56 protein-coding genes and 5 tRNA genes (2 of these 61 only partly in view) are annotated in these 55,201 nt (G+C 61.5%); 27 read left to right on the forward strand and 34 right to left on the reverse strand.

Features of this window, described 5'->3' with window-relative positions; translation table 11 throughout:
• From GJR98_RS08720 to GJR98_RS08740, 5 genes are all read right to left on the reverse strand, one after another.
• Positions 1-586: the 5' portion of a DNA-directed RNA polymerase subunit D gene (locus GJR98_RS08720; RefSeq protein ID WP_151137396.1), read on the reverse strand. Its footprint begins 197 nt before the window's first position; the window shows 586 of its 783 coding nt (coding positions 1-586); it begins with the start codon at positions 584-586; its stop codon lies off the left edge, out of view.
• 6 nt (positions 587-592) lie between these two features.
• The gene (locus tag GJR98_RS08725) at positions 593-985 is read right to left on the reverse strand and encodes a 30S ribosomal protein S11 (RefSeq protein WP_008320582.1); all 393 of its coding nucleotides are present in this window, start codon (positions 983-985) and stop codon (positions 593-595) included.
• Positions 982-1,509: a 30S ribosomal protein S4 gene (locus GJR98_RS08730; protein WP_151137398.1), complete on the reverse strand. Its 528-nt coding sequence runs from the start codon at positions 1,507-1,509 to the stop codon at positions 982-984. The genes GJR98_RS08725 and GJR98_RS08730 overlap by 4 nt, the downstream gene beginning before the upstream one ends.
• Positions 1,506-2,009, reverse strand: coding sequence for a 30S ribosomal protein S13 (locus GJR98_RS08735; RefSeq protein ID WP_151137400.1), 504 nt, complete (start codon positions 2,007-2,009; stop codon positions 1,506-1,508). The genes GJR98_RS08730 and GJR98_RS08735 overlap by 4 nt, the downstream gene beginning before the upstream one ends.
• 23 nt (positions 2,010-2,032) lie before the next feature.
• A tRNA-Ser gene (locus GJR98_RS08740) sits at positions 2,033-2,117 on the reverse strand.
• Positions 2,118-2,319: 202 nt separating this feature from the next.
• Between GJR98_RS08740 and GJR98_RS08745 the strand changes: the two genes are divergently transcribed.
• Positions 2,320-2,670, forward strand: coding sequence for a thioredoxin family protein (locus tag GJR98_RS08745; RefSeq protein ID WP_151137402.1), 351 nt, complete (start codon positions 2,320-2,322; stop codon positions 2,668-2,670).
• A gap of 14 nt (positions 2,671-2,684) precedes the next feature.
• Here GJR98_RS08745 and GJR98_RS08750 read toward each other — a convergent pair whose 3' ends face one another.
• From GJR98_RS08750 to moaA, 6 genes are all read right to left on the reverse strand, one after another.
• Positions 2,685-3,377 (reverse strand): TetR/AcrR family transcriptional regulator, encoded by a 693-nt coding sequence (locus GJR98_RS08750; protein WP_151137404.1) that lies wholly within the window; start codon positions 3,375-3,377, stop codon positions 2,685-2,687.
• A 21-nt stretch (positions 3,378-3,398) separates the two neighbouring features.
• A complete protein-coding gene (locus tag GJR98_RS08755) occupies positions 3,399-3,803 on the reverse strand; it encodes a DUF7575 domain-containing protein (protein WP_151137406.1) in 405 nt (134 codons plus the stop codon).
• A gap of 153 nt (positions 3,804-3,956) precedes the next feature.
• Positions 3,957-6,431 (reverse strand): efflux RND transporter permease subunit, encoded by a 2,475-nt coding sequence (locus GJR98_RS08760; RefSeq protein WP_151137408.1) that lies wholly within the window; start codon positions 6,429-6,431, stop codon positions 3,957-3,959.
• Between the two features lie 21 nt (positions 6,432-6,452).
• Positions 6,453-8,078 carry a COG1361 S-layer family protein gene (locus GJR98_RS08765; protein WP_151137410.1) on the reverse strand — a complete coding sequence of 542 codons (1,626 nt, stop codon included), beginning with the start codon at positions 8,076-8,078 and terminating at the stop codon, positions 6,453-6,455.
• A gap of 270 nt (positions 8,079-8,348) precedes the next feature.
• Complete coding sequence (locus tag GJR98_RS08770) at positions 8,349-9,209, reverse strand: universal stress protein (RefSeq protein ID WP_191965440.1); 861 nt, start codon at positions 9,207-9,209, stop codon at positions 8,349-8,351.
• A 42-nt stretch (positions 9,210-9,251) separates the two neighbouring features.
• Positions 9,252-10,214: a GTP 3',8-cyclase MoaA gene (gene moaA, locus GJR98_RS08775; protein ID WP_151137412.1), complete on the reverse strand. Its 963-nt coding sequence runs from the start codon at positions 10,212-10,214 to the stop codon at positions 9,252-9,254.
• 202 nt (positions 10,215-10,416) lie between these two features.
• On the opposite strand from moaA, the gene GJR98_RS08780 reads away from it, so the two are divergent.
• The 10 genes from GJR98_RS08780 (at position 10,417) to GJR98_RS08825 (ending at position 17,849) form a co-directional block, all read left to right on the forward strand.
• Positions 10,417-11,460 carry an Mrp/NBP35 family ATP-binding protein gene (locus GJR98_RS08780; protein WP_151137414.1) on the forward strand — a complete coding sequence of 348 codons (1,044 nt, stop codon included), beginning with the start codon at positions 10,417-10,419 and terminating at the stop codon, positions 11,458-11,460.
• Entirely contained in the window at positions 11,457-11,786 is a 330-nt protein-coding gene (locus tag GJR98_RS08785) for a hypothetical protein (protein WP_191965441.1), read from the forward strand. Before GJR98_RS08780 ends, GJR98_RS08785 begins: the two co-directional genes overlap by 4 nt.
• Before the next feature lie 187 nt (positions 11,787-11,973).
• The gene (locus GJR98_RS08790; protein WP_151137416.1) at positions 11,974-12,666 is read left to right on the forward strand and encodes a hypothetical protein; all 693 of its coding nucleotides are present in this window, start codon (positions 11,974-11,976) and stop codon (positions 12,664-12,666) included.
• Positions 12,666-12,929, forward strand: coding sequence for a hypothetical protein (locus GJR98_RS08795; protein ID WP_151137418.1), 264 nt, complete (start codon positions 12,666-12,668; stop codon positions 12,927-12,929). The genes GJR98_RS08790 and GJR98_RS08795 overlap by 1 nt, the downstream gene beginning before the upstream one ends.
• Positions 12,930-12,931: 2 nt before the next feature.
• On the forward strand, positions 12,932-15,058 hold the full coding sequence (locus GJR98_RS08800; protein WP_151137420.1) for a type B DNA-directed DNA polymerase: 2,127 nt from the start codon (positions 12,932-12,934) through the stop codon (positions 15,056-15,058).
• A 42-nt stretch (positions 15,059-15,100) separates the two neighbouring features.
• Complete coding sequence (locus GJR98_RS08805; RefSeq protein ID WP_151137422.1) at positions 15,101-15,736, forward strand: uracil-DNA glycosylase; 636 nt, start codon at positions 15,101-15,103, stop codon at positions 15,734-15,736.
• 52 nt (positions 15,737-15,788) lie between these two features.
• Complete coding sequence (locus tag GJR98_RS08810; protein WP_151137424.1) at positions 15,789-16,544, forward strand: DUF2064 domain-containing protein; 756 nt, start codon at positions 15,789-15,791, stop codon at positions 16,542-16,544.
• A 47-nt stretch (positions 16,545-16,591) separates the two neighbouring features.
• A tRNA-Ser gene (locus GJR98_RS08815) sits at positions 16,592-16,675 on the forward strand.
• A gap of 218 nt (positions 16,676-16,893) precedes the next feature.
• Positions 16,894-17,334 carry an arsenic resistance N-acetyltransferase ArsN2 gene (arsN2, locus tag GJR98_RS08820; RefSeq protein WP_151137426.1) on the forward strand — a complete coding sequence of 147 codons (441 nt, stop codon included), beginning with the start codon at positions 16,894-16,896 and terminating at the stop codon, positions 17,332-17,334.
• A gap of 194 nt (positions 17,335-17,528) precedes the next feature.
• Positions 17,529-17,849: a DUF5785 family protein gene (locus tag GJR98_RS08825; RefSeq protein WP_151137428.1), complete on the forward strand. Its 321-nt coding sequence runs from the start codon at positions 17,529-17,531 to the stop codon at positions 17,847-17,849.
• Between the two features lie 37 nt (positions 17,850-17,886).
• On the opposite strand, the gene udk is transcribed toward GJR98_RS08825, so the two are convergent.
• Complete coding sequence (gene udk / locus GJR98_RS08830; protein ID WP_151137430.1) at positions 17,887-18,582, reverse strand: uridine kinase; 696 nt, start codon at positions 18,580-18,582, stop codon at positions 17,887-17,889.
• A 186-nt stretch (positions 18,583-18,768) separates the two neighbouring features.
• Between udk and GJR98_RS08835 the strand changes: the two genes are divergently transcribed.
• Positions 18,769-20,079, forward strand: coding sequence for an ABC transporter substrate-binding protein (locus tag GJR98_RS08835; protein ID WP_151137432.1), 1,311 nt, complete (start codon positions 18,769-18,771; stop codon positions 20,077-20,079).
• Between the two features lie 331 nt (positions 20,080-20,410).
• Here GJR98_RS08835 and GJR98_RS08840 read toward each other — a convergent pair whose 3' ends face one another.
• The 4 genes from GJR98_RS08840 to GJR98_RS08855 are packed head-to-tail and all read right to left on the reverse strand — an operon-like array spanning position 20,411 to position 24,318.
• The gene (locus tag GJR98_RS08840; protein WP_151137434.1) at positions 20,411-21,172 is read right to left on the reverse strand and encodes an ABC transporter ATP-binding protein; all 762 of its coding nucleotides are present in this window, start codon (positions 21,170-21,172) and stop codon (positions 20,411-20,413) included.
• Positions 21,169-22,032 carry an ABC transporter ATP-binding protein gene (locus tag GJR98_RS08845; RefSeq protein WP_151137436.1) on the reverse strand — a complete coding sequence of 288 codons (864 nt, stop codon included), beginning with the start codon at positions 22,030-22,032 and terminating at the stop codon, positions 21,169-21,171. Before GJR98_RS08845 ends, GJR98_RS08840 begins: the two co-directional genes overlap by 4 nt.
• Entirely contained in the window at positions 22,025-23,383 is a 1,359-nt protein-coding gene (locus GJR98_RS08850; RefSeq protein WP_151137438.1) for a branched-chain amino acid ABC transporter permease, read from the reverse strand. Before GJR98_RS08850 ends, GJR98_RS08845 begins: the two co-directional genes overlap by 8 nt.
• Positions 23,380-24,318, reverse strand: a complete 939-nt coding sequence (locus tag GJR98_RS08855; RefSeq protein WP_191965484.1) for a branched-chain amino acid ABC transporter permease — start codon at positions 24,316-24,318, stop codon at positions 23,380-23,382. The genes GJR98_RS08850 and GJR98_RS08855 overlap by 4 nt, the downstream gene beginning before the upstream one ends.
• Positions 24,319-24,647: 329 nt before the next feature.
• On the opposite strand from GJR98_RS08855, the gene GJR98_RS08860 reads away from it, so the two are divergent.
• A complete protein-coding gene (locus GJR98_RS08860) occupies positions 24,648-25,151 on the forward strand; it encodes a GNAT family N-acetyltransferase (protein WP_151137442.1) in 504 nt (167 codons plus the stop codon).
• Positions 25,152-25,162: 11 nt separating this feature from the next.
• Positions 25,163-25,236, forward strand: a tRNA-Thr gene (locus tag GJR98_RS08865).
• A 175-nt stretch (positions 25,237-25,411) separates the two neighbouring features.
• Here GJR98_RS08865 and GJR98_RS08870 read toward each other — a convergent pair.
• The 3 genes from GJR98_RS08870 to GJR98_RS08880 form a co-directional block, all read right to left on the reverse strand.
• On the reverse strand, positions 25,412-25,681 hold the full coding sequence (locus GJR98_RS08870; RefSeq protein ID WP_225316387.1) for a hypothetical protein: 270 nt from the start codon (positions 25,679-25,681) through the stop codon (positions 25,412-25,414).
• A 1-nt stretch (position 25,682) separates the two neighbouring features.
• A complete protein-coding gene (locus GJR98_RS08875; protein WP_151137444.1) occupies positions 25,683-26,426 on the reverse strand; it encodes a beta-ketoacyl-ACP reductase in 744 nt (247 codons plus the stop codon).
• Between the two features lie 258 nt (positions 26,427-26,684).
• The gene (locus tag GJR98_RS08880) at positions 26,685-27,332 is read right to left on the reverse strand and encodes a MaoC family dehydratase (protein WP_225316388.1); all 648 of its coding nucleotides are present in this window, start codon (positions 27,330-27,332) and stop codon (positions 26,685-26,687) included.
• A gap of 149 nt (positions 27,333-27,481) precedes the next feature.
• On the opposite strand from GJR98_RS08880, the gene GJR98_RS08885 reads away from it, so the two are divergent.
• From GJR98_RS08885 to phaC, 4 genes are read left to right on the forward strand one after another with little or no spacing between them, the layout of a single operon-like run.
• Positions 27,482-27,796 carry an AbrB/MazE/SpoVT family DNA-binding domain-containing protein gene (locus GJR98_RS08885; protein WP_151137446.1) on the forward strand — a complete coding sequence of 105 codons (315 nt, stop codon included), beginning with the start codon at positions 27,482-27,484 and terminating at the stop codon, positions 27,794-27,796.
• A gap of 34 nt (positions 27,797-27,830) precedes the next feature.
• Positions 27,831-28,283: a hypothetical protein gene (locus tag GJR98_RS08890; protein ID WP_151137448.1), complete on the forward strand. Its 453-nt coding sequence runs from the start codon at positions 27,831-27,833 to the stop codon at positions 28,281-28,283.
• 39 nt (positions 28,284-28,322) lie between these two features.
• Complete coding sequence (locus GJR98_RS08895; protein ID WP_151137450.1) at positions 28,323-28,877, forward strand: poly(R)-hydroxyalkanoic acid synthase subunit PhaE; 555 nt, start codon at positions 28,323-28,325, stop codon at positions 28,875-28,877.
• 56 nt (positions 28,878-28,933) lie between these two features.
• On the forward strand, positions 28,934-30,235 hold the full coding sequence (gene phaC, locus GJR98_RS08900) for a class III poly(R)-hydroxyalkanoic acid synthase subunit PhaC (RefSeq protein WP_228717180.1): 1,302 nt from the start codon (positions 28,934-28,936) through the stop codon (positions 30,233-30,235).
• A 396-nt stretch (positions 30,236-30,631) separates the two neighbouring features.
• On the opposite strand, the gene GJR98_RS08905 is transcribed toward phaC, so the two are convergent.
• Together GJR98_RS08905 and GJR98_RS08910 are read right to left on the reverse strand one after the other, a co-directional pair.
• Positions 30,632-31,099, reverse strand: coding sequence for a hypothetical protein (locus tag GJR98_RS08905; RefSeq protein ID WP_151137454.1), 468 nt, complete (start codon positions 31,097-31,099; stop codon positions 30,632-30,634).
• Between the two features lie 200 nt (positions 31,100-31,299).
• Positions 31,300-31,719, reverse strand: coding sequence for a hypothetical protein (locus GJR98_RS08910; RefSeq protein WP_151139414.1), 420 nt, complete (start codon positions 31,717-31,719; stop codon positions 31,300-31,302).
• A 261-nt stretch (positions 31,720-31,980) separates the two neighbouring features.
• Between GJR98_RS08910 and GJR98_RS18135 the strand changes: the two genes are divergently transcribed.
• Positions 31,981-32,136, forward strand: a complete 156-nt coding sequence (locus tag GJR98_RS18135; protein ID WP_449271767.1) for a DUF7563 family protein — start codon at positions 31,981-31,983, stop codon at positions 32,134-32,136.
• On the opposite strand, the gene GJR98_RS08915 is transcribed toward GJR98_RS18135, so the two are convergent.
• From GJR98_RS08915 to GJR98_RS08945, 7 genes are all read right to left on the reverse strand, one after another.
• On the reverse strand, positions 32,133-32,351 hold the full coding sequence (locus GJR98_RS08915; RefSeq protein ID WP_151137456.1) for a TrmB family transcriptional regulator: 219 nt from the start codon (positions 32,349-32,351) through the stop codon (positions 32,133-32,135). The two genes, GJR98_RS18135 and GJR98_RS08915, sit on opposite strands and share 4 nt — an antisense overlap.
• Positions 32,352-32,579: 228 nt before the next feature.
• Positions 32,580-32,678 (reverse strand) — tRNA-OTHER (locus GJR98_RS08920).
• Between the two features lie 173 nt (positions 32,679-32,851).
• Complete coding sequence (locus GJR98_RS08925; RefSeq protein ID WP_151137458.1) at positions 32,852-34,687, reverse strand: FAD-binding protein; 1,836 nt, start codon at positions 34,685-34,687, stop codon at positions 32,852-32,854.
• Positions 34,688-34,742: 55 nt separating this feature from the next.
• Complete coding sequence (locus GJR98_RS08930) at positions 34,743-35,624, reverse strand: succinate dehydrogenase/fumarate reductase iron-sulfur subunit (RefSeq protein WP_151137460.1); 882 nt, start codon at positions 35,622-35,624, stop codon at positions 34,743-34,745.
• A gap of 2 nt (positions 35,625-35,626) precedes the next feature.
• Positions 35,627-35,998, reverse strand: a complete 372-nt coding sequence (locus GJR98_RS08935) for a succinate dehydrogenase hydrophobic membrane anchor subunit (RefSeq protein WP_151137462.1) — start codon at positions 35,996-35,998, stop codon at positions 35,627-35,629.
• Positions 35,998-36,393 (reverse strand): succinate dehydrogenase, cytochrome b556 subunit, encoded by a 396-nt coding sequence (sdhC, locus tag GJR98_RS08940; protein WP_058572170.1) that lies wholly within the window; start codon positions 36,391-36,393, stop codon positions 35,998-36,000. Before sdhC ends, GJR98_RS08935 begins: the two co-directional genes overlap by 1 nt.
• Before the next feature lie 111 nt (positions 36,394-36,504).
• A complete protein-coding gene (locus GJR98_RS08945; RefSeq protein WP_151137464.1) occupies positions 36,505-37,530 on the reverse strand; it encodes a succinylglutamate desuccinylase/aspartoacylase family protein in 1,026 nt (341 codons plus the stop codon).
• Between the two features lie 130 nt (positions 37,531-37,660).
• Here GJR98_RS08945 and GJR98_RS08950 point away from each other — a divergent pair, with 130 nt between their 5' ends.
• The 6 genes from GJR98_RS08950 to GJR98_RS08975 all read left to right on the forward strand — a co-directional run bounded on the left by GJR98_RS08950 (position 37,661) and on the right by GJR98_RS08975 (position 44,400).
• The gene (locus GJR98_RS08950; RefSeq protein WP_151137466.1) at positions 37,661-39,025 is read left to right on the forward strand and encodes a putative ATP-dependent zinc protease; all 1,365 of its coding nucleotides are present in this window, start codon (positions 37,661-37,663) and stop codon (positions 39,023-39,025) included.
• Positions 39,026-39,134: 109 nt separating this feature from the next.
• A complete protein-coding gene (locus GJR98_RS08955; protein WP_151137468.1) occupies positions 39,135-39,716 on the forward strand; it encodes a DNA-3-methyladenine glycosylase family protein in 582 nt (193 codons plus the stop codon).
• Positions 39,717-39,827: 111 nt separating this feature from the next.
• A complete protein-coding gene (locus GJR98_RS08960; RefSeq protein WP_151137470.1) occupies positions 39,828-41,804 on the forward strand; it encodes a 3-hydroxyacyl-CoA dehydrogenase/enoyl-CoA hydratase family protein in 1,977 nt (658 codons plus the stop codon).
• Between the two features lie 87 nt (positions 41,805-41,891).
• Positions 41,892-41,966: transfer RNA gene (locus GJR98_RS08965), tRNA-Glu, on the forward strand.
• 362 nt (positions 41,967-42,328) lie between these two features.
• Positions 42,329-43,657, forward strand: coding sequence for an MgtC/SapB family protein (locus GJR98_RS08970; RefSeq protein ID WP_151139415.1), 1,329 nt, complete (start codon positions 42,329-42,331; stop codon positions 43,655-43,657).
• Positions 43,658-43,968: 311 nt separating this feature from the next.
• The gene (locus GJR98_RS08975; protein ID WP_151137472.1) at positions 43,969-44,400 is read left to right on the forward strand and encodes a disulfide bond formation protein B; all 432 of its coding nucleotides are present in this window, start codon (positions 43,969-43,971) and stop codon (positions 44,398-44,400) included.
• A gap of 24 nt (positions 44,401-44,424) precedes the next feature.
• Here the strand turns inward: GJR98_RS08975 and GJR98_RS08980 are convergent, their stop codons facing one another.
• From GJR98_RS08980 to GJR98_RS09005, 6 genes are read right to left on the reverse strand one after another with little or no spacing between them, the layout of a single operon-like run.
• Complete coding sequence (locus GJR98_RS08980) at positions 44,425-45,882, reverse strand: DASH family cryptochrome (protein WP_151137474.1); 1,458 nt, start codon at positions 45,880-45,882, stop codon at positions 44,425-44,427.
• Positions 45,883-45,934: 52 nt separating this feature from the next.
• A complete protein-coding gene (locus tag GJR98_RS08985) occupies positions 45,935-46,456 on the reverse strand; it encodes a DUF7344 domain-containing protein (protein ID WP_151137476.1) in 522 nt (173 codons plus the stop codon).
• Between the two features lie 8 nt (positions 46,457-46,464).
• Positions 46,465-48,474, reverse strand: a complete 2,010-nt coding sequence (locus tag GJR98_RS08990; protein ID WP_151137478.1) for a SpoVR family protein — start codon at positions 48,472-48,474, stop codon at positions 46,465-46,467.
• A complete protein-coding gene (locus tag GJR98_RS08995; RefSeq protein ID WP_151137480.1) occupies positions 48,471-49,790 on the reverse strand; it encodes a YeaH/YhbH family protein in 1,320 nt (439 codons plus the stop codon). The genes GJR98_RS08990 and GJR98_RS08995 overlap by 4 nt, the downstream gene beginning before the upstream one ends.
• A complete protein-coding gene (locus GJR98_RS09000) occupies positions 49,781-52,054 on the reverse strand; it encodes a PrkA family serine protein kinase (protein ID WP_151137482.1) in 2,274 nt (757 codons plus the stop codon). Before GJR98_RS09000 ends, GJR98_RS08995 begins: the two co-directional genes overlap by 10 nt.
• 2 nt (positions 52,055-52,056) lie before the next feature.
• Positions 52,057-54,129, reverse strand: a complete 2,073-nt coding sequence (locus GJR98_RS09005) for a PrkA family serine protein kinase (protein WP_151137484.1) — start codon at positions 54,127-54,129, stop codon at positions 52,057-52,059.
• A 509-nt stretch (positions 54,130-54,638) separates the two neighbouring features.
• Between GJR98_RS09005 and GJR98_RS09010 the strand changes: the two genes are divergently transcribed.
• A complete protein-coding gene (locus GJR98_RS09010) occupies positions 54,639-55,019 on the forward strand; it encodes a DUF5820 family protein (protein ID WP_151137486.1) in 381 nt (126 codons plus the stop codon).
• Positions 55,020-55,044: 25 nt separating this feature from the next.
• On the forward strand, positions 55,045-55,201 hold the 5' portion of the coding sequence (locus GJR98_RS09015; protein ID WP_151137488.1) for a UPF0179 family protein. The gene runs 293 nt beyond the window's last position; the window shows 157 of its 450 coding nt (coding positions 1-157); its start codon is at positions 55,045-55,047; its stop codon lies beyond the right edge, outside the window.

Genomic DNA, 55,201 nt, shown 5'->3' on the forward strand with positions numbered 1-55,201 from the left:
GGTCGCCGTCTTCGGCGTCCTCGTCGTCTGCGTGTTCGGCAGCGGCCTCTTCGATGACGCCGCGGAGAATGTTCGGTTCTTGTTCGTCGAACTCGCCGGCGTCGCCGACGACCTCCACGCGTTGGAGGTGTCGGTAGCCGACAGCGACCCCACCTTGGTTTTTGGCGTGGTCTTTCCCGTAGCCGAGGACGGCGTCTGCCTCGAATTCGAGGCGCTGACCTTCCTTCAGCTCGATAATTGGGACGTTCTCGTCCGCGGGGACGACCATGTCGTCCGCGGACTCGATGTCCCCGGAGTACGCAGTCGCCGGCCCGTCGACTTCGAGCGCGACGGTGACGGTGTCACCAGGCTCGAACTCGTCGAGGGGCGTGGTCAGCGGAACCAGACCGAGCCGAAGCCCGATCATCTCGTCGAACATGACCGACGTGTTCTCTACGAACCGAACGGTATCGATGGAGAACGTCGGCACGTCGGCGACCATCGCTCGACGAATGCCGTTGGCTAACGCCGGGGTCAGACCGCGCGCAACGAAACGGGCGCGTCGGTCTTCGCGTTCGATGAACTCGACCTCGAAGTCGTTTGCCATGGTATGTTAGAGTCGGCTGTTTTTGGGCGCGCGAGTTCCGTCGTGCGGAATCGGCGTCACGTCCTCGATGCGACCGATCTCGAGACCGGCGCGAGCGAGGGCGCGAATCGTTGCCTGTGCACCGGGTCCGGGGCTCTTGTTACGGTTGCCACCGGGGCCACGGACACGGACGTGCAGGCCCGAGATGCCGGCCGCCTTGATCTGGTCGGCGACGCTCTCAGCCATCTGCATGGCCGCGTACGGGGATGCCTCGTCACGGTTCTGCTTGACGACGGAACCACCGGACGACTTGACAATCGTCTCGGCGCCCGTGATGTCAGTGACCGTGATGAGCGTGTTGTTGAACGATGCGTGTACGTGGGCGATTCCCCACTTGTCACCAGTTTCGGATTCGCTCATTCTTGGGCCTCCGCGCGCTCAGGGTGCAGTTCATCCGAGAGCGGCGACGTCTCGTCGAAGCTCACGGTGTCCTCTTCGTCGACTTCCACCTTGCGGGATGGGACGGTGATTCGAGCGCCGTCGATCGTCACGTGTCCGTGGACGATGAACTGACGTGCCTGCTGCGGCGTCTGTCCGATGCCGTTGCGGTAGGCGATCGTCTGGTAACGTCGCTCGAGAATGTCCGTCACGTCGAGACGCAGGGTCTGGGAGATGTCGTCTTCTGCAGACAGGATCCCGTAGCGGCGCAGGCGTGCCATGAACTCGGCACCGAGCGCCTCTGCTTCTTCTGCGTCACCCTGGGCCTCACCGAGGAGGCGACGTGCCTCACGGCGGATGTTGCGCAGTTCAGACTGCGCGCGCCAGAGTTCCTCTTTGTTCTTGAGACCGTAGCGAGAGAGGAGGTCCGCTTCCTGGGCGATACGCTCGCCCTGGAACGGGTGATTCGGAGTCTCGTAGAACTTGGTGTTTTTACCAGTCGTCATTCTTCTGCTTGCGCCTCCTTGATCTCCTCGACGTTGACACCGATGGTGCCTTCAGTACGTCCAGTGGACTTCGTCCGCTGGCCGCGAACCTTCTGGCCGCGCTGGTGTCGAACGCCTTTGTAGGAGCTGATCATCTTCATGCGGTTGATGTCATGACGACGCTTTTCCTCGAGGTCCGAACCCGTGATGTGGGCGGTCTCACCGGAGAAGAAGTCCTTCTGTCGGTTGACCATCCACTCGGGAGAGTGGTCCTCGAAGTTCTCGACGACATCGACGACCGCGTCGATCTCGTCTTCGGGAAGTTTACCGAACAGCGCCGTTCGGTCAACTTCCGCGGCGTCGGCGATGATGCGCGCTGTGCGCTTGCCGATACCCTTCATGTCCGTCAGACTGCGCTCTACCGTCTTCGTACCGTCAAGGTCGGTCTGACCAATTCGGATGAAGTAACGGAGGTCCTCTCCCTCCTCCGGTGAGCCGTCCTGTGGTTCTTCTGCACTCATGACTTGGAAAGTCGTATTGTGAGCGTTGCGGCGGGGATTCGAACCCCGGGGGCTTGACGCCACTGAGTTAGCAACCCAGCGCCTTGGGCCAGGCTTGGCTACCGCAACACTGCGTTCGTGTTAGTTTCGCCCTATCGGACTCGGGGTCTACACCCCTACAGCGATTGCATGCGATACGAGACGGGGCCGTTACTTAAACGTCACGAAAGGCCTCCCCCATGGTACAGCGGGACAGTGCTCCTACTGCCGGTTGTGGTGTGTTACGCTCTCTCACCGAAATCATAACTACACGAGTTACGTATTCCGTGCAATGAGTTCGACAGACTCGGCTTCCACGCCGAAGAAACCCGTCCGAATCGAGACGAAAGACGAGTTAGACGCGCTCGTCTCGGAACACGACCGTGTCCTCCTCGACATCTACACGAGCGGGTGTACGCTCTGTCAGAGCATCGAACCGGTCCTCGGGACCGTCGCCAAAGTGACCGACGTGGTCGTCGCCATGGTGAATCCGAAGACGGACATGTCCATCGCCGACGAGTACGTCATCCGAAGCGTTCCGACGTTGCTCCTGTTCGACGACGGCGAGGTCGTCGGACGCCTCGACGACGGGTTCCAGGGCGCACAGGCTATCATCGACTTCATCGAGAATCCAGAACAGTAACCGAAACCGCCGCGTCAGAGGTTGCAGTCGTCGGCGGCGGTGGCGACGTCTCCCGGATGGTCGGGGCCGCTCGGCATCACGTTGTCGAGCAGGAAGTAGACAGACTCGCGCATCGCGTGGGCGGACTCGGGTCGCGTTCCAGTGACGCGAACATCGAGGCTCCGAAACAGAAACGCCATCAAGTTCTCGGCCATCACGTCCGCGTCCATCTCGCGGTAGTGTCCCGCCGACATCTCTCGACGGATGAGCGTCGAGATGGTTTCTATCATGTACGACTCCATCTCGTTGAACTTCTGGCGGTACTCGTCGTCGTGGATGGTCTGTGTTCGAAGTTCGAAGATGACTCGTTGGAACAGTTCCGGTTCGTTCATTCCCGGCGGGGCGACCGGTTCGACGTCGCCGCCATCCGGGGGGCACTCTGACGGTAGCACGTGTTCGACGAACGTTCTGAGTTCTGCGTCGGGGTCCTCGGCGTTCGGGTCGATGGTCGCGACGAAGAGGTCGATGACGTAGTCGAGGAACGCCAAGAGCAGTTCGTCTTTGTTCTCGTAGTGGTAGTAGAGCAGCGACGTGCTCTTTTCGAACTCGGTGCCGATGTTCTTTATCGAGAGGTCGGCGTAGCCGTGTTTTGCGAGGGCTCTGAGCGTCGCATCCATTATCGCCTGCTCCGTCTCGCTTCGTCCAGTGTCGATTCGTTCGTTTTTCATGTTGTCTCGCGTGGTGGGTGGTCAGTCGTCTCGTTGTTCGTCCAGTCGGGTCGTACACCAGTGACAGAAGTCGAGGGCAGGGTCGACTTCGCGGCCACACTGTGGGCACGATACCGCTTCGGCGTCACCGGGCGCCGTTTCGTCGCGTGGTTCGGACACCTGTTTCATGCCGAGGAGGAACGCGTCGAGGACGCTGAGAAGGCTCACGGTGAGGATGGGGAGGACGTCTACGAGCGGCGGTATCGACCCGCTGTTTGCCAGCGATTCGAGTGCCGTGGTGGGAACGAAGAAGACAGAGATGGCGAACGCGAGTGCGACCCAGAGGGCGGCACGGCGCCATCGCCGCAGGTAGAGGTGGCCCAGTCCCGTGATGACGAGACCGAGTAACGCGGCGAGCCAGGGGCGGACCTTCGTGAGTCCAGACATGGTTGAATTCGATTGGTTCTCGGTCATGAGCGTTCCGTTCGCGGAGTATCGTGACGGGAGTCGTCGGTCATCGTGGTCGAGACGTGTGGAAGCGGTGGTTTGCGGGCGATGCGGGCGTCGAGAGCGCGGGTCGAAATCATCTGTGGAGGTGCGTCAGGGGGACGTTGGTGCTGCGGACGTCGTCTCTCGTTGGGTCAGTCGCTCCCAGACCACGAGCACCGGTGGCGTGACGACGAGTGCAGTGAGGTACGAGTAGAAGATACTCAACGCCGTCACGATACCGAACTGTCCGAGCACGGGCGTGATGGCGATTGCGAGGACGCCGAGACCGGTCGTCGTCGTGAGCATACTCCCGGTCAGTGCGCCACCGGTCCCACTGACGGTCAAGCGGAGCGCCTCGTAGAGGTCGTTTCCGGCGTTGTACTCGTCGGCGAACCGGTGGACGACGTGCGCGGAGTAGTCGATACCCAACCCGATGGCGATAGCGAGAATCGTCGCCGTCAGCGCGTTCAGTGGGATGCCTAAGTAACGCATCGACCCTGCGAGGAGTGCGAGCGCGACGACGATGGGGACGAGGTTGACCACACCGAGCGTCCACTGGCCTTCGAGGACTTGGTAGATGAAAACCAAGAATATCGCCGTGGCGATGAGCGCGACGGCGAGGCTCTGGATGGCGGACATGAAGATGGTGTCCGAGACAGCCTTGAACACGACAGTGTTCCCGGTGGCAACCCCGCTCATCCGGAGGCGGTCGGCGACTTCCTGCCCGTCGGCGACGATGGCGCCTTGTTCGGCGTCTCCCTCGACGGTGTAGACGATTCGGGTCTGGCGGTAGTCCTCGGTGATGTACGACGACGCCTGCCCAGAGACCGGCGAAGCCATGAGTTCGTCGTATATCGTCTCTAGGTTGTCGTCGGGGACGCCGTTTCCGTTGGCGTCGTTCCGGTCGACGAGAGCGGCGAACTCGGGGTCCTGAGCGGCATAGCTCTGGATGACCGTGACGATACTCGTGGACTCGGCGCGGCGGTCGTCCGCGACGAACGTCTCCGGTGGGTTCTCGCCAGACCGGTGAATCATCTCGAGTGCCGAATCCTCACGTAACTGCCCTTCGACGTATATGGTCACGCTGTCACCCTGCGTACTCTCGAAGGTGTCTTCGAGGTAGTTGAGGTCCTTCGTGACGGTGTAGACGCCGGGTTTGAACGGTTCGGGGAGTTGCTGGAGATAGCCGGCCTGTTCTTCGGGTGGCAGGAAGTCTTCCTGCGAGAACGACGTGTCCACGCCTGTCCCGTAGGCACCGGCGGCGACAGTCGTCACGAGGACGACGACGAGGAACGCACGTGGGGCGCGCCGCCCGATGATGACGCCGACCGAGAGTACACGGGCGAGGAGGCCACCTTCAGTTCCGAGTGGTGCCGAGGCGAACGCGGGAACGCCGTACTTCTGACGGAGTTGGTCCACGTAGAGTTTCGCCGCCGGCAGGAACACCCCGAAGACGAGGAACGTGAAGATGATACCGACCGCTGCGACGAGACCGAAGTCCTGGATGGGACCGAGGTCACTCGTGACGTTCGCGAGGAACCCGAGGACCGTCGTTCCGGTGACGATGAAGAACGCGACGGAGAGCTGCTTGACCGTCGTCCGCATCGAGGGAACCGGGGCGACGTCCTTGACGCGCTCTTCGCGGTAGCGGTTGACTGCGTGGAGTCCGAAGTCGATACCGACCGCGAGTAACAACGGTGGCACCGCGATGAGCATCTGGCTGAACGGGATGTCTGCGAGTCCCATGAACCCGAACGTCCAGATAATCGCCAGACCGAGCGAGATGACCCCGAGCAGCAAGTCGATGGGGTCGCGGTAGGCGATGACGAGGAACCCGAAGATGAGGAGCACGGCCGCGGGGACGACCAGCAACAGCGAGTCGGCGATGACGTTGCCCAACTCACTGGAGATGATGCCGCTGCCGAACACGGTGATGTCGCTGTCGGCGACGGAGGTCATCGTCTGAATCTCGAGTTGGATGTCCGTCATCGGACTCGTCCCCGAGGTCCCGGCGCTCGACGAGATGCCGGGGACTTCGTGGCTGACGACGCCGATGGTCGACGAGGCGCTGACCGACTCGTGGTTGAAGTCGTTACTCAGCAGTGAGGCGACGTTGGGGTTCGCTGTCGCTTGCTTGGCTGCGGCCCGTACTTCTGCGGGTGACGCAGATTCGAGCGCAGCAATCTGTTTTTCGAGTGTCGTCGCCGACGGGTCGAGCGTCTGCGCGACCGTCGAAGCGACACTCGACGCCGAGGTTGCACGGAGGTCCGCTCGGTCCATGATGCGCTCTTGGAGGCGCAACATGTCGAGCATCGACGATTTCGAGAGGACGTTCGAACTCTGTTGGATGAGTTGGGTACTCCCAGTACTCGTCTCGAATGCGGGGGAGAACTCGCGGTTGACGTCGTCGAGCGCCTCCTGTGCGGGGGAGTCGTTGGTGAACTGTGAGGTCCCGGCGTCGGTCGAGATGTTTCCGAGACCGGCCCCGAAGACGAGCGTCACCACCAAGAACAGGGCGACGACTCTACCCGGGTTCTCGGTGATATACTCGCCGAGGCGGTCGACGTACACTTCGTAGTCAATCATTGTGGGGGAGAGGTGGGGCGATTACCGACGGTACCAGAGGAAGCCGACGATGCCGAGGCCGACGACGAGAACGGCACCGACGAGCGGCATCGAGAGGCCGCCGCCGCCCGTGGATTCAGTGACGTCGACAGCGACGGGGTACGAGTCGGAGAGTTTGCGCTCGCCGTCCTCGTTCTCGTACTCGAAGTCGATGTCGAACGAGTACGTCTTCGCACTCGCCGAAGACGCGGCCGAGAGTTCGAGCGGAATCTCGGCGGACTCGCCGGGCGCGAGTTCTTGGATGAACGCCGTGTCGTCACCGAGTTCGAGCGGACTGTCGGCGAAGGCCTTCGCGTCGATGTTGCGGTACGTCTCGTCGCCGTTGTTGGTCACGACGAGCGTGACTGTCTTCGAACTGCCCGCTTCGAGCGACCCGTTCTTGGTCTCGATGCCGAAGAGGTTCTGTTTGGGTTTCACCTCGGCGTTCATGAGCAGCGCGTTCGACTGCTGGGTGTCGCCGTCGGCGTTGCGGTACTCGACGGTGTAACTCAGCTGCCGTTGGCCGGCGTCTGCCGAGTCGGTCACTTCGACCGAGAACGAGAAGTCCGAAGACTCCCCGACGTCGAGCGTTCCGAGTGCGTACTCGGTCTCTTTGATGTTCGTGTTCGGTGACTTCGAGGAGATGACGACGACTGCGTCACGGGCAGTCTGTGGGCCGTCGTTCGTGATGGTGCCGCTGACCGTCGCTTCGCGGCCGACACGGAGCGTCGAATCGGTCGCATCGAGCGAGAACGACTGTTCTGCGAGCGGCGTCACACCAGTCGCACGGTTCTTCGACTGCTGTGCCACGCCATCTTCGTCTTCGTAGTTCACGACTGTCGAGAGTGCGTACTGCTGGACTGCCGCCGAGGAGGCGATAGCCGTCTCGTACTCGAGTTGGCGCGTCTCGTTGACGCCCCACTCACCGGCGTATCTGGTCGCGCTCGCGGCCTGTCCGAACGTAATCTCGGAGTTCTGTGAGGTCAGTGCGACGGACGAGTCGTACGCCGTCTGGGACCCGACGTTGCGCATGGTGAGCGTCGTGGTTCCGCTTCCACCGACCTGTGCAGTGGTCTCGACGGAGACTATCTGGAAGCGCGGTGCCTCTTCGACGACGACGGTGACGGGGATTTCGACCGTCTTGTCCTCTTCATTCTGCACGTCGCCGTTGTCGCGGACGGACTCGTCGTGTTCGAACTCGGCGACGAGCGTCATGTCGTAGGTTCCGGGCGCGGCGTTCTCTTTCACCGACGTGGAGAACGTCACCTCACGCTGTGTCGCGTGCGGGATGTCACCGACCGGAAGCGTCGCAGTGTTCACCTCGACCGGTGCGTCACCGGATTCGAGCGTGAGTCGGACGTTTCGGGCGGAGCGGACCTGCGCTTCGAGTTTCGAACGCTCTTGGTCCGAGAGCGACCCGGAGCTCTCTGAAGAAGTGAACTTCCGGTACTCGGTGTCACCACCGTAGTTCGTGATGACGACGTTCAGCGGCGTCTCTTGTCCGGGAACGAGTTTGTTGCTCGGCGCGTACGCTTGGAGATTCGGTTCACCGACGATACCGGCCATCGCTGGACTCGGAACTGCGACCAGGACGACTAGCAAGACCACTAGTGCTCGTGAGAATTTCATGGAGTGTAACACAGTGTGTTGAGGGGGTAGTTTGGAGGTGGATGTCTGGCGTTCGGGTGGGGAGTTGGGTGCGGTGGGTGGGCCACCGCGGTACGCTCACGCCGGGTTCCCCCGACTGACTGAACGTACAATCAACACCGAAGCCTGAGGAGTGGATAGACATAAGTTGAACGGAACTTCAAAAAACCAGCTAGGAATTTATTCGTGTCCTCAAACCGTACAAGACGGCACGAAACGACTGAATTCGGCAGCTTCAGAGTATTCGGTGGCCTATCGCGCCCCGGTCGGCTTCGAGACGACGAGGACCGGAACAGACGCCCGTCGAACGACTCGCCGGGCGACGCTCGTCGCGACGTGCCGGTCGAGCGAACGCGAGGCGTCGCTCCCCACGACGACGAGGTCGGCACCAACTTCGTCGATGTAGTCGAGTAGCTCGGCCGCTGGAACGCCTGTTCGGACCGTTCCCGTGGACTCGACGACTCCACGGGCAGCCTCGACTGCGATTTCCTTGATGAGTCCACGCGCCTCCCCTTCGAGTGCACGACGTAAGCCCGGTGCGTCGCTGAAGCGGTTATCCACGACTGCGAGTGGGTCGAGTTTCGCGCCGGTGGCCCGCGCAATCGTGATCGCCGTCGTCGCGGCTGTTCGACCGGCCGGGGAGTCGTCAGCGAGGAGTGCAATCGTCTCGTACGCCGGCTCGGTGTCGGCTTCGGCCGGGACGACGAGCGTCGCCGTTGGTGGGTCGTCGAGGACGCGTTCGGTGACCGACCCGACGAGGAATCGCCCGACTCCGGTGTGGCCGTGGCGTCCAACGACGAGCAGGTCTGCGTCGCGCCCGGCCTCGACGACGACTCTCGCTGGGGGACCGTCGATGACTGCCGTCGTCGTCGGGGTGCCAGTCACGAGGGCTTTGCGAGTGACCGCTCCCACGGCCTCTTCTGCTTCGACGGCCGTACTCGCGCGGACCGAATCCGCGAGACGAGCGAGTGTCCCTTCGGGAACCCCTGCGGCAGAGACGACGTGCAGGTTCGCGTCGAACGCGTCGGCGAGATAGAGCGCGTGGTCTGCCGCGCGCACGGCGTTGTCACTCCCGTCGGTGGCGAGGACCAGTCGCTCGACAGTTTGTGTCATGAATACCGATACGTCGGCCGCCGAGAAAAGTTCGCTCGCCGCTCAGACGCCGATGTACTCTTCGTTGATGACCCAGTCGCCGTCGCCGTCGCGGACGAGGTACTCGCCGTAGTAGGGGACGCGGTTGGCGACGACTGCCTCGAACGTCTCGCGAATCTCGTCGCGCGTTATCTCACCCATCGGGCGAAGGTCGTCGTTGCGGTTCAGACACCCTTTGAGGTATCCTTGGTGTGTCACGCGCACGCGATGACAGTTGGCGCAGAACTCGGCGTTCTCGACTGGGTCGACGATTTCGACCATCCCTTTGCCGACGTAGTAGCGACGGCGGTGGTGCATGTCGCGGACTTCGACTTCGTCAGCGAGGTCCGTCAGCCACCGGTGGACGCGTTCGATGTCGATGTTCCAGTCTGGGCGGCCCGTGAGTTCGGGCATGTACTGGATGAGTTGGAGTTGGAGGCCTTCGTTTTCGGCGACGTACTCGACCATCTCCTCGACGTACCCGGCCGTCTTGGTGAAGACGACCATGTTGAGTTTGACGGGCGTGAGACCGGCGTCGACGGCCGCTTTGACGCCCTCCATCACCTTGTCGTACGCGCCAGACTTCGTAATCTGGGCGAACGCCTCCGGGTCGAGAGCGTCCTGCGAGACGTTTACGCGGTCGAGTCCGGCATCGACGAGGTCGCCGGCCCGGTCGCCGAGGAACGTCCCGTTGGTCGTCAACGACGTCTCCATCGAGTCCGGCGTCCGCCGGATAATCTCTTCGAGGTCGGCGCGGAGCATCGGTTCGCCGCCGGTGAACTTCACCTTCCGGACGCCGTACTCCTCGACGACTTCGAGGAATCGAACCACGTCGTCGGCACTCATCTCCTCCGTAGAGGGGTCCATCGGCCCGCGTGTGTCGCCCAACCCTTCGTTGTGGCAGTAGACGCAGTCGAAATTACATCGGTCGGTCAGAGAGATACGGACTCCGGTTACCTCGCGGCCGAAGTCGTCCACCAGCACCATGTGTCGAACACTGGGAGTGTATGTTGATAAATTCGCTGTCGATTGTAGGCTCGACGTAAACGGTATTGGTTACCAGTTACCAAAACTCGAAGGCGTTCGTGTCGACTGCGTGGAGAGTTCCAGTACAGTCCGCGACAGGACGGTACAATCCGCAACCAGACCTTACAAAACCCTTATCGGCCACACGACCGGATGAATCGACATGAACGAAGCCGACGTACGCGACCTCTTGCGTGCGGTCGAGGACCCCGACCTCGGAGACGACATCGTCTCGCTCGGTCTGGTCAACGCCATCGAAGTCGATGGCGACACCGCCCGCATCTCGCTCGCACTCGGGGCACCGTACTCCCCGACGGAGTCAGAAATCGGCCGACAGATTCGAGAGCTTCTCGCCGAGGAAGGGCTCGAAGCGGACCTCACGGCCAAGATTCCGAGTGACCGCGCACCCGACGAAGAGGAAGTCCTCCCGGGCGTCAAGAACATCATCGCCGTCGCATCCGGAAAGGGTGGCGTCGGGAAGTCGACCGTCGCGGTCAACCTCGCTGCTGGCCTCTCGAAACTCGGCGCTCGCGTCGGCCTGTTCGACGCCGACATCTACGGGCCGAACGTCCCGCGGATGGTCGCCGCCGAAGAGGCACCGCAGGCGACCCAAGACCAGACGATTATCCCGCCGGAGAAGTACGGAATGAAGCTCATGTCGATGGCGTTCCTCGTCGGCGAGGACGACCCGGTCATCTGGCGCGGCCCGATGGTCCACCAACTGCTCACGCAACTCGTCGACGACGTGCAGTGGGGGAGTCTCGACTACCTCGTCCTCGACCTGCCACCGGGCACGGGCGACACGCAGCTGACCATCCTCCAGACGCTCCCACTCACCGGTGCCGTCATCGTCACGACGCCGCAGAACGTCGCCCTCGACGACGCCAACAAGGGTCTCCGAATGTTCGGCAAGCACGATACGAACGTCCTCGGCATCGTCGAGAACATGAGCACGTTCCGCTGCCCCGACTGCGGTGGCCACCACGACATCTTCGGTGCCGGTGGCGGCCGCGAGTTCGCCGCGTCGAACGACCTGCCGTTCCTCGGTGCACTCCCACTCGACCCGGCCGTCCGCGAAGGCGGCGACGGCGGGAAACCAATCGTCCTCGAAGACGACAACGAGACGGCCGACGCGTTCCGCGTGATGGTCGAAAACGTCGCCGACATGACCGGCATCATCCAGCGTCGGCGGGTCAGCGAGCAATGAGTGACGGCGGACAGTCCACACCCGAACAGGGCGCTGACGAGGTGACGGAGAACGCAAACGAGACAGCGGCGAGTGCAGACGAGGTGGACTGGGAGATGGCTCCGGACTCGGACGCCGAGTTCCCCGCAGACCCCGAGAAGGTCGCGTTGCTCCGCGAAATCGCCGACGACGTGTACGGCGAGTCCTCGGAGAGCCGGCAGGTGTCGGCTATCCTCTACCGGGTGAGCGACCTCTACGACCCAGACGGTGACACGTCTCCCGAGGAGATTTACCTCAACGTCCGCCACATCATGGATATCAAGGCCCAAGGCGGCCTCGACCGCTAAGTTTCGTCGTACCCTCTCGCGTCGCTTCTTCCGTGCTGTTTCGCGTTCCACTTTCACTCACGCGATGACACAGGTTCTCACATGAGCATCCCACACACTCCCCGAGACGACAGTCTCTGGAAATTTCACTTTCACTCTGCATCCATGGCTCGCACTTTACCCGCGTCACCGCGACGTACGAGTCGAGATGGGAACTGACACGCTGTCGGCGTGTCCGCGACTCGAACCCGGTGTGACGCTGCTTCGTCGCTCCGGAGAGACACCCCACGCGCTCCACCGACTGGTCACTGCCGAACTCGCTCGGCGGGAGGGAAGCGCCTACTGGGTCGATTCGCGGAACGACGCCGTCACACACGCACTCTACGAACACGCGCAGTCCAGACGGACACTCCGCGGCCTCCGAATCGCACGGGCGTTCACCGCTTACCAGCACCACGAACTCGTCTCGTCGCTTCCGAGTCGTGTCTCGTCGCGGACGTCGCTCGTCGTCGTCCCGCGACTCCCGGCGCTCTACCGCGACCCAGACGTTCCCGCGGGCGAGGCACGGACGTTGTTCGACGCTGCTGTGACCATCCTCGATGCGCTCGCCGAGTCACTGTCCGTGCCGGTACTCGTGACCGCACGCGAGGGCGTCGACGACCAGTTCACCGACGCACTCGCAGACACTGCAGACCGGACCGTCGAGTGTCACGATACCCGCGAAGGCGTCGCGTTCGCCGGTGACGACGTACAGACGCTGGCGTACCACCACCGCGACTACTGGCAGACGACGATTCCGTACTGGGTCGAACTGCTCGGCGTCGCACCCGAAGGAGACCTCGCCCACGTCGGCCCTGCATCGGTCACGACCCTCGACGCAGTCGCGGCGGAGGGATGGTGATGGGACGGACGAATCCGACGTACCGTGACGCGCTTCGACGGTATCGCGACTCGTGGGCACCGTACCGTCGCGCCCTCCGTGCTGAGGCGAAAGCCGACTTCGACCGGTTGTTCGAGCGCGCGCACGAACACGCGGCCGCGGCGGGTCACGCGAACCCCGCCGACCCGCATCGTGCAGTCGTCCTCTCGATGCTCCTCTCACAGGAGCGTGAACTGCGTCGCCTCCGAGAACGTCTCGATTCCGCGTCCGAAGCGAGCGAGTAACCGTGTTCGCGGTCGACTTCGACGGTGACGACGTCGTCGAATGGCACCTCACTGACGCTGGTGCCCAGTCTCACCGCGTGACCGACTACATACCGGAACTGTACGTTTCGGGGCCGGATTCGGTCCTCGCCGACCTCGAACGACGACTCCGTGCGGACCCCGCCGTCGCCGACGTTGGCTACGACCGACTGTACCCCCGCCTCGACTCGCGCGAGCGAACCGAGGTGCTCCGCGTCGCTGTCGTAGCCCCGCGAGGTGTTCGCCGACTCGCTCGTCGCCTCCGCGACGACCTGCTCGGCCGCGTCTCACCCGGCAGTGCCCGCTTCTACAACGTGGACCTCTCGCCGGGATTTCGGTACTGCGTGCAGACCGAGACTGTCCCCGTTCCATCTCGTCGACCCCGCACACTTCGGCTCTCCCTCCCCGAGAAATCACTCGCCGACGGCGACCTCTCGGCGCTGTCAGTCGCCGGAAAATCAGTCGATGGCGACGAACGCGACGCAACCGAGACGGCGTGTGAGGAACTCGCCGAACAGGACCCGGACGTTCTCGTCGTGAGTTCCGCACGTCTCCTACCGCTTCTGCGTGACTGCGCCACGAAGTTCGAACTCGACTGCCCACTCGGCCGCGACCCGAATCGTGGACTGGAGCGACTCGCTGGCGGAAACACCGTCGTGAGTTACGGAACGGTGCGACACTCACCGGCCAGATACGCCGTCCCGGGCCGAGCAATCGTCGACACCGGGAACAGTTTCCTGTGGGCAGAGTCGCGACTCGACGGCCTGTGCTATCTCGTCGAGCGCTCGTGGAAACCGCTGCAAGAGGCGTCGTGGGCGAGTATCGGCAACGTGCTGACGGCGATGCAGATTCGTGAGGCGATGGCCCGCGACGTGCTCGTTCCGTGGAACAAACGCCGCCCGGAGACGTTCAAATCCGTCGAGACGCTCCACGCCGCCGACCGAGGCGGCTTCACCTTCGACCCGGTGGTCGGCCTCCACGAAGACGTGGTCGAACTCGACTTCGCCTCGCTGTATCCGCGAATCATCTGCGAGTGGAACATCTCGCCGGACACCCTCGGCTGTGACTGCCACGCCGGCCGCGCCGACATCCCAGAACTCGACTACACCATCTGTGACCGTCGAGGATTCCTGCCCGACGTCCTCGAACCATTGCTCGCAGACAGGCGCCGACTCAAACGTGAGGCCAGCGAGGCCGAGGCCGCAGGCGATGAATCGGCCGCCGCGTCGGCACGGGCGAAGTCGGGTGCCATCAAGTGGGTGCTCGTGTCATGTTTCGGCTATCAGGGCTACCGAAACGCGAAGTTCGGTCGTATCGAGTGCCACGAGGCTATCAACGCCGTCGCCCGTGACCTGCTCTTGCGGGCCAAAGAACGGGCCGAAGACGGTGGGTGGCGCGTCGTCCACGGCATCGTCGACAGTCTGTGGCTGACGCGTGCCCGCGACGACCCACAGTCTCCCACTGACCTCGCCGCCACGGTGACCGACGACTGTGGGATTCCGCTCGAAGTCGAAGCGACGTACGACTGGGTGTGTTTCGTCCCGACGCGCCGGATGGACCGCGGTGCGCTGACGCGCTACTTCGGTCGCACACGAGACGGCGACTTCGTCTACAAAGGCATCGAGATTCGCCAGCGAAGCACGCCCGAGTTCGTCGCCGACGCCCAGCGCGACCTGATTTCGACGCTCGACAGACACCGCGACCCAGCGGCGGTCTGTGACCGACTCGTTCGCCATCGCACGCGACTCCGGCGGTCCGACGTTCCGACCGACGAACTGCTCGTGACGAGTCGGCTCTCGAAGGCCCCTGCGGACTACGACCGCAACACGCTCGTCGCCGCTGCCGGGAACCGGTCTGTCGAACTCGGAGTACCGCGCGAACCGGGGCAGTCAGTTCGATACGTCGTCGCCGACGAGGACGGCCGCGGCACCGACCGGGTTCGACTCGACTTCGAACGCCCCGGTGTGGACGACGTCGACGTCGGCTACTACGACCGTCTCCTGATTCGGGCGGCCGAGAGCGTGGTCTCGCCGTTCGGGTGGGACAGAAATCGAATTCGGCGGTATCTCTCGCCGGGGCGGGATGCGTCGTTACGTGGCTGGCTCGACTGACGAGACCGAGGCGGTTTTGATTCCAGAGTCGAACCTAGGGTCGTGGACGCACACCAACGCCAGTTCCGGAACCCCTTCTCGATGGACACCGCCTGCACGAACTGCGAGGCCCTCTGTGAGGTCCGCGAGCAGGTCGTCCACGGCTACGGCGACGTGGGCGCAGAGTTCCTCTTCGTCGGCGAGGCACCGAGTGCGGACGCAGAGCGAACGGGCGTCCCCTTCACCGGTGACGACGCGGGCGAGCGTGTCCAGCGAATCCTCGGTGAACTCGGCTTTTCGCGCTCCGACCCCGACGCCGAGGAACCCGACGTGCAGAACGTCTTTCTCACGTATCTGACCCGCTGTCGACACCCCGAACGCGGCCCGACAGACAACGAAATCTCGACGTGTGAACCCTTCTTGAATGCCGAGATTCGGATGATAAACCCGCACATCATCGTCCCCGTCGGACAGGCCGCACTGGAGGCGCTCGCGTTCGATTACACGACACGCGCGGCAGACAGTTTCGACGTGGAAGCCGAACACGCGACGACAATCCGCGGCCGTGGGTTCGAACTCGTGCCGATGATGGACCCCGACAAGCAGACCGACGCAGACACCGAGGCGTTCGTCGAACACGTTCGTGAGTCGGTGTTCAGTCGCGATTACCGCCAGACGAAAGGCCGCCGGAGTCGCTGACGCGAGAACGACAAGCGGCGGGTTCAAGGGTTCGCCGGCGTGAAGAGAGAGTATGACCGTCATCGCCGTCCTCGCCGAACCGCCGCGGCCCGGGTTGGTACTCCCAGACCTCGCGGAGACGAGTCCGCTCACGGAACGAGAGGCCGCAGACCTCTACGCCGCGATGCTCAAGGACATCTGCATCGCCGTCGAGCGGTCGGGTGGCGACCTGCTCGTGAACTACCGTTCTGACGACGACCTCCCGGACGAGTTCGTCGGCGACGTCTCCGCAGAAGCAGAGGTTCGGAGCATCGTCACCGACGCGCTCGGCGGCACGGACGACGTTCGATTCGAACCGCAGGTCGGCTCGACGTTCTCTGCCCGTGCCGGCAACACCGTCACACACCTCCTCGAAGAGGAAGCGGTCCACTCAGTCGCCGTTGTCCGCCCCAACGTGCCACAACTCGGGCGCACACACATCGACAGTGCCGCGATGAAGCTTCGCAGTACGCCCGTCGTTCTCGGGCCATCGACCGAGGGCCGTGTCTACTTCTCTGGCTTCCGCGAGCCGTTCGACTTCACCGACGCCTACGCAGATCCGGAAGTCGAGACACTCGCAGAACACGCAGACGACGCCGAGTTGGGGCTGGACTACATCCAGATGCTCTCAGTCGTCGAGACGGGTGCCGACCTCGCGACGCTCGTCCCGATACTGCGCTCGCGGGTCGAAGCAGAGCGCGTCGTCCCCGAGCACACGACGACGCTCGTGTTCGAAGCGGGCCTCCGCGTCGAGTCGGACGACGGGGTTCTCGGACTCGTCCGCGACTAACCGAGAACGACAACTCTTAGGTACCTGAATCAAAACTGTCGCACGAAGGTGGGATGGCGGAGCGGCCTAACGCGCCTGCCTTGAAAGCAGGTTTCCTCACGGAATCCTGGGTTCAAATCCCAGTCCCACCGCATTCTGACGCGAACTACACCGCGAGCACCGCGTAGCGTGTGCTCGCCTCCGTGAGCGTCGAATCGGTCCACTGGGATTTGAAGCAGGGAGCGACGCGAACGGAGTGAGCAGAGCGAGTGGGGTTCAAATCCCAGACCCACCGCATCCTCGGAAAACCACGAGTACACACCTCCGCACTGGGAGAAGACATTAGCTACCTGCGAGTGCGATAGTAGCTATGAGCGACGAGCGTGTGACTCTCCACCCGGCCGACAGCAGACTCTCGTACGTCGAGGGCCTGCTCGACGCCAACGACTTACCGTCCCGTGACGTTCGGTCGAAGCCGGACTGTTTCTCCATCGGATACGTCGATGGCACGCCAATCGGCATCGGCGGCATCGAGCGATATGGATCCGATGGATTGCTCCGGTCGGTCGTCGTCGAATCTGCCGCGCGAGGGGAAGGACTCGGAACCGCCCTCTGTGACGCGCTCGAAGCGGAGGCACGGGCCGCCGGTATCGACACGCTCTACCTACTCACGACGACGGCGCGCGCGTTCTTCGCCGGCCGTGGATACGAGGAGATCGAGCGAACAGACCCGCCGGTCACGATTCAAGAGACCACAGAGTTCGACGACCTCTGTCCCTCGACGGCCACCTGTATGAAGAAATCACTGTAACGTGGATTCGCTCCGCTGAGCTGCCGCTCACATCTCCGCTCGGTCGCTGGACCCGACGGCCCGGAAGAACTGTAATTCAATCATCACTCTCTCGCCCCGTGAGCGTCGAAGTTGCCAACAGTCACTGTCAAATCCCGCATGACAGATATCAACAAATGCGTAACGGCTTTGAATCGGCCTCCCAACACTCGGGTATGGATTGGCCACACGACCCGGACGGCGAAGAAGGGAGCGAAGGAGGCCGGAAGTACGGCCAGGCGATTATCGCGAAGAAAATCGACGAAGGCGAAGACTTCCCGCTGAACAAATCGGAGTTCGTCGCGGAGTTCGGCGACGACCCGATTCGCCTCGACTACGAGCGCGTCGTCTCGCTCTCGGAGATTTTCGAGCACGTCGACGGCGAGGAGTTCGGTGACTTCGTGGAACTGCACAAGGCAGTCGGGAAAGCCATGCGCGACAACGGCTTCTGGTTCTACGAGGGTGCCGACAAGTTCGTGAAAGGCAAGAAAGCGTAAACGACCGACGGGCTGTTTCTGGATTCTCTTCGACCGGCTAGTTGACCGGTCCGTCGAACGTAGTCCGTTCTTGGACTTCCTGTTCGATAGCTTCGCGTTCCCACGTGCGCGTCTCGTCGCCTTCGACTTCGGCTTGGACTTTCTCTTCGAGGAGTGTGACGGCGACGCTGTTCGCGCCTTCAGGGATGATGAGGTCTGCGTGTTTCTTCGTCGGCTCGATGAACTGCTCGTGCATCGGTTTGACCGTCGAGAGATACTGGTCGATGACGCCCTGTAAGTCGCGCCCGCGGTCGATGGCGTCACGCTGGATGCGGCGAAGGATTCGGACGTCGGCGTCAGTCTCGACGTAGAGTCGCAAGTCGAGCATCTCGTTGACGTTCTCGTCGTAGAGTGCGAGAATTCCTTCGAGGATGATGACGTCGGTTGGCTCGACGGTCACCCGCTCCGGCTTTCGGTTGTGGACCTCGAAGTCGTACTGCGGCATCTCGACCGACCGCCCTTCGAGCAGTTCGGCCAGCTGGTCGCGCAGGAGGTCCCACTCGAACGCCGAGGGGTGGTCGTAGTTCATCTGCTCGCGCTCGTCCATCTCGAGATGGCTCTGGTCTTTGTAGTAGTTGTCAATTGGAATCCGCGTCACTGACTCACCGACGTTTTCGGTGATGAGTCGGGACACGGTGGTCTTGCCGGCACCACTGCCCCCGGCGATGCCGATGACGAACGACGGAATAGTCATCTACCAAAAAACACCCCGCGATGGGTTTGAACACAGCGATTCACGCCGTTCGTCATTCTCGTATATAATACGCGATGATTGATGATGACACGCAGATGTTCCTCGCACCGCCGTCCAGCGCAATTTTGGCGGTTTCAAAAACACATGGAGTAAATTTTATAAGCAGTAGTTGCTATTGGCTCACACATGGTACGTGATATCGTACGCCGCGACTTCCTCAAGGGAGTGGGAGCCGCGGGCGCGGCAGGCTTGACTGGACTATCTGGATGTATCGGTGGCGGAGGCGGTTCCGCTGGACCTGACGGACTAGTCGTCATCGGATACCCCGAGAGTGGTATCCAACTATTCCGTGACTACTACAGCGCCTCCGACGGAAGCGAGCAAATCCTCGTTCCTGACGGACTGCGCTCCGGGTCGATGCCCGGTCAGGTCGGTAACGAGATGGCGAACGTCACCGGAACGGCACCGGCGGCAGGCGGTCCGAACCAGTCGACGTTCACCCAACTGTTCGAAGACGAATACGGCGCGGCACCCGGTGTCTTCACGTCGCAGTGTTACGACTCCGTCGCGATTCAGTTGCTCGCGAACGCTGCGGCCGGTGAGAACTCCGGTCCGGCTATCAAAGACCAGATGCGCCGGATGGCGAACCCCGGCGGCACTGTCATCGGCCCCGGCGACCTCGTCGAAGGTATCGAACTGGCCGCAAACGGCGAAGACATCGACTACCAGGGTGCGTCTTCCTCGGTCAACTTCGACGCGAAGGGTGACCCGGCAGAGGCAGCCTACGCCATCTGGGAGTTCGACGCAGCGAACGACGCCACGACCGAAGTCGACAAGCAGAGTTTCCAGGGTGCGAACCCCGGCGGCGACGGTCCGGCCGCAGACAGTGGCCCCGGCGGCACCGACCGCGACATGACCGTCGGTATCCTGCTGCCAGAGACCGGTGACCTCGCAGCAGTCGGTCAACCGATGATTCAGGCAGCACAGATTCCGGTCAAGCAGGTCAACGATGCGAACCCGGCAGGCCTCTCTGTCACGGCTGAAATCGAAGACACGCAGACGTCCCCGGACGCTGGTGTCGCCGCTGCACAGTCGCTCGTCTCCGCAGGCGTGCCCTCGGTGTGTGGTTCGGCGTCGTCCGGTGTGAACGTCCCTGTCTCACAGCAGGCGTTCATCCCGAACGAAATCGTCGGTTGTTCGCCGTCCTCGACGGCACTGTCCGTCTCCGACCTCGACGACAACGACTTCATCTTCCGGACTGCGCCGTCTGACTTCCTGCAGGGCCGCGTCATGGCGCAGGTCATGTCCGACCGCCTCGGAACGGACACCGTCTCGACGCTGTACGTCAACAACGACTACGGTCAGCAGCTCTCCGAGCGCTTCAGCAACGTCTTCGCTGACGAGTTCGGTGGCGAAGTCTACCAACAGGTCGCCTTCAACATCGGGGAGTCCTCGTACTCCTCCGTCATCGAGACGGCGCTCTCCGGTCCGGAATAAGCGACGACCCAATCCCGACTTTTCTTTCGACGCCGCATGGTGAGCGGTAGTGCTGTGTGGAGACTGACGGCCGAGGCGGACGGATGCGGCTACGAAGCCGCGGACAGATACGGCTACCAAACCGCCGACAGAATGACGAGACGGTCGATGTGGCATCGAGCCTTCCGCCGGTGACGACAACTCACGACGTTCTGCGCTCGACTGTCGAGCAGGTATTCGGCCGTCGAAGTTCCCCACTCGTCTGTGAGTGAGACATCGACTCCTGTCGTCGATGCGCACCACTGCTGGCACGAGAGAATCGCGAAAAAAGAATGCCGAGTGCCGAGTCGCGTTATCCGCCGAGGAAGTCCTGTCGGACCTGTTCGTCTTCGAGGAGCGCAGACCCGCGGTCCATGTAGCGGTTCTGCCCGTTCGCGAGGACGTAGCCGCGGTCACAGCGTCGAAGCGCCTCTTTCGCGTTCTGTTCGACCATCAAGATAGCCGTGCCTGCCTCGTTGATTTCGTCGATTTTGTCGAACATCTCCTGGACGAGGTCGGGTGCGAGACCCGCCGACGGTTCGTCGAGGAGCAGCAGGTCGGGGTCGAGCATGAGTGCACGACCCATCGCGAGCATCTGCTGTTGCCCGCCGGACATGGTCCCTGCTTTCTGGTGCTTGCGTTCTTCGAGGATGGGGAACCGGTCGTAGACCGCTCGAATCGCGTCCTGTGGCACCTCGTCGAGGATGTACGCACCCATCTCGAGGTTCTCTTCGACGGTCAGCGTCGGGAAGATGTTGTCGTTCTGCGGGACGTACCCGATTCCGACGTGGATGATACCTTCGGGTCGTCGGCCGGTGATATCCTCGTCTTGGAACTGAATCGTCCCACCCATGTGGGCGGTCAGTCCGAAGACGGACTTCATCGTCGTGGACTTGCCGGCCCCGTTCGGGCCGACGATAGTCACGTACTCGCCGTCGTAAACGTCCATGTCCACGTCGGTGAGAATCTGCAGGTCGCCGTACCCGGCGTCGAGGTTGCGGACACGCAGCAACCAGTCGCTGCGGTCTTCGACACCGCCACCGCTCGTGGCGCTCGTGTTGGCGTCGACGCTCATACGTTGCCTCCGAGGTAGGCCTCGATGACTTCTTCGTTGCTCCGGATGTCGTCGGGCGTGCCCTCCGTGAGGACCTGCCCTTGGTGGAGCACGATGACGTGTTCACAGTTGTTCATGATGAGGTCCATGTCGTGTTCGACGAGCAGGAACGTGTAGCCCTGTTCGCGAAGTTCGTGGATGTGTTCGAGTAGTTTCTTTTCGAGCGTCGGGTTGACCCCTGCGAACGGCTCGTCGAGGAGCAGCATGTCGGGGTCGGTGAGGAGCGCTCGTGCCATCTCCAAGAGTTTCCGCTGGCCACCGGAGAGGTTGCCTGCGTACTCGTGGGCGATGTGGTCGATGTCGAAGAAGTCGAGGACCTCCCAGACGCGTTCGAGGAGTTCCTCTTCTTGTTCGCGAACGTCGTCGCGGACGCCCGGTGTGACAGACCGCCACAGCGCCTCACCTCGCTGGTGTTTCGGCGCGAGCATCATGTTCTCGAGGACGGTCATCTCGCTCAGTTCACGAGCAATCTGGAACGTCCGAACCATCCCACGGTTCGCAATCTCGTGGGGTTCGAGGCCCGTGATGTCCTCGCCGTTGAACGTGACGGTCCCGGCGTCGGGTTTGAGCATCCCCGTGATGAGGTTGAACGTCGTCGACTTCCCGGCCCCGTTCGGACCGATGAGACCCGTCAGCGTTCCGGCTTCCACTTCGAAGGACGCGCCGTCGACAGCGGTGATGCCACCGAAGGACTTTCGCAGTCCTTCGACTTGCAGTGGGAACTCCTCTGTCGTGTCGACACCGGATGCGAACGCACCAAGTGCGCCGTCGTCGACCTTGGTCGCGACTTCGTCGACTGGTGGATTCGATGCATCACTCATCGTCTTCACCTCGTTCGATACCGCCATCGGTACGAACCGTTTCGTCGGTGCCGCCATCGGCGGCGGCCATCGACTTCGGACGGGACAGCGGGATGACGGAGGCTGTCTCTTTGCGGTGGCCGAGCAGGCCTTCCGGACGGTTGTGCATCAGCCAGATGAGTACCAGACCCATCACGACGAGTTGGAGTTGGCGAATACTGTCGACCGTGTACAGCAAGAACGGGACGGGGTCGAACGAACTGATGAGCGGCGAAATCGCCTGTCCGAACCCTGAAGGCGAATCCAGATTGGGGAAGACGGTTCCCACGAGGTTCTGGAAGTAACGTGGTCCCTGGTAGAGAACTGCTGCGAACACTGCGCCACCGAGGACGCTGCCGGTGTTCGACCCTGCACCACCGATGATGAGGGCAATCCAGACGAAGAACGTCACGCGCGGCCGGAAGAAGTTCGGCGTCACAGCACCCTGCGGCATGAGCCAGAGAATCCCGGCGAGGCCCATCAGGGCACAGCCGAGCATGAACGACTTGATTTTGAAGCCGTCGGTGTTCTTCCCGAGCGCGTTTGCGACGTCTTCGTCTTCTCGAATCGCCTTCAGCACGCGGCCGAACGGCGACTCACCGGTTCGCTTGAGTAGCCAGTAGTAGACGACGACGAAGCCAAGGAGCAACGCTCCGTAGACGATTCCATCGACGACCGGTTTGGGATTCGTCGGAACGATTACTCTGAAGGCATCGATGAAGCCAGTGTAGACACCCCACAGCCCAATCGCCTGGAACAGTGCTTCGAGCGGCGACGTGAAGTCGAGAATGAGGCCCGACCCGCCACCGAACCCGACTCTCGTTCCCAGGAGCGAGAACTGTTGGAGGTCACCAGAGAGGAAGCTGAACCGAACGATTTCTGACATCGCAATCGTCACGATAGCGAGATAGTCCGCTCGTAACCGTAGTGCCGGTAAGGCGACCACCAAACCGAGGATGGCCGCAGCGAGCATCCCAGCGAGGATACCGACCCACAGCGGGAGGCCGAGGCCCCCAACCTGAGCGGCACCGCCAGCGACGTACAGCGGCTTCGAGACGAGAGCCATCACGTAGACACCGACGGCCATGAAGCCGACGATACCGATGTTGAACAGTCCCGTGTACCCCCAGTGGAGGTTGAGCGCGAGCGACAGCATCGCGAAGACGCCGATGTAGAACGTCAGCGTCGCGATGGAGTTGAGTTGGCCACGCAGGTCGTATCCGAGTACGATACCTGCCAGAAGGTACAGCAGGTACGCGGATGCGATGACCAAGACGATAAGTCCCGTGTCGCCACCGGGAACGCGGGCGGCGACGTCGTCTTTGACGCTCATGCAGTCGACCTCCCGCTAAAGAGACCGGACGGTTTCACGAGCAGGATGACGATCATCACGACGAAGGCCGCGGCGCGAGCGAAGGCCGAGGGAATCCAGAGGACCGACATCGAGGCAGTAAGCCCGATGACGAGACCACCAGTGATTGCGCCGTAGATGGAGCCAATCCCGCCGAGGATGACTGCTGCGAAGATGAGCAGCAGCAAGAGCCACCCGTCGTTGAAGCCGAGCGTCCCTTTCCAGAGGACGAACATGTAGCCGGCGATACCGGTGAGTCCGCCACCGATAATCCAGGTCGAGCGAACGACGCGTTCGGTTGGAATCCCGGTGATGAGTGCGAGGTCTTTGTTGTCGGCCATCGCACGCATCGCCTTCCCGAGTTTCGTCCGCTGCAAGAGCAGGTGGACACCAATCATCAGCCCGGAGGCGACGATGAGAAGGGTGATGTCGTGTGCGTTGATGAACACAGTTCCGTCGAGCAGGTAGAGCCCAATCGATGGTGGCTGTGCCGTCGTGCCGCGAACGTCCGACCCGAAGACGAACTGCATCAGGTAGCGGAGTGCGAATGCGACACCGATACTCGTGATGAGGAGCGTGATTCCGTCTTCGTTACGCACCGGTTTGAAGATGAAACGGTCCACACCGAGTGACAGCGCAATCGCGAACGAACCGGCGACGATGATGCCTGCGACGACTGCTAACGGCGTCGACAACATCCCGAGGCCGAGCGACCCGCCGTAGACTGAACCACCAGCACCGACGAGGAGCAACGCACCGATGTCCGCGCGCCCGAGGCCGGCGATGAGGTACGTCGTCGCCCAACCCGAGAACGCACCGGCGGTGATGTAGTCACCGTGTGCGAAGTTCGCGAAATTCAAAATACTGTACGTCATCGACAACCCGATTCCTGCGAGGCCAATTACGAGGCCACGCATCAGGCCGTCCCAGACGAGGGTGCCGATATCGGCAATCTTCGTCTGACCGGTTGCTAGCCCGAGGAGGAGGTCACCGAGCAGTACTGCTGCGATGACTCCCAGTACGAGCGCGAACGGACGCTCGATGGCAAATGCCCTCCCGCGGGAGTAGGTTTCGGCGATACCCATTGATAACTATCCTCATGGTATGAGGGGCCGATTGACGAACATAAATCTTTCTTATGCGCTTGCAGAGGAAATAGAACCTGACGACTTGCGGGGCCCCGATTGGACGTTCTTCTGGAAGCGAGCGATACTTAAAAGCAATCTCGCGGGCGATAGTGAGGTGTATGCGGTTGGTGGCTGCCGATGTATCCGACCTCGACGTTCTGTCAGATTTGTGGGTCGAACTGGCCCACGGGCAGCGTGCGTTTGGGTCACATCTCTTCGCAGACGCGAATCGGGCGCATATTCGCGCATCGCTGGCGCATCACATCACGTTCGACGGCGTCCTCGTCGTGCGCGACGGATACGACGGCGAGCGTAACGATAGCGACATCGTCGGGTTCGTCACGTTCGAAGTCGAAGCAGGCACGTACGAAGAAGACGTGACGCGCGGCATCATCAGCAACCTGTTCGTCGTCCCAGACAGGCGCGACGAGGGAGTGGGTGGTCGCTTACTCTCGGCGGCCGAAGAACGACTCCGCGAGGCCGGGGCCGACGTGGTCGGTCTCGAGGTCATGGCAGACAACGAATCCGCCCGGAAATTCTACCGACGACACGGGTATGGTCCGCACCGGATTCAACTGGAGAAATCGATACAAAACGATACACACTCAAAGGAGGACCAATAATCGGAAGACGCGCCAGGAGAGCATGGGCGGTTCATGCACTCGACTTGTAATCGAGACTTCGTGGGTTCGAATCCCACTCCTGGCTTCTACGGGTCGAGTCGTTTTAGCGTCGCTACCGGGGTATAGCTGAATTTTATGCTGCCAGTGCATCGAAGAGGATTCTGAAGCAAACAAACGAAGGGACCGAGAGATGTCGCTGAGACGGCGAAGAGTCCACAAAAAGAGTGCTCTAGGTCACCAGCGACACACAGTTCGCTGGGTTACGTACAGGTAATCGTCTCGCCCTCGGTGTCGACGTGTCCCCGCTCTGCGAGCGTGCGGAGAATCGGATAGAGAGCGAGTGAGTTCATCTGCAGCATATGGGTCAGTTCTGCAGTCGTCGGTTCGTCAGCGACGCTAACGGCGAGGTAGACGAGTTTCGCCCCATTCGACTCGATATCGTCGGGCACCGAGACGAGAGTGTGGTTCTGGTTCGGCAGCTCGTCGACATCGTCGCTCGACGGAGCAGCGTGGAACGTGTTCTCGGTCACGTTACCACTCCATCCCACCGTTGACGCCGAGTATCTGGCCGGTCATGTACCCCGAGTCTTCGCTCGCGACGAACGAGACGATACCCGAGATGTCGGAAACCGTCGCAAAGCAGCCGAGGGGAATCCGCTCGCGGATCTTCTCTTGGATATGTTCGTCGACATTGTTGAGCATGTCCGTCTTCGTGAATCCGGGGGCAACACAGTTGACTGTCGAGTCGAATCTCGCGAGCTCGAGTGCGAGCGTTCGGGTGAACCCGAACAGACCGCTCTTGGTCGTTGCGTAGTTCGCCTGCCCGTAGTTACCCTGTTGGCCGACGACACTCGAGATGTTGATGACACGCCCCTCGTCAGCCTGCTTGATATCGTCGTAGAAGGCTTTCGTGGAGTTGAACACGCCGCCGAGGTTCACCTCGATGACCTGCTCCCAGTCCTCGCGAGTCATGTCCTTGAACGTCCGGTCACGAGTGATACCCGCGTTGTTCACGAGAACGTCGATTGGGCCGAACGTGTTGTGGACACGGTCAGCCATTCCCATCATCTCGTCGTAGTCGGAGACGTCACCTTGGAGGGCGATTGCCGTCCCACCGTCGGCTTCGATCGCGTCGACGACGTCGTACGCTTCTGCTTCAGAGTTCCGGTAGTTGACGACGACGTTGAAGCCGTCTTCTGCTAGTTGTTCGGCGATACCACGGCCAATCCCACGTGAAGAACCTGTCACCACACAGGTGCGATTGCGTTCCGTCATTGTGTTTCTCGTGAGGGAGACCACACTTCGAGGCGACTCTTCGTACACCACCGTCCCGATTACAACTCAGTAACCTCGGATGTGTAAGGCCAGTGACCCTCTATGTAATTGGGCCGTGTCGCTCTACATAGTCGTTCCCTAGAACAACCCTTATACACAGAAGCTGAGTTTAAACAAGTTTAATTATACCACTCACATATCAGTTCGCCGAGCGTGGCGATACAGGTCGACTAGGCCAAAAACGGTCAGATTGGACGACTACGCCGGGAGGTCGTCGACGAGGACGACTGCCTCACCATCGACAATCATCTCACCGGATTCGTCGACGACGTCTGTCGTGAGTCGGAACTGCTTGTCTCCGAGTTGTTCGACGACTTCGATGACGGCCGTGTAGCGCTGACCAATCGTCGCAGGGCGGATAAATTGGATATCTTGCGAGAGATAGATGGTCAACCCCGGAAGCCGGGCGAGTGCAGCGCTGATCAGGCCAAGAACGAGGATACCGTGAGCAATCGGTTCGCCGAAGCGGGAGTTACTCGCGAACGCCTCGTCGAGGTGGAGTCTGTTCGTATCGCCAGTTGCGTCGGCGAAGGCGTCGACGTTCGCTTCGCTGATTACCTTCGAAAAGCGGAGGGTGTCCCCCACAGTTACCTCGGTGTCACACGTGAGGTCTCGATCGAGCGACCACCCACGCCGTGAATACCCAATCGACACGTCCGACGATTCAGTGACCTCCCCACTGATGTCACCGCCACCAAACGCGGAGAGGACTGCCTGGTTCGCCTCGGTGATGTTCTTCAGCACCTGCGTCGATGCGTTCGTCCACGCGCGGGTCACCTCTGCCATCGTTCGCCCCGAAGCCGCGAACAGTGACGACACGTTCTGTTGTGGGTCGCCGTCACTCATCGTTGGACCCTCCTGTGTGGTGAGTTCGACACCATCGTCGGGGAGGGTGGACCGTCGCCCGTTCTTCTAAACCATCTCTTACCATCGTATACCATCTGATGGAATTGTGGGGAAGCTATATATAACACACGACCGTTGTACCAGCTGAGATGGCGAACAACGACGACGTGCTGTGGCCTCCTGCCATGTTCACCGAGCAGTTGCGCAAGGCAGGCGAGGAGTTTACGCAGCAGCAACAACGGCTCTACGAGCAGTTGCTCGCTGCGAACCAGGGAGGGTCCGCTGGCGGTCTCTCCGATTTCGGTGCGATGAGCATGGGGACTGCGATGTTCAAAACCCGCGTCCAGAGTGGTGGCCGGTTGAGCATCCCCGACGCAGAACGCGAGGCGTTAGGTATCGAAGAAGGCGACCTCGTGCAAGCGTTCGTCATTCCAATCAGCAAACAGAGAGACAACAATGAGTGAGTCAAACTTCGGTTTTGACGGTGTTTCGCAGATGATGGAACCGTTCGGTATGGTCACGCAGATGCAGCGGCAGTCGCTCGAGCAGGCACGAGAGGCAACCCGCGAGGGGTTCGAACTGCACAAGCGCCTTGTACACGCTGCAGCCGACAGCGTCGAGTCCCAGCAGACTGCCCAGCAGAAGAGTAGCGAACTCACCCGGTCGTCCGTCGAAACGGCAGTCGACGCGATGCAAGAGTCGACCCAGAGCGAAGAGCGACTCTCACGTGACTTCCACGAAGTTGTCGACGAGCAGTTCGACGCGATGGACGAGCTGTCCGACCAGACGTGGGACATCGTCCACCAGTCGATAGAAGGGAACGTCGAAGCCTACGACGCACTGGTCGACCAGTACGCCTCGTTCGTCGACGACTCGTTCGAACTGTACCTCGAATCACTCGCTGAGGTCGAGGCCACAGCGACCGACGAGTCTCCCGCAGACACGGAGTAACACCTTAATCACAAGTGATGACGATTTGAATTACCAACCATGAGCGACGCGACACCAAACAAAGACAGTATCGACCAGTGGGTCGAGATGATGGACGAGATGAACCGAACGACCCTCGAAGCGTTCGAGGAGAACGTTCAGATGCAGGCGCAGTTCGTCGAATCGTGGATCGACACGGTCGAGAACGACCAAGCCATCGCCGAGACGATGGACGAGGGTCTCGAGGGCTACGCGCGTGCGTACCAGACCTGGATGGAAGCCGCAGTGAAGATGCTCGAACAGACGAACGACGCCGTCGAGGGAGAAGATATCTCGACTGATGAGTTCCGAGATATCTGGCTGCGCGCCGCTAACGACTCGTTCAAAGACGTCATGGAGACCAGCACGTTCGCTGCCGTCACAGGAGCGACGGTAAGCGACGTTCTCGAGTACCAAGAGAAGGTCGACGAGACTGCCGCAGAGACGCTGCACTCGCTCGGCTTCGCGACCAAGAACGACGTTCAAGAGATCGGTGAGCGACTGGTCGAGTTCGAGCGGCGACAGCACGCCGTCGAGAAGAAGCTCGACCGACTGCTCGACGCCATGGAGTCATGAATCCGTTCACTGCAGCGTTGAACATCCAGCGCAAGCAGTTCGAGACTGCAGCATCGATGTTCGAAAAGAATGCCACCCTTCCGTCGCAGGTCGAGCGAGCGAACGCTGTCGAGGTCGGACAGACGCCGAGCGAAGTCGTCTACGAGGAGAACAAACTCCAGCTGCTCCACTACGAGTCGCAGACCGAATCGCAGCACGACGTCCCGATTCTCGTCGTGTACGCCCTCATCAACCGGCCGTACATCCTCGACCTGCAACCGGACCGAAGCGTCGTTCGCACGCTCCTCGAGAACGGGTTCGACGTCTACCTCATCGACTGGGGAGAGCCATCACTCCTCGACGCTTCACTCACGCTCGATGACTACGTCAACCGCTATCTGGAGAACTGTGTCGATGTCGTCCGCGAGCGCTCGGGCCAAGACGCCATCAACATCCTCGGCTACTGTATGGGAGGTACCATGAGTGCCATGTACGCCGCGCTCCACCCCGAGAAGGTTCGAAACCTCGGTCTGATGGCCGCGGGACTCTGCTTCGACGGGACGGGTGGCGTCCTCGAACGCTGGGGGGATGAATCGTACTTCTCGCCGAAAGACGTCACCGAGGCGTTCGGCAACGTCCCCTCCGAATTCCTCGACGTCGGGTTCGCACTTATGGACCCGGTGAGCAACTTCGTGACGAAGTACGTCCACTTTTACGACAACCTCGAGGACGACGAATTCGTCGAGAATTTTGCGCGGATGGAACGGTGGCTCGGCGATGGCATCGACGTGGCTGGCGAGACGTACCGGCAGTTCCTCGAAGATGTCTACCAGTCGAACAAGCTCGTCAAGGGTGAACTGTATCTGGGAGACAGTCGCGTCGACCTGTCGGCGGTGGATATGCCAGTCCTCCAGATTACGGGCGAATACGACCACCTCATCCCGCCGGAAGCGAGTACGCCCTTCAACGACTACGTCGCCAGCGACGACACGGCCGTCATGGAGTTCCCGACCGGTCACATCGGGCTGTCGGTGTCGTCGAAATCACACGAAAAGCTCTGGCCCGAGGTCTGCGAGTGGTTTGCGGAACGCTCGGTGACCGACGAGGTGACGACCCAATCGGGAGACACTGATTCGTCGCCGACTGTCGAAGAGACGGAGACGCCGGAACGAGATGCTGATGCATCAGCCCAGACCGATGACCTCAAAACCATCGATGGCATCGGGCCGAACTACGCACAGCGACTCCGCGATGCGGGTGTGACGAATCTCACTGACCTCGCGAACGCGGACGTGGATGCACTGGTGGCAGCCACCGACGTCGGCACTGAGCGAGTCCACACCTGGGTCGACGAGGCACGAGAACGACTGAGTGAGTGACGAACCAGTGAGTACACAGGGTCGACACTCACCAGTCGTTTCAATTATCGAAACCGCACTAAGCCCTCTTTCTTCAGGCAGAGATGGTGTCGAGCCATCAACGAACTACTGAGCGTCGTCGACGAACTCTCGCGCCTCGGCTACTAACTCGTCTGCTCACCCGGCATCACGAAGCTCAGCAGTCAGTCGAACGAGTGGTTGTGTTCCACGGGCGCGAACGAGGAGCAGCCATCGTCGTGGTCGATACGCATCAAGGGTGAATACCTCGTGAACCCGTTGTCTGAGAGCCCACTCCTGACTCTGTCAGCTCTATTTACCGGGCGCTCTCGACTGTGGTGAGTTGTCTCGACCGCCTCGGTTCGTCGGGAAAAATCGACGCGAATCGGGGTGGTTCGTCTACGAGTCGTTCAGTGGAATCATCGGGCACTCGAAGTACCGGACGCCCTCGGCGATGACCACGATGTCGCCCGACGCTTCGAGTTCGTGGAGTCTGTCGTCGTTCGTGACGGTTTCCGTTGGGCTCTCTTTCCACTCGACTGTCGTGACGGACCAGCGCCCGCCGTTGAAGTCGCGCTCACCGGGTGCTGCTTCGGTGACGGCGTGTTGGCTCCCGTCCACGAACACGTACAGTTCGTCGAACGAGTGGTCGTTTCGGCCGTTCGGTTTCGGAAGGTCCGTGACGTCGGCCGTCGCGAAGAGGCGGTCGTCTGCGTAGATACGCCCCGGTTTGGCTGGGTTGTTCGATGCGTCTGCTGCAGCAGTCCCGGCCGCCGAGACGCCGAGCGTCAGTGCCCCAGCGACGACGCCCGTAGTTCGAAGGAAACGTCGTCGGGTAGACGCTCCGCTGTTGGTGTTTTCTTGCATAGTCTCTCCAAGCGGCCGGTTCGTCGACAGGGTGGCACAGCAGACGAACCGACCTATTCGAAGAGAAGCATCGGGACCGGTATATCGATTTTTTCACTTCTCGGTCCCATCTCACTCGACTCCCACCCAACTCTGTTCCAAATTCGGCTCGCATAGCTACTCCATCGAAAACCAGCGCACAGGCCAGTCCGTCAGCGGACTCAGTTACGGCCCGACGGTGGGCGAACCCGGATGAGCAGCAGTGACCCCGGAACACCGAGGACGAGGGCACGGAACGGATTATGCTGGATGATAATGTCCGGATTGAGTGGCTCTGTCTGGAGGTCGGTGATTCGGATACACGAGTAGTAGACGGTGACGTGCGTCAGCGTGTAGGCGAACGCTGCTGGAACGACAATCGGGTAGTGAACCCCCACGAGTGAGAGCGCCTCGAACGCGAACGCGGTGAGCGCCGAGATGGAGAGCAGATTACCGAGTTGGAGTGTCACACCGGTCACCGCGGTGATTGCGGTGTCGAACAGCGAGGCACCGTACGGCGTGTACGTGAGTGCAGTCACGACTGCGATTGCTCCGAGGAGGAGGCCGACGAGCAACCCAGTCATCGCGTACACGTACTCCATGAGGGTCTGATACGGTGTCGATGGAGCGCGTGAATTTAGTTCTATCTCTGCCATTATCGCTGGAGAAAATCAGAGAAATTCGATGAATCACTGACAGGAGAGTGTTTATTCTCCCAGAGAGCGTCACTCCGCTATGAACGCGACTGACCAGTTCATGCTCGCGGTGACGCTGCTCATCTTCGCGCTGCTCATCATCGGTGGTCTTCTTGCGTTGTTGTAGGGAGAAAACTTATGAGACATTCGTGATGGACACTAGGTACCATGCCAGAATGTCAGAACTGCGAATCCTTTGTGACTCCTGCGTACGCTCGCGTCTTCACGCCCGACGGAATGGAGAATCCGCGAGTCTGTCCCTCTTGTGAGGACATGGTCAGAGACGGAGCGAACGTTCGACCGGCGCGCTCCACGCGATCTTAGTGAGCGATGTGGTACCGTTCGGCCTCCTGTCGGACGAGGCCACGCTTACAGAGCGTTCCGAGGATACTGTAGAGAGAAATCTTCTTCATTTCGAGGCCGTCCTGCAGTTCGGTGATGGAGGCACCATCGTGTGTTGTGAGATACAGATACACGAGTTTTGCCGAGGGGGATTCGAGCTCACCAGGGAGTTCGATTTTTGGAACCGTCTGTTGCATGGTCGTTGTCGTTCTCTATGCTTCGACGATAATAAAACTCTCTTACAACAATCGTCGAACACCGAGCGACGCGAGTGAGGCCACGAGATACTCAGATTCGAGCGAATCGTTGTGTTCGTCACGAACGTACATGCGAGAAAATACGGCTTTTGACGGTCAGGACTTCGACTGTCGTCGAAGATACGAGTGAGTGAGTCGTTCACGAGCGGTGAGGCGACCAGAACGGAACGGAAGGGGCGGGAGTCGAACCACGCGAAGCCATTGAAATCCACCGGATCGACCGCGAACGGTCACTGCCGGTGTGCTCTACCACTGAGCCACCCTTCCGAGGCGACCTAGGGCTTCTCCGGACAAATAGACGTTGGTGGGTGTACTCCCTGTCGGCGCTCGATTGAGACGACGAGTGCGACCACGGCCGCGACGACGACCCGGCGCTGTCGCTGTTGGAAATCTGCTTCGAAAGAAGTGTTCAGTCTGCTGTTCTCGACAGCGCGACGAGCCTAGTAGCTCCGGACCTTTGGCTCGTACGTCTTGTTCTCGCCTTCGAGGATGACCGGCTTGTACCAGAGTTCTGGGTTGCCGTCGTTCCACGAGAGCAGCGTGTGCTTGAGCCACTCTTCGTCACGGCGTTCCTGGTACTCTTTCCGCCAGTGGGCACCACGGAACTCGTTGCGCGCGAGCGCGCCGAGGGTAATCGCTTCGGCGATGTCGAGGATGTTGCGCGTCTCCAGCGTCTGGAGGAGGTCGGTGTTGAACGTCCGGGACTTGTCGGCCACGAAGACGTCCAGATACAGTTCGCGTGCTTCGCGGATGTCGCCGAGCGCCTGCTTGAGCCCTTCTTCCTCACGGAAAACGTTCACGTTGCGCGTCATGGACTTCTGGACGCGCTCGCGAATCTCTGCGTGCTGGATACCGTCGTCTTTCTCCAGCAGCGCCTCGACGGTCTCGCGTTCCTCGTCGACTGCCTGCTGGACGAGTTCGCTCCCGGAGGCAGCGGCCGTCGCGCCACCGTCGGCAGCGACGTCCTCACCGAGGCCGACTTCGCCGAGTTGGACCGGCGAGTCGATTTCGGCTTCTTCGTAGTCGCCGACCTTGCCGGTCGTAATCCGCGCGTCTTCCATGTCCTTGCCAGCGGCGTGGTGACCGGCGCGCTTGCCGAAGACGATGAGTTCGGGGAGCGCGTTGCCGCCGAGGCGGTTGCCGCCGTGGACGGAGGCACAGGCACACTCGCCTGCTGCGTACAGACCCGTGACACACGTCTCGCCGTTCTCGTCGGTCTCGATGCCGCCCATCGCGTAGTGCTGGCCGGGCTTGACCGGCATCGGTTCGACGAGTCCGTCGACGCCTTCGAAGTCCTCTGCGAGGTGGAGGATGTTTTCGAGGCGGTCGAGGATGCGCTCTTCGCCGAGGTGGCGCATGTCGAGGTGAACGTACTCGTCTTCGATGCCACGGCCTGCGTTGACTTCCGTCAGTTCGGCGCGGGACACCACGTCACGGGAAGCGAGTTCGCCTGCGTTGTTCGCGTACCCATACTCGAACATGAAGCGCTCGCCGTCTTCGTTGTAGAGAATCCCACCTTCACCGCGGACACCTTCGGAGATGAGAACACCCGTCGAAGGGAGGGTCGTCGGGTGGAACTGGATGAACTCCATGTCCTCGATTGGGACGCCCGCGCGGTACGCCATCGCGACACCGTCGCCAGTGTTGGAGACGGCGTTCGTCGTGTGGTCGTAGACCTGTCCGAGACCACCGGTCGCGAGGATGACACCGTTGCGAGCGCGGAAGCCTTCGATGTTGCCGGTCTGCACGTCGTAGGCGACGATGCCGTGACAGGTGCGGTCTTCCGGTCGCTCCTCGTCGGAGACGGCGAGTCGCGTCACGTGCCACTCGTCGTAGACTTTGATACCGCGCTTGACGAGTTGCTCGTACATCGTGTGGAGCAACTGGTGGCCGGTCTCTGCACCCGCGTAGGTCGTTCGCGGGAACGAGAGGCCACCGAACGGTCGCTGACTGACGCGGCCGTCCTCGTCACGGGAGAACGCCATCCCCCAGTGTTCGAGTTTGATGGTCTCTTTCGGACTGTCTTTACAGAGGGTCTCGGCTGCCGGTGCGTCGGCGAGATAGTCCGAGCCCTTCATCGTGTCGTAGGCGTGGTCCTCCCACGAGTCGGCTTCGCGGAGCGCGGCGTTGATGCCGCCCTCTGCCGCACCCGTGTGACTTCGGACCGGGTGGAGCTTCGACACGATGGCCACGTCGGCTCCTTCCTCGTGTGCCGCAATCGCCGCGCGCAGGCCTGCCCCGCCCGCGCCGACTACGATAACGTCGTGTTCGTACATGGTGTGATTGTGTGTGTCGTAGGGTTGGTCTGACTTCAGAGTTTCACCGAGAAGTTCACCAGAACTTCAGGTTGTTCTTGATCGCTTCGCGCTTGAGTTCCTGGATGTGCTCGGTCAGGGGGATGTCCTTCGGGCACACCTCCGTACAGGAGAACTGCGTCTGGCAACGCCAGACACCGTGTTCCTGTTCGAGAATCTCGAGACGGCGCTGCTTCATGTCCTCACCTTCGCGTTCGTCCATCGCAAAGCGGTACGCTTTGTTGATGGCCGCCGGGCCGAGGTACTCGTTGTCGCCGGCCGCGATGTTACACGAGGACATACACGCACTACACCAGATGCAGCGCGTCGACATCTTGACCTTCTCGCGGTTCTCGCGGGTCTGACGCTGCTCGTCGAGTTCGCCGTCGGGAAGCGAGTTCGTCTGGAAGTACGGTTCGACCGCCTCCATCTGGTCGTAGAAGTGCTCCATGTCGACGACGAGGTCTTTGACGACGTCGGCGTGCGGGAGCGGTTCGATGCGAACGGGTTCCGAGAGGTCCGACAGCTGGGACTTGCAGCCGAGTCGCTGCGACCCGTTGACGAACAGCGCGTCGGACCCACAGATAGCCTGCCGGCACGAGTGCCGGAAGGTCAGCGACGAATCGTAGTGGTCACGCGCCCACATGAGCGCGTCGAGGACCGTCATCCCCTGCTTGTAGGGGACGTAGAAGTCGTCGAAGCGTGGCTCTTGTTTCTCCGGCACTTCGGGGTCGTACCGGAAGACCTTGAGGTGGTACGTGTCGTCGTCAGAGCGTGCTCTCTCGGCCGCTTCGGCCTCTCGCTGCTCTTGGATTCGCTGTGCGCGTTCGCGCTTCTTCTGGTCGCGCTTCTGCTTGCCTGGCGAGACCGACTCAGCGGACGATTCTTCTTCGACTGGTTCGGGAACTTGCGTACTCATGGTTAGATGGGAACACCTCCGGCCCACGCGAGTGCGGTGCGGACGCCCTGCACGATGAGGACGAGGCTAGCGACACCGAGAATCGCCTTGACCGCCGTCTTCCGAGAGCCCGAGAGGCCCTGATTCACGAGGGCGTTGTAGACGCCGTTGACGCCGTGGAACGTCGCGGTGATGAGGAACAGAATCATCAGCGAGAAGTACGTCAACTGCTCCATTCGCGCCTGCGAGAGGGCGAACGTCACTTCGTCCGCGTGGTTGAGGAAGTGAAGCAGGAAGAAGTGGAACGCCAATACGATCACGAGGAACGCGGCGGTGAGGCGCTGCCACAGCCACCGACGTCCGCCTGGCTCGAAGGACGTGTATCGTTCTGCCATTAGATGCTCACCCCTGAGAGGAAAGTCGGAACACTCGCGATGACGATGACACCCGTGAGGATGAGCGACGCGTAGAAGCTCTGGTCCTGTGCTTCAAGGCCGACCCCGAGGTCGACGAACAGCAGTCGCAGCCCATTGAGGATGTGGAACACCGCCACAGCGAGCAGTCCAACTTCGAGGATGCGTACGACGAGTAGGCTCTCCAGTGCCTGAATCGTGTTCGTGTACGCCGCCGCGCCCGAGAGGGCCGTCGATAAGACGGCGATGTGGGTGAATAAGTATCCCACAAGCACCCAGCCGGTGAACTTGTGGAAGATCCAGGCCCACATGCCGGCCGAGAACTCGCGCCATCGACTGAAGTCCTCGATGAGGCCCCGATTGTAAGACTGACTCATGCTCCTGTGTGCGTCGGGACGGGGAGGGTATAGAACTTACGTGTATGATGTATCATCAAGGTTCGCAAAAATCGCCGGACACCGCATTGTCTCTATCTCTGCCTCCGTCGTTCACAGGGGAAGTTCGGGTGACGCGGACTGTTCTCGCTCCACGACGCGGCGAACTTTGTCCTTCAGTTCGACGAGGTGACAGAGTGGGTTTCCGGGGTACACCACGGGGTTTTCGAGGACACCGACGAGGAGTCCGGTGAAGGGCGCGACGACGGTGACGTTGTCGTCTTTGAACGGATTCGTGATGGTGCAGATGCGGTCGCCTTTGTGGACGAGCGCACCTCGGTCGTGGTGCATGTCGACGATGCCGCCCGCGTCCGCGCGCAACCACGTCTTTTCGTTCTCGTCGGAGATGACGGTGCGCCACCCGGGCCAGTTGACAGTCGACGTTTCACGGAGGCCGTACTCCGCGAAGACGCTCTCGACGCCCGCGAGCGCCTCGTCGATGAGTTCGCGCTGGAACCGGTGTGCTTCACCCATCTCGACGGTAATCGCCGGCGTGCCACGACTGGACGCTTCGGTCCGAAGCATTCCGTCGCTCCCGGAACTGTCGATGATGACGTGCGACCCGAAGGCGTTCGCGAGGCGTGCCACCGCGGGGTCGGACATGTCGGCCCGCACGTGTAGCATGTTCGTCCGCCCACGCGTAGACGTGTGGAAGTCGATGCCGAGGTCACAGGGCGCGATGAAGTTCTGGTAGATTCGGTACGCCATCCGCTTTGCTCCCGTGGACGTCTCTGACCCCGGGAACGACCGGTTCAGGTCACGGTCGTAGATGGGGAGGTACCGCTCTTGGGCGAGGAACGCGGGGACATTCATCACCGGCATGCACACGAGGGTGCCCGCGAGGTCTGCGAGGTCCCATTCGTAGGCAACCTCGCGGACGACTTCGATTCCGTTTAGTTCGTCTCCGTGGGCGGCAGCAGAGAGGAAGACAGTCGGTCCCGGTTTCTCCCCGTTGATTATCGTGACGGGGATACGAACCGGGTCGCCGAGGTACGTCTCCGAGATGCCGTACCGGATGTCTTGAGTCTCACCCGGCTCGACCTTCCCTCCGTTGTAGGTGAAGGCCTCGTTGTCGGCCATGTACACCGATGGGAGGGCCGGGGTTATAAACGGTCGCGCCGGGCGAAATCATCCGAATTCAGTAACTACTAGTCTCTAGACACACGTCTCGACCGTCATACCTTTGAAACCCGCCCGAGTTCGTTGGAGTATGTCCACCAACAACAACGAGGAAGTACGTGTTGGCGTTCTTTCACTCCACAACAGCAAGGAGACGAAAGCAATTTTGAACGCAGTTGAGGACCTCGGCCACGAGCCCGTGTGGCTCCGACGTGAGAACGCCGAGATCAACATCGAAGACGGTGAGGTGACAGTCGAGCCTGAGGTGGACATCATCGCGAATCGACTTCTCCTTTCCAACACAGAGGAACCCGCCGAACTCCTCGGCCTCGCGACGACGTTCAACCGCATCCGGCCGATGCTCAACGAACCGGACGCGGTTCTCGCCGCGATTCACAAGTTCGCGACGGCCGCGACGCTCGCGAACTGGAACATCAAGGTCCCAGACGCGCTGCTGGCACTCTCGAACGACCGACTCAACAAGGGTCGAGGGCGCTTTGGCGACGTGGCTGTCTACAAGTCCGCAATCGGTACCCACGGCGGTGGGACGTGGAAGGTCGACCTGACCGAACCTGTGAACCCGAAGGTCGGGAACCGACAGGCGTTCCTCCAGAAACTCATCGACCACGACGACCAGCGACACCGAGACCTGCGTGTCTACATCGTCGACGGGAAAATCGTGGGTGCGATGTACCGCTACGCACCGGAAGGCGACTGGCGGACCAACGTCGCGCTCGGCGGCGACGTCCTCAACGCGACGGACGAGATGCCCGAAGAAGCCCGCGAGACCGCACTGTACACCGCCGAAGTGATGGAGATGGACTACGTCGGCGTCGACCTCGTCGAAAGCGACGACGGCTGGTACGTCCTCGAAGCCAACCCGACCGCTGGGTTCAAGGGTCTCTACGAGGCGACGGGCAAGAGCCCCGCGCCGTACATCGCCAAACTCGCTATCGAGCGCGCTGGCGGCGAAGTCGACGAGAAGCGCGTCGAAGAACTCTCGGCGACGCTCGACGACTCCGTTCCGTCCTGCGCACCTGCCGAATCGCCCATCTTCGACGGTGAGGCACCCATCATCGGCTACATCGAGGAAGTCGTCGTCAACGGGACGAAGGGCTCACAGCAGACCCTCGCCAAGTCGGACACGGGTGCGACCCGGACCAGTATCGACACGAGCCTCGCCGCCGAAATCGGTGCCGGCCCCATCAAGAGCATGACGCGCGTGAAGTCCGGCAGCGTCAAGCGCGGGAAGGCCCGCCCGGTCGTCGACCTCGTCATCGGTATCGGCGGAACCCAGCACACGGTGACTGCCAGCGTCGAAGACCGCTCGCACATGGATTACCCGCTGCTTCTCGGCCGCGACATCCTCGAACACTACCGCGTCGACGTCCGCCGTCGCTCGAACGCCGACCGCGACGACGAAGACGACGAAGAAGAAGAACGCCTCGAAGAGTAAGCGAGCGACATACGTCTGCGGCGTCGGCGAGGTCGAGTCTCGTCCACGACGCCAGCACTCCTGTCCGCGACGCACGAACTTTTCTCTCCGACCGTCCAACCACGAGGTAATGAGCGACGACGCGTACGATGCACTCCGAACTGACCCACATCTCGGCAGTGTCGTCGAAGACCACGGCCCGGTGACACTCGACCCAGCGACCGACCCATTCGAGCGACTGGTCGTCTCCATCGTCAACCAGCAACTGTCGACGACGGCCGCTGCGACGATTCGTGACCGACTCTTCGACCGCGTCGACGTGACGCCAACAGGGATTCTCGCGGCCGACGAAGAGACGCTCCGGGACTGTGGACTCTCCGGGCAGAAAGTCGGCTACGTCCGCAACGTCGCCGAGGCGTTCCAAGATGGCCTGTCCGCCGAGTCACTTCGCGCGATGGACGACGACGAGGTGATAGACGCCCTGACCGAGATTCGCGGCGTCGGCGTCTGGACGGCCAAGATGTTTCTCATATTCGTCCTCGCGCGCGAGGACGTGTTCCCAGTCGAAGACCTCGGAATTCGACGCGGGATGGAACACGTCTTCGGCGTCGAAGCCGACTCCCTCCCACGAGGTGAGATGGTCGACCGCGCCGAGACGTGGACGCCGTACCGAAGCTACGCCAGTCTCTACCTCTGGCGGAGTGTCGACTGACGGGAAGGCAGTGTCTACAGCCGACCGCAAAAACGGTCAAATAAACGAGTAGTAGGTTTACATTTCACTCGATGGAAACGTTGAAACCAATTCACACTGTAACGTTTGTCCATGAACGTAGACGATATCAACACCATCACCGTTCTCGGAGCGGGCAACATGGGCCACGGCATCGCCGAAGTTGCTGCCCTCGCCGGGTACGACGTCGTCCTCCGTGACATCAAAGACGAGTTCGTCCAGAAAGGCTACGAACAAATCGAGTGGTCACTGAACAAACTCGCCGAGAAAGACCGACTCTCGCAGGAGGATGCGGACGCCGCGTTCGACCGCGTCACCCCGGTGGTCGACCTCGAAGAGGCCGTCGCGGATGCAGACGTCGTCATCGAGGCCGTCCCCGAGAAGATGTCCATCAAGAAAGAGGTGTACACGGACCTCGAAGCGTTCGCGCCGGACCACACCGTCTTCGCGACGAACACGTCCAGTCTCTCTATCACCGAACTCTCTGAAGTGACCGAGCGCCCCGAGCGCTTCTGCGGGATGCACTTCTTCAACCCGCCAGTTCGGATGGACCTCGTCGAGGTCATCTCCGGTGCACACACCGCCGACGAGACGCTCGCCCTCGTCGAAGACCTCGCAGAGAAGATGGGCAAGACGCCCGTCCGTGTCCGCAAGGACAGTCCCGGGTTCATCGTCAACCGCATCCTCGTCCCCCTGATGAACGAGGCGGCGTGGATCGTCCACTCCGGCGACGCGACGATGGCCGAAGTCGACTCCACGACCAAGTACGACCTTGGACTCCCGATGGGGAGTTTCGAACTCGCCGACTACGTCGGCATCGACGTGGGCTATCACGTCCTCGAATACATGCACGAGGTGCTCGGTGACGCCTACAGACCGTGTCCGCTCCTCTCGGAGAAGGTCGAAGAGGGCAACCTCGGCCAGAAGACCGGCAAAGGATTCTACGACTACGAGGACGGCGAAGGCGCACAGGTGCCCCACGGCGAAGGGAAAGAGTCCGTCAAGAACCGCCTGCTCGGCGTCATGGCGAACGAAGTCGCCGGACTCGTCGGCAACGACGTGGCCCCTGCTAACGCTATCGACCGCGCAGTCAAACTCGGCGGGCGCTTCCCCGACGGCCCTGCGAAGATGGCCGACAACGCCGGCATCGCCAGACTCGTCGAGACGCTCGACGAACTCCACTCCGAGACCGGCGAAGACCGCTACGAGGCTGTCGAGTACATCCGTGAGCTCGCCAAATCCGGCGAGGGCTTCTACGGCGGCGAGGGAGAAGACGAAGACACGCTCGCGTTCGACGACATCGCCGTCGACGTCCGCGAGGGCGTCGGCCACATCACGCTCGACCGGCCACACCGCCTCAACACCATCAGCACGGAGCTGCTGGACGAACTCTCGGACGCCCTCGACGTGCTCGCTGACGACGACGAGGTTCGCGCCGTCCTCCTCACCGGCGCTGGCGACCGCGCGTTCTCCGCCGGTGCAGACGTGACGAGTATCGCCGCGGGCGGCGCAGACCCCGTGACTGGCGTCGAACTCTCTCGGAAGGGACAGCAGACGTTCGGCAAACTCGAAGACCTCGACATGCCGGTCATCGCCGGTATCGACGGCTTCTGTCTCGGTGGCGGGATGGAACTCTCGATGTGCGCCGACCTCCGTATCGCGACCGAACGCTCCGAGTTCGGCCAACCCGAACACAACCTCGGTCTGCTCCCCGGATGGGGCGGCACCGTCCGCCTCCAGCGCATCGTCGGCACCGGCCGCGCGAAAGAGATTATCTTCAGCGCCGACCGCTACGAGGCCGCGACGATGGCCGACTACGGCTTCGTGAACGAAGTGGTCGAGAACGACGACTTCGAGACGCAGGCGTTCGAGTACGCCAAACGCTTCGCGCAGGGCCCGCCGGTTGCACAGCGCTACACGAAGCGCGCCATGCACAACGGCTGGGAAGACACCGAAGCCGGTCTCGAACTCGAAGCACAGGCGTTCGGCCTGCTGTTTACGACGACTGACCTGATGGAGGGTATCGCGGCGTTCACGAGCGACCGAGACCCCGAATTCACCGGCGAGTAATCGCTATCCGTGAGTGGGTTCCTCTCACTCACCCGGGACGGAACGCAACGCTTAAAATAATCCAACTACCACCCATGAATGCAGTTGGCTCGGTTGGTGTAGTCCGGCCAATCATCTTGGCCTTTCGAGCCGAGGACAGGGGTTCAAATCCCCTACCGAGCACTTCTCTGCTGAACTACCTTCCAAGCGACCGCTCTGCGTGTCGCTTGGACTGTGAAGCTGTGACTGTGAGCCAGGGGATTTGAACTAGCGAGCAACTTGTTGCGAGTGGAGCTCACGCGAACAACGTGAGCGTGAGAACGTGAGACGGATGTCTCACGGCGTTCAAATCCCCTCCCGGGCTCTTCTCTCGAACACAACTCTCCGAGAGACCTCTGTGTCTCTCGAAAACAACACCCCTAACGACGCGGTCGCCGCCCATCCAACCTCGACTAGCTCACACGTTTTTATTATCTCAAAATAAATAGATTATATCCGATGATTCTCAGTCACTCCTTGTGGAACACCAACTCGGGCGTGATGTAATGGTCCAAGAGGTGTTCGCGTCGGTCGACCCCATCGTCGCCCGATTGTTCGTCGCGGCGGCGCTGGGGATGTTCCTCGGGTTGGAACGTGAGCGGTCAGGAAAGTCCGCCGGAATGCGGACGTTCACACTGACGAGTCTGGTCGGCGGAATCGCGGTGGCTCTCGACAGCGACGTCCTCCTCGCAGTCGGCGGACTGCTCGTGGTCGTCCAGGCGGCCCTGCTCGGGAGTCGCGGGGTCGTCAAACTGCGTACCGGACGCGACGATATCGACGCAGATACCTCCGAGCTCGACCGCGCCGCCGCAACTGACCCAGAAAACGCCGACAGCAGTGTCAGCGCGAGTCTCTCGCTGACGACGTCTACGTCACTGCTCGTCGCCTATGCGGTCGGTGCCGCAGTCGTCGGTGGGTTCGTCCTCGAAGGGGTTATCGTGGCCCTCACCGCGTCGCTGCTGTTGGTACTCCGTCGGGAACTCCACGGCTTCGCCCACCGACTGACCTCAGACGAAGTCCGGAGTGCAATCGAGTTGGCGATCATCGCGTTCGTCGTCTACCCCCTCCTTCCGGACGAACCACTGGGACCGTGGAATGCGGTCAATCCGCGAACCGTGTGGCTTCTCGTCATCGCCGTGAGCGCGATTGGCTTCATCAACTACATCATCATCAGACGCTACGGCGGGCGCGGCATCGCGATTACGAGCTTTTTCGGGGGGCTCGTCAACTCCACCGCCGTCATCGGTGAGATTGCGGGGCGGACAGAGCGCAATCCGTCGATTCGATCACTCGCCGTCGGCGCGGTTCTGCTGGCTGACGCTGCGATGGCGGTTCGAAATCTCTCGCTCATCGCAGTGTTCGTCCCCGAAATCGCGTTCCAGGTGGGTATTCCGCTCGGACTCATCGCGCTCGTCGGAGTCAGTTACGCGCTCTACTCACGGCAGTCGAACGTCGACCTCGACGTGTCGTTCGAGTCGCCGTTTAGCCTCGAAAGCGCACTCAGATTCGGCCTCTTCTTCCTCCTCGTCCTCCTCGTCTCGGCAGCAGCACAGCAGTACTTCGGTGCGACTGGGTTCGTAGTGACGAGTTTCCTCGGCGGGTTAGTCTCCAGTGGGTCCGTAGTCACGACGACTGTCACCCTCTTCAGTGGTGGATACATCGAGGGTACCACTGCGATCGTCGGCGTGCTCGCTGGAACGGCCGCGAGCATCTTGGTCAAGGTCCTGCTCGCGGCGAGCATCGACCGCGAACTCCTCGCACCGGTCGCACAGAAGAGTGCACTGCTCGTCGTCAGCGGCATCTTCGGCGCGCTACTCGTCGTGTTCGTGTTGTGAACTCGTTGCCGGGGTAACATTCATAATCCATTGCGCCACCAGTCAAGACGCACTGGTTCGGTGCACATCGTTCCGTACCCGAGTCGACCCACGAAGATTCGCCCACCGGTCGTCCCCCGGTGCGGCGAGGGTCACTCATCAGACCCACCCATCTAGCCGATGGCTTGAGGTAGACTGCCTCGTATCTTGTGCCAGAGCAGCAGAGAGCCAATGAGTCGCCACGTGCAACAAGACTGGAATGAGGATGCACCGCCATCGAATCGACAGCGCGTACTCGGTACCGCAGACACGACTGTGGAGGTGAGTCGAGCGTGAGCGACGCGACACGTGCAATACTCGCGGCCGGCACGCTCGTCGCCCTCGCAGCGACCGCTGGCAGCCTCTACTTCAGCCTCGGACTGGGGTTGACGCCCTGTGACCTCTGTTGGTACCAGCGCATCCTGATGTACCCGCTCATCGTCGTGCTTGGGGTGGCGGCCATCGAGGACCGCGGCGGGGTCTGGAAGACGGTGTTACCACTCTCACTCGGTGGTGCTGCACTCGCCGGCTATCACACCTATCTGCAAGTCGCACCCGACGCGACCTGTTCGGTCGGTGGCCCCTGTACGAGCGTCCTCTACCCGATGCTCGACGGCCTGTTGACCATCCCGCGACTCTCGCTCATCGCGTTCGCACTCCTGGCCGTGCTGTCGATTGGCGTCGCGCGGGCGGACAAGTCGCGTGACAACATGTGGATGGCCTGAGCGAGCGGCCCTCCCAACTCCGACTCAGCGGAGTTTCTCGTAGGACGCATCGAGGTCGACCACCGGCGCGGGGTAGTCGACACCCACCTCGACACCGTACTGTGCTTGTTCTGTGTCGCTCATCTTCCACGGTTCGTGGGCGTACGTCGGTGGGAGGTCGGCGAGTTCGGACACCCAGTGTTTCACGTACGCGGCGTCGCCGTCGTACTGTCGTGCCTGTTTGACGATGTCGAAGTATCGGTCCCGCGAGTCGTTACCGACACCTGCGATGTACGCCCAGTTGCCGTAGTTCGACGCGGGGTCGTAGTCGACGAGTTGCGTCTCGAAGTACGCGGCACCGCGACGCCAATCGAGGCGGAGATTGTTGGCGAAGAAGGACGCCGCGTTCTGCCGGCCACGATTCGACATGTACCCCGTCGCGTTCAACTCCCGCATGTTCGCATCGACGAAGGGAATCCCCGTCTGCCCCGTCGCCCAGCGCTCGAACTGTGTGTCGTCGGTCCGCCACTCGATGTCGGTGCGGTGTCTGATGCCGCCTCGGTGGAAGAAGTCGGTGCCGTGTTTGGCGAACTGGAACTGGAAGAAGTCGCGCCAGCGGAGTTCGAACGTGAGCCAGTACGTCGAGTCGTTTTTCACTCGACTGTCCTCGTAACGTTCGACCTCGGACTGGACGGAGCGAGGGGAGAGACACCCCTCGTTCAGCCACGGTGAGAACTTCGACGAGTAGTCCGCCCCGAGCATCCCGTTTCGTGTCTCTTTGTACGTTCGGAGGTGGTCACCCTCCCAGATGTACGACTCCACGCGGGCGAGGCCCGCTGTCTCGCCACCGTCGAACGAAAGGACGCCCCGGTCGTCGGGACTGAGGCTCGTTTCGGGACCGAGGTCAGAGAGCGATGGCAGGGTGCCGACTTCGGGTGTGTTCGAGGGGAGCGCCGGAATGTCCGGGATGGGAACTGGGTCTCGAACAGGTGATTCCGCTTCGACGGCCTTCCGGAACGTCGTGTACGTGTCTGGGACGTCGGCGAGAGCCATCGGCAAGTCGTCGATGTGAGTGAGGGTGTGTCCCCAGAACGGTCGCACCGAGACGTTGGCATCGGCGAACGCGTGCGTGACTGCCGATTCCACGTGTTTCTCCTCGGCTGTCGGCAACGTGTGCATCGTGACGGTGTCGGCGTCGACGGCGGCCGCAACGTCGGGAAGCACCGACTCGGGGCGGCCCACGCGGATGAGAAGGTCAGAACCGTGGTCACGAAGCGACGAGCGGAGGTCGGTGACCGATTCGAGACGGAATCGGGCGCGGTGGTGGCCAGTCTTCTGGAACTCGAAGGAGTGGTGGCCACCGAACGACCGCTGGCCGTAGTCTCGCGGGTCGAAGCAGTACACTGGAACGACGTGGTCTGCGTCGCACGCCGCGACGAGCGCGTCGTTGTCGTGCAGACGGAGGTCACGGCGGAACCACACGAGTGCGGTCGATGGGGACATCTCTAGCCGGGGTTAGGATGGGGTCGACTTGAGTCGAGCGGCCGTTCGTGTACTAGATACGGTTTCGCGCCAAGAGACCGAGTTCTGCTCCGCTGACGAGGGCGACGATGACGAGCACCACGAGCGCCACGAGTCGCGGGTCGACACGAGCGATGACGGGCATGCCCATCCACCCCGCGAGCACGAGTGCGAGGCCGGCGAGACAGGTCGTGAACGTGAGCATCGCGAAGGGACGCTGCGCAGGGTCGTCGACCAGATACGGTTCGAGTTCGACGGCAGTGCCACCGAGTGAGACCACCTTCGCCGCCGAATCGTAGGCGACGATGTGGAGCGTATCGAGTTTCGGGAGGTGCGTCTGGTGCAACGAGATGTAGACGCTCTGGCGAACGTTTCGCGGCGGTGGCGACTCGCCGGACTCTACCTCGGCGATGTGTTCAGCGAGGTCACCGACGGACTGTTCGTCGCCGCTCTCACGAAGTCGTTCGAGGACGAGTCGACGCCGTCCGTTGCGGAGGACGTCGTGGATGACACCTTCGTCGAGCGACCCGCTGTCGTCCCGGTCAGACGGTCGCATCTCCCTGCTTAGAGCCAATCATCGGGCTTCGTGTCGTAGTCGATATCGCTGGCCGCGATACGCGCTTCGAGGTCAGGGTCGAGGTCGCTGACGGTGAACTCGGTTCCGTCGTACCGGATGCGAATTGCACGCTCGACGGGCGTCGGTTCGCGCCCGCGGCGACGGGCGACTTCTACCTCGTGTTCGTCGAACTCCTTGATGATGGTCATCAGGTTGACCGGGCGGCCCCAGAGGTGGTAGACGCGACTCATGACACCACGGGCCTGCTTCACGTCGAGGATGACGCCGTTGTACTGGTGGCCGAGGAGCAGTTCTCCGCGGTTGTCGAAGTTCCCATCGTAGACGGCGATGGTCGGTTTCCCGAAGTTCGTGAACTGGAACAGCAGTTTCTTCTTCACGTCTTCGTACTGCGTCGACGAGACGCGGAACTGTCGTGACGACTGCGAGAACTCGTAGGCGAAGTAGTGGTTCGCGCGGACGAACTCCTCGGTGAGGAAGGCGTCGAGGAACGTCACGTCGTTGTGGCTCTCGCGAATCTCGCGCATGCGGTCCCAGCCTGCGGCCTTGTTCACGTCGGCGAGCGCTTCGTCGACGCTGTCGTACAGTTCGTCGTCGAACATGTACCGTGACAACTGTTCGAGTTCGGACCGACGGATGCGACGGAGGAACCCACGGTTCTGCGGTTTGACGAGCGAGTAGTGCCGCGCTGCGAGTCCTTCGTACGAGAGGACCTTCCACGGGTAGGCATCGACGTCGATGGACTCGTCACCCGACAGCGCTCTGTCGAGCATCTCGTGGTCCACTCGTGGGTCGTCCGGGCCGAGTGCAGCGAGTTCGTCCAGTGACTCGGCGTCGACGCCGTCGATGACGGGGTCGGTCCGGAGGAGTGACTGCACCTCGTCGAAGTCGACGACTTCGTGGAAGTTTCGCCACGTGATTCCTTTGATGCGGAGGAGTTTTTCGGCAACCTCGGCGCGGTTCGTCGTGTTCTCGATGTACTCCCAGAGCTCTTTCCCCAACTTGTAGGGGTTGAGTCCGGGCGACCCGAGGACGCGCGACTGGTGGTCGGCGTAGGTGATGAACTCGTCCGTGCCGGCGAACCGTTCGTCGCCCATCATGAGCGACTCCCAGTAGGCGGCCCACCCCTCGTTCATGACTTTCGTCATCTTCTGGGCGGCGAAGTAGTACGCTTCTTCGCGGAGCATGTCGAGGACGTCCTTCTGCCACGGTTCCATCTCCTCGGCTTTCCCCGTCTCTTCGTCGAAGCGCATCCCGTGTTCGCGGATGTAGGCAAGCACGTCTTTTCGGGGGTCTGTGAGTTTCGCTGCTTCCCGTTCGGCTTCCTCGATTCGGTCCAGCCACTCTTCGTCGAACACCTCGCGGCGCACGTCGTCGGAGATGTTCAGGCTCTTGAGTTGCGACCGGATGTCTTCGGGGATACGGCCGTCTTTGTCTTTGGCCGCTTCACGAATCGACCGGTGTTGGTCGATGGTGTCTTCGAGGCAGAGCACGGCGTCGATGAACTTCTCGACTTCGTCGCGACTAACGTCCGGGTTCTGGACGTAGCGCTCGATTGCCTGTGCGTGGCGTTCGAGCATCGCCGCGGCGTCGAACTGGCCTTCGTCGGAGAACAGGCCGAACCACTGGTTCTTGTTGAAGAAGTCCGAGTGGGCTTCGACGTGTGTGATGACGGCCTTCTGGTCGGCCAGCGAGTTCGACTCCTGAAGGAAGGCGTTCGCTGGTTCGTCGTTGTTGACGATTTCGAACGCTTTGCCCATGCCGAACTGGTCGGTCTTGCGCTGGCGGTCGTACGCCATCCCCCATCGCCAGTGTGGGTACCGTTCTTGGAACCCGCCGTAGGCGATGAGTTGGTTCATCTCGTCGTAGTTGACCACCCAGTAGTTCACCGGGTACGGGTCTAACCCGAGTTTGCGGGCCAGCGCGCCCGCTTCACGAACCGGTTCGTCGAGGCGGGCGGCCTCTTTCTGTGCGTCTCTGCGGTGTCGTCTGAAACTCATTCTGCTGTCGCCTCCGTGCTGAGGATGCGGTATATCGCGTCGATGACGTCGTCGGGTTGGGAGACGTAGGCGACGACGACGTTTCCTTCGCCGCTGAGGGTCCGTTCGACTTCCTCGGCGTGCGTCGCGTTGATTGCGGTGCCACCGGGTTGCGTCTCGACGTAGGCGTGGAGGTTCGCGTCTATCTCCTGCATGAGCGGGATGACCCGCTCTTTGGTGTCGTTCGAGGAGTTCTCGGAGTCACCGGCAGCGAAGACGTAGCGGTTCCACTCGCGCCACGGGTAGCGCTCTTCGAGCACCTCTTTGGCGAGTTCGTACGCCGACGAGATGCGCGTCCCGCCGCCGGACCGAATGCCGAAGAACTCGTCGCGTTCGACTTCCCACGCCTCCGCGTCGTGGGCGATGTAGACGAACTCTGCGTGGTCGTACTTGCCCGTGAGATACCAGTCGAGCGGTGTGAAGGTGCGCTCGACGAGTTCGCGCTTGGTCTCGCGCATCGACCCGGACACGTCGCGGATGTTGACCACGACGACGTTCGAGCGCTTCTTCTCGATTATCTCGGGGTGACGGTAGCGTTCGTCTTCACGGCGGAAGGGAATCTCTCTGAGTCCATCGCGGCGGATGCGCTGGACGACCGTCGTTCGCTCGACGTTCTCTTCCATCGCTTCGAACGACTCCCACTTGTCGCGTTCGTCGTCGGGAATCCGACTCCACTCGTCGTCGATCCACGCGAGCGAGACGAGGATGTTTTTCTCGCGACACCAGCGGTAGACGTCGTCGGCCGTGGTGTCTTCGACTTTCATCGCCTCGCGGACGAAGTCCTCGTCGAAGTCCATCGCGAGTTTCCGCTTGAGACCTTCTTTGAACAAGCGCTCGAAGTCGAGGGTGCTGTGCGGGCCGGTTCGGGTGATATCGGTGAAGTCGCCTTCGACTTCCTCGATGACCTCCTTACCTTTCGGTTCGAGCTGTAAGCCGAGTTCTTCGTCGAGGGCCTCTGCGAACTGCTCGGGGTCCATCTCGTAGTACTCGTGTTCAGCCCCTTCTTCGCCGGGTTCGCCGTCGTCACCCTCACCGGGGGCTGGTTGGGGTTGGCCGAGTGGTTGGCCCACGTCGGGCGTCCCGCCTCTCCCTTGGCCGACGCCGCCCATGTCGAGGCGGTCGTACCGGAACTCCGGGAGGTCGACGACCTTGATTGGAATCTTGATGTCTTTCGCGCCGGAGGCGCCGAGGTCACCGTAGGAGATGAACTCCTTGAGGTCTTCACGGCGTTCTTCGCCGACTTCGCGGAATCGTTCGAGGTCGTCTCTCAGTCCCATGTGTAACTCACTTCCTTCATCACGACGCGACTCGTGAGTTCGGCCGACGCGGCGGTGTAGCCGCGCTTTTTCAGCTCTTCGATAGTTCGGTCTTTGACGCGGGCCGTCTCGGTGTTCGCCGGCGGGTCGTCCCACTGTCTCGGGTCGAGGTCCGGGAACAGGCGGCGCACGTCTTCCCACGCGTGCGTCTCGAGGACCGTCCGGATGACGGGTATCTCGGTCAGGTCGACGTCAGAGACGGTGAATCCCTCGTCACGGTTCTCCCACGCGTAGCGGTTGAGCGCCGTGATGACCTTCTCGTTGCGGAACGCCTCGACTTCCTCAGAGGGGTCGTTCCGCTCGTAGTCGTCGTTCGAGAACCGACCGAGGTGTTCGGTCTCGAAGAGTTTCATGAGCAACGGGTCGGGGTCGATGGGACCGCGTTCGGTCTCGATTTGGTCGTCCGATGCCCACGCGTAGACGTGTTCGACGTACTCTTCGACCGTCTCGCGCTGGACGCCCTTGTCGGCCAACACGGCGTCGAGCACGTCGTCTTCCTGCTGGTCGAAGATGTACGCTTTGACCATCGAGACACGGCCTTCGTACTCCGACGACTCGGCGCGCGAGAACACCGGTGCGTCCGGTAACTCGTCTACCATCGCGTCGAGGACGTCCGATGGCATGACCACTGCCGACACGTCGAGGTCGGGGTGGTGTCGGTCGAGTCGTTCGTGGAGCAAGTCGGCGATAACGTCGCGCGTGAACGTCACGGGAATCCCGTGCGTTCCTTCGATGTCGCCGATGAAATCGAACGCAGACACCTCGCGGCGCTGGTCGCCGACCTGCAAGTAGCCACGGTCGAACAACAGCGCCTTGTCTACGAGATTCAGTTCCAAGTCGGGGTCGAGCGGGATGTCCTCGGGGTCGAGGCGCGTCACGACGCTGTAGAGTGCCGCCGCTTCGATGGCGTGTGGTGCGAGTTCGCGCGCGCGAACTGCCCCCGGCCCCTCTCGAACGTCCAGCGTGATTGCTTCGGCGACGCGTTCGGCCATCTGCTCGGGCGCGTCGGTCCAGACGCTCGTCTCGTTCGCCAGTTCGCGGCGGATGAGTTCTGCCTCCAGCGAGAGGTTCGTCAGGTAGCGGAACTCGTGTTTGTTCAGGCGTCGTTTGAGGGCCTTCAGCGGGTCCCGTCCGTTTCTGTCCGCGAACTTGTCGAGTTCGGCGTCGAGGTCTGGGTTCGAGATGATGACGAGTTGGGTGTCGATGTCCATCCCGATGCCTTTGTCCAGTTTGACGTGTCCCTCGTCGGGGACGTTCAGGAGTTTCTGGAGCAAGTCGGCGTGCTGTGTCGCGTCTTCGACGATTGTGAGGAGGCCGTTCCCCTGCGAGAGGACGCCGTCGTAGCTGAACGCCTGTGGGTTCTTGCGCCCCCGAGAGTTCAGTTCGCGGAGCATGCTCGGCATCCACGACCCGACGAGTCGCTCTTTCGGCGACCCGTCGTCTTCAGAGTGGAGGACACCGATTCCTCTCCCCACGTCGACGACGTAGTTCTTCACGCGGAGGTGCTTCTCGTCCGTGGCGGCGCTGAAGAGGTCCTGCCGGCCAGCGCGTCGGTACTCCTCTTCGAGGTAGACGTACGCCTCGCGGCAGAACGGGTCGAGCGCTTCGTCGACGTCGATGGGGATGTGGTCACCGTTGGTCTGATTGAGGTCACTGAGCAACCGCTTTCGGACGTCGCCCGGGAAGACCGAAAGCGGGTGTGACTGGACCGGACTCTCGTACCAGTCTTCGTCGTCGGACTCGACTTCGCCCCCGTAGGAGAGCCCGCGCGTGTCGGCGGCGTTCGCGATGTTCCACTCGACGGTGTATCGGCGGCCGGCGTCGGTCTTCGAGTACTCACGCAGTCCGTTGATGAGACAGCGTTTCAACTCGGATTTCCCCGTGGCAGTCGGCCCGTCGAACCAGACGATTTTCTCGGCTTTGCCGCGGTCGGCGGCAATGGTTCTGAGGTCGTCGACGAACGCGTTCAGCACGTCGGTGTTCCCGAGGACTGCGTGTTCTCCGTCGTTGGCCGGGTCGTCGAAGAAGCGGTAGCGCTCCTTCTCTTCACCCTGTTCGACCACGGGCCGAGTCCCCATCGACTCGATGGCTTCGAGGAGATACTTCGACGCGTGTGACGCAATCGAGGGCGACTGGAACGCCGCTTCGACGTACTCGGCGAGTGTCATCGGCTCCTCGTAGGTGCCGCGAAGGTCCTCGTCGGCGTCGCGAATGTAATCTCGCATGGTCAGCCTTCGAGTTCGCTCTTGGCCACCTCCGCACCGGCGAACTCGAGCACCTCCCGGGCTCCGTCGCGCGAGTAGCCCTGGTCGACCAGTGCGTCGACCCAGGCGTTTCGCTCGTCGTCGTCGAGCTCGTTCGCGCTCACGAGCGCCGAGAAGTTGATGTTGTGTTTCTTGTCTTCCCAGAGTTTGCGTTCGAGGGCGCGGCGGAGTCGGTCGTTGTCCTGCGGATTGAACGAGGTTCCCTCACGGGCGCGCCGCGAGACCCAGTTGGAGACTTCTTGTCGGAAGTCGTCCTTGCGGTCTTCGGGGATGTTGAGTTTCTCTTCGACCGCGCGGAGGAACTTCTCGTCCGGTTCTTGGTCGCGGCCCGTCAGTTCGTCTTCGACCGTCGCGTCGTCGATGTACGCCATGACGTGGTCCATGTACTTCTCGCCCTGTCGGCGAATCTCGTCGATGTCGTACGCGAGGGCGTGGCGAACGTCCTCGATGGCGCGTTCTTTGTACTCCTCGCGGACCATCTCGAGGTAGCGGTGGTAGCGTTCGAGGTTCTCCTCGGGAATCGACCCGTGGTTCTCTAAGTTCTCTTCGAGGTGGGTGAAGGACGAAAGCGGCGAGAGGTACTTGCGGCCACGGTGGGTCGCGTCCATGATGGCCTCGGCAATCTCGTCGCCGATGAAGCGAGCGGAGACACCGTCCATTCCCTCTGCGATGTCGGCTTTCGCTTCGCCTTCCTCGCGGAGTTTCCGCACGTCGACGTCGTCACCATCGTCTAACTCGCCGTTGTAGGCTTTCGCCTTCTGGACGAGCGTGATGGTGTCCGAGTCGGGTTCGACGATACGGGTGAGGACACCGAACAGCCCGGACATCTCCAGCGTGTGGGGTTCGACGTGGATGTCGGGAACGTCGGCGTTCCGGAGCATCTTGCGGTAGATTTCTGCTTCCTGTTCGTACTCGAGGACGTACGGGAAGTCGATGCGTTTCGTCCGGTCGTTGAACGCCTCCATCTTCTCGTCGCCTTTCTTCTCCCGGTATTCGGGCATGTTCGTCCGCCCGACGATGACCTGGTCGATGTCGATTCTGGGGTTGTTCTTCGGCTTGATGGTCTGTTCCTGCGATGCGTGCAGGAAGTCGTAGAGGAACTCGCGCTGGAGTTTCAGCAGTTCCTCGCCGGAGAAGATACCGCGGTTGGCGTTACAGAACGCACCGGCGTAGTCGAACGCTCGCGGGTCGGATTCGCCGTAGACCGCGAGTTTCGAGTAGTTGACGTCGCCGGTCAGTTCGGTCTCGTCTTGGTTCTTCTTGTCTTTCGGTTCGAACGTCTCGATGCACTGTCGCTTGTTCTCGGAGGCGACGAGTCGGATGACTTCGATGTGGTTCTCTAAGACCGACTCCAGGTCGTCGTCGTAGTGAGCGAGCAGTCGGTCCATGAAGAACTCAGACGCGGGGTCGAGCGCCTGGTCGTTCCGAATCGTGTACGGTGCGTCGAGGTTCTCGTTCAGTCGTTCGATGACGATGTCGCGTTGCTCTTGGGGGAGTAACACGATTGGGTCCTGATTCATCGGCGACTGGACCACGTTGTCGGAGGGGTCCTGGTCGCGGATGACGTCACCGAGGTTCGTCCACCGGAAGGTGTACATGCGGCCATCGTCGCGCATCGTGTAGTCCTCGAAGTAGCGTCGAGAGAGCCAATCGAAGTGCGACTTGCCGGACCCGACGGGGCCCAAGAGGAGTTTGATGCGTTTTTCGGGGCCGAGGCCGCGGGCCCCTGATTTCACCTTGTTGACGAACTCGTGTATCGACTCGTGGACTTCGCGGCCGTAGAAGACGTTCTCTCCGTCGTGTAACGAGTCCTCGGAGGCCATGAGGTACTCCACGACACCCGCATCTTCGTCGTAACGGGTGCCGTAGAAGTCGAACATGTCCGCCACGCGTTGGTGGGCGTTGCGAGCGATTTTCGGGTCTGCGTAGACCTCTTCGAGATACCACTCGAAACTCTTCGCCTCGCGGAGGTCCGCGGGCACCGAGTCTCTGTAGTGTTTGCTCAGGTCTGCGAGTGTTTCAATTTCGCCGGTCATTGTTCGTGGAGCCTCGTCGGACCGGCCGTCCACAGACGGTCGAAGGCGACGTGCCCGCAGCAGCGGGTCACAGACGACACCAAGCGACTCGAAGACACGCAGCCTCGAACTACGGGGGCCGGTCGCTGGGCACCGCCGACGCTCCGCGCTCACGACAGGACGGCAACTAGCGACAGAATCGGCGATTGGGGGTACGATGCGCGGGGGCGACTCGCTCGGTCCAGTGACCGAGACTAATTCTCTATGAGAGACGTTAACATATAACGCTTTCTCTGAAAGTAGTCAAGAATTTGTCTAAAACGAAATAATGCCCGGATACATACCAGCCTCACAGACCCTTCGGTAGGCCGGTGTATGTCGATTTAATCGATGATTCAGCGACGTGTCGGTGTCGTTAATCGAGTCGGTGTGAAATCATGTCCTTCTTCATCGGACGTTTTTCAGACGGATTCTCGTCCCGTGCGCCGAAAAGCGGGAAGCCTTAGGAAGTACGGAGAACTAGCCAGCGTATGACCGACCTGCCCGACGGGTGGACTCTCTGGAACGACGAACCGGAGGGACGGCGAATCCTCGCCTACCGTCCCGACGTGTTCAACGAGTCGTCGTTCCCGGCCGAGTGTATGCCCACGATATTCGTGTGGAACGGGTCGCGGGCGAAGCGCCCCGGCGCGTCACAGATACGCACCGACACGTGGCACGCCGTCCTCTACATGGAGCCAGAAATCGAGATACACGTCGAGGCGTTCGACTCACGGGAGGCGGCCGTCGACGGCGCGACCGACATCGCTCGCCGCTTCTCCGATGGCGAGTTCGACTACCGAAGTGCCTATCAACTCCCTCGCGACGACTACTTCGAGAAACTCGACGAGCTGACCGGGCGGGAGCCTTAACCACCCTGCGAGTGAAGAAATTGGCATGACCTCCGTCACACTCGTCGGTGCCCGGTTGACAGACCCGGGGACCGAGTTCGTCTACCACGGTGAATCGAGCGCCTGTGAGGGGTGCCCCTATCGCCGCCAGTGTCTCAACCTCACCGAAGGCGTCCGGTACCGCGTCCTCGGCGTCCGTGAGA

It is taken from the genome of Haloferax marinisediminis, assembly GCF_009674585.1.
Taxonomy (GTDB): domain Archaea; phylum Halobacteriota; class Halobacteria; order Halobacteriales; family Haloferacaceae; genus Haloferax; species Haloferax marinisediminis.

What these genes read in the sequence shown, in the direction of transcription:
- GJR98_RS08725 (WP_008320582.1), bottom strand. Translation starts at nt 985, where the DNA reads ATGAGCGAATCCGAAACTGGTGACAAGTGGGGAATCGCCCACGTACAC.
- GJR98_RS08730 (WP_151137398.1), bottom strand. Translation starts at nt 1,509, where the DNA reads ATGACGACTGGTAAAAACACCAAGTTCTACGAGACTCCGAATCACCCG.
- GJR98_RS08735 (WP_151137400.1), bottom strand. Translation starts at nt 2,009, where the DNA reads ATGAGTGCAGAAGAACCACAGGACGGCTCACCGGAGGAGGGAGAGGAC.
- GJR98_RS08745 (WP_151137402.1), top strand. Translation starts at nt 2,320, where the DNA reads ATGAGTTCGACAGACTCGGCTTCCACGCCGAAGAAACCCGTCCGAATC.
- GJR98_RS08750 (WP_151137404.1), bottom strand. Translation starts at nt 3,377, where the DNA reads ATGAAAAACGAACGAATCGACACTGGACGAAGCGAGACGGAGCAGGCG.
- GJR98_RS08755 (WP_151137406.1), bottom strand. Translation starts at nt 3,803, where the DNA reads ATGTCTGGACTCACGAAGGTCCGCCCCTGGCTCGCCGCGTTACTCGGT.
- GJR98_RS08760 (WP_151137408.1), bottom strand. Translation starts at nt 6,431, where the DNA reads ATGATTGACTACGAAGTGTACGTCGACCGCCTCGGCGAGTATATCACC.
- GJR98_RS08765 (WP_151137410.1), bottom strand. Translation starts at nt 8,078, where the DNA reads ATGAAATTCTCACGAGCACTAGTGGTCTTGCTAGTCGTCCTGGTCGCA.
- GJR98_RS08770 (WP_191965440.1), bottom strand. Translation starts at nt 9,209, where the DNA reads ATGACACAAACTGTCGAGCGACTGGTCCTCGCCACCGACGGGAGTGAC.
- moaA (WP_151137412.1), bottom strand. Translation starts at nt 10,214, where the DNA reads ATGGTGCTGGTGGACGACTTCGGCCGCGAGGTAACCGGAGTCCGTATC.
- GJR98_RS08780 (WP_151137414.1), top strand. Translation starts at nt 10,417, where the DNA reads ATGAACGAAGCCGACGTACGCGACCTCTTGCGTGCGGTCGAGGACCCC.
- GJR98_RS08785 (WP_191965441.1), top strand. Translation starts at nt 11,457, where the DNA reads ATGAGTGACGGCGGACAGTCCACACCCGAACAGGGCGCTGACGAGGTG.
- GJR98_RS08790 (WP_151137416.1), top strand. Translation starts at nt 11,974, where the DNA reads ATGGGAACTGACACGCTGTCGGCGTGTCCGCGACTCGAACCCGGTGTG.
- GJR98_RS08795 (WP_151137418.1), top strand. Translation starts at nt 12,666, where the DNA reads ATGGGACGGACGAATCCGACGTACCGTGACGCGCTTCGACGGTATCGC.
- GJR98_RS08810 (WP_151137424.1), top strand. Translation starts at nt 15,789, where the DNA reads ATGACCGTCATCGCCGTCCTCGCCGAACCGCCGCGGCCCGGGTTGGTA.
- arsN2 (WP_151137426.1), top strand. Translation starts at nt 16,894, where the DNA reads ATGAGCGACGAGCGTGTGACTCTCCACCCGGCCGACAGCAGACTCTCG.
- GJR98_RS08825 (WP_151137428.1), top strand. Translation starts at nt 17,529, where the DNA reads ATGGATTGGCCACACGACCCGGACGGCGAAGAAGGGAGCGAAGGAGGC.
- udk (WP_151137430.1), bottom strand. Translation starts at nt 18,582, where the DNA reads ATGACTATTCCGTCGTTCGTCATCGGCATCGCCGGGGGCAGTGGTGCC.
- GJR98_RS08835 (WP_151137432.1), top strand. Translation starts at nt 18,769, where the DNA reads ATGGTACGTGATATCGTACGCCGCGACTTCCTCAAGGGAGTGGGAGCC.
- GJR98_RS08840 (WP_151137434.1), bottom strand. Translation starts at nt 21,172, where the DNA reads ATGAGCGTCGACGCCAACACGAGCGCCACGAGCGGTGGCGGTGTCGAA.
- GJR98_RS08845 (WP_151137436.1), bottom strand. Translation starts at nt 22,032, where the DNA reads ATGAGTGATGCATCGAATCCACCAGTCGACGAAGTCGCGACCAAGGTC.
- GJR98_RS08850 (WP_151137438.1), bottom strand. Translation starts at nt 23,383, where the DNA reads ATGAGCGTCAAAGACGACGTCGCCGCCCGCGTTCCCGGTGGCGACACG.
- GJR98_RS08855 (WP_191965484.1), bottom strand. Translation starts at nt 24,318, where the DNA reads ATGCGTGGCCTCGTAATTGGCCTCGCAGGAATCGGGTTGTCGATGACG.
- GJR98_RS08860 (WP_151137442.1), top strand. Translation starts at nt 24,648, where the DNA reads ATGCGGTTGGTGGCTGCCGATGTATCCGACCTCGACGTTCTGTCAGAT.
- GJR98_RS08875 (WP_151137444.1), bottom strand. Translation starts at nt 26,426, where the DNA reads ATGACGGAACGCAATCGCACCTGTGTGGTGACAGGTTCTTCACGTGGG.
- GJR98_RS08880 (WP_225316388.1), bottom strand. Translation starts at nt 27,332, where the DNA reads ATGAGTGACGGCGACCCACAACAGAACGTGTCGTCACTGTTCGCGGCT.
- GJR98_RS08885 (WP_151137446.1), top strand. Translation starts at nt 27,482, where the DNA reads ATGGCGAACAACGACGACGTGCTGTGGCCTCCTGCCATGTTCACCGAG.
- GJR98_RS08890 (WP_151137448.1), top strand. Translation starts at nt 27,831, where the DNA reads ATGGAACCGTTCGGTATGGTCACGCAGATGCAGCGGCAGTCGCTCGAG.
- GJR98_RS08895 (WP_151137450.1), top strand. Translation starts at nt 28,323, where the DNA reads ATGAGCGACGCGACACCAAACAAAGACAGTATCGACCAGTGGGTCGAG.
- phaC (WP_228717180.1), top strand. Translation starts at nt 28,934, where the DNA reads ATGTTCGAAAAGAATGCCACCCTTCCGTCGCAGGTCGAGCGAGCGAAC.
- GJR98_RS08905 (WP_151137454.1), bottom strand. Translation starts at nt 31,099, where the DNA reads ATGCAAGAAAACACCAACAGCGGAGCGTCTACCCGACGACGTTTCCTT.
- GJR98_RS08910 (WP_151139414.1), bottom strand. Translation starts at nt 31,719, where the DNA reads ATGGAGTACGTGTACGCGATGACTGGGTTGCTCGTCGGCCTCCTCCTC.
- GJR98_RS18135 (WP_449271767.1), top strand. Translation starts at nt 31,981, where the DNA reads ATGCCAGAATGTCAGAACTGCGAATCCTTTGTGACTCCTGCGTACGCT.
- GJR98_RS08915 (WP_151137456.1), bottom strand. Translation starts at nt 32,351, where the DNA reads ATGCAACAGACGGTTCCAAAAATCGAACTCCCTGGTGAGCTCGAATCC.
- GJR98_RS08925 (WP_151137458.1), bottom strand. Translation starts at nt 34,687, where the DNA reads ATGTACGAACACGACGTTATCGTAGTCGGCGCGGGCGGGGCAGGCCTG.
- GJR98_RS08930 (WP_151137460.1), bottom strand. Translation starts at nt 35,624, where the DNA reads ATGAGTACGCAAGTTCCCGAACCAGTCGAAGAAGAATCGTCCGCTGAG.
- GJR98_RS08935 (WP_151137462.1), bottom strand. Translation starts at nt 35,998, where the DNA reads ATGGCAGAACGATACACGTCCTTCGAGCCAGGCGGACGTCGGTGGCTG.
- sdhC (WP_058572170.1), bottom strand. Translation starts at nt 36,393, where the DNA reads ATGAGTCAGTCTTACAATCGGGGCCTCATCGAGGACTTCAGTCGATGG.
- GJR98_RS08945 (WP_151137464.1), bottom strand. Translation starts at nt 37,530, where the DNA reads ATGGCCGACAACGAGGCCTTCACCTACAACGGAGGGAAGGTCGAGCCG.
- GJR98_RS08950 (WP_151137466.1), top strand. Translation starts at nt 37,661, where the DNA reads ATGTCCACCAACAACAACGAGGAAGTACGTGTTGGCGTTCTTTCACTC.
- GJR98_RS08955 (WP_151137468.1), top strand. Translation starts at nt 39,135, where the DNA reads ATGAGCGACGACGCGTACGATGCACTCCGAACTGACCCACATCTCGGC.
- GJR98_RS08960 (WP_151137470.1), top strand. Translation starts at nt 39,828, where the DNA reads ATGAACGTAGACGATATCAACACCATCACCGTTCTCGGAGCGGGCAAC.
- GJR98_RS08970 (WP_151139415.1), top strand. Translation starts at nt 42,329, where the DNA reads ATGGTCCAAGAGGTGTTCGCGTCGGTCGACCCCATCGTCGCCCGATTG.
- GJR98_RS08980 (WP_151137474.1), bottom strand. Translation starts at nt 45,882, where the DNA reads ATGTCCCCATCGACCGCACTCGTGTGGTTCCGCCGTGACCTCCGTCTG.
- GJR98_RS08985 (WP_151137476.1), bottom strand. Translation starts at nt 46,456, where the DNA reads ATGCGACCGTCTGACCGGGACGACAGCGGGTCGCTCGACGAAGGTGTC.
- GJR98_RS08990 (WP_151137478.1), bottom strand. Translation starts at nt 48,474, where the DNA reads ATGAGTTTCAGACGACACCGCAGAGACGCACAGAAAGAGGCCGCCCGC.
- GJR98_RS08995 (WP_151137480.1), bottom strand. Translation starts at nt 49,790, where the DNA reads ATGGGACTGAGAGACGACCTCGAACGATTCCGCGAAGTCGGCGAAGAA.
- GJR98_RS09000 (WP_151137482.1), bottom strand. Translation starts at nt 52,054, where the DNA reads ATGCGAGATTACATTCGCGACGCCGACGAGGACCTTCGCGGCACCTAC.
- GJR98_RS09005 (WP_151137484.1), bottom strand. Translation starts at nt 54,129, where the DNA reads ATGACCGGCGAAATTGAAACACTCGCAGACCTGAGCAAACACTACAGA.
- GJR98_RS09010 (WP_151137486.1), top strand. Translation starts at nt 54,639, where the DNA reads ATGACCGACCTGCCCGACGGGTGGACTCTCTGGAACGACGAACCGGAG.